The sequence below is a fragment of the Buchnera aphidicola (Pemphigus populi) genome (genome assembly GCF_964058935.1).
Taxonomy (GTDB): Bacteria; Pseudomonadota; Gammaproteobacteria; order Enterobacterales; family Enterobacteriaceae; genus Buchnera_C; species Buchnera_C aphidicola_D.
Genome location: NZ_OZ060372.1, coordinates 115,344 through 173,014, shown reverse-complemented (window position 1 = coordinate 173,014; position 57,671 = coordinate 115,344). Strand labels below are relative to the sequence as shown.

General features: G+C 25.1%; 43 protein-coding genes, 1 tRNA gene and 3 pseudogenes (2 of these 47 cut by a window edge). 15 read left to right on the top strand and 32 right to left on the bottom strand.

Features of this window, described 5'->3' with window-relative positions:
- The 8 genes from nuoI to ndhC all read right to left on the bottom strand — a co-directional run.
- Nucleotides 1-533: the 5' portion of an NADH-quinone oxidoreductase subunit NuoI gene (nuoI, locus tag AB4W65_RS00755; protein WP_367673720.1), read on the bottom strand. Its footprint begins 10 nt before the window's first position; 533 of the gene's 543 nt are visible here — the first part of the coding sequence; its start codon is at nucleotides 531-533; its stop codon lies off the left edge, out of view.
- A 25-nt stretch (nucleotides 534-558) separates the two neighbouring features.
- Nucleotides 559-1,524, bottom strand: coding sequence for an NADH-quinone oxidoreductase subunit NuoH (gene nuoH, locus AB4W65_RS00750; RefSeq protein ID WP_367673813.1), 966 nt, complete (start codon nucleotides 1,522-1,524; stop codon nucleotides 559-561).
- Nucleotides 1,525-1,526: 2 nt separating this feature from the next.
- Nucleotides 1,527-4,253 carry an NADH-quinone oxidoreductase subunit NuoG gene (nuoG, locus tag AB4W65_RS00745; RefSeq protein WP_367673719.1) on the bottom strand — a complete coding sequence of 909 codons (2,727 nt, stop codon included), beginning with the start codon at nucleotides 4,251-4,253 and terminating at the stop codon, nucleotides 1,527-1,529.
- 97 nt (nucleotides 4,254-4,350) lie between these two features.
- Nucleotides 4,351-5,643: an NADH-quinone oxidoreductase subunit NuoF gene (gene nuoF / locus AB4W65_RS00740; RefSeq protein ID WP_367673718.1), complete on the bottom strand. Its 1,293-nt coding sequence runs from the start codon at nucleotides 5,641-5,643 to the stop codon at nucleotides 4,351-4,353.
- Nucleotides 5,640-6,137: an NADH-quinone oxidoreductase subunit NuoE gene (nuoE, locus tag AB4W65_RS00735; protein ID WP_367673812.1), complete on the bottom strand. Its 498-nt coding sequence runs from the start codon at nucleotides 6,135-6,137 to the stop codon at nucleotides 5,640-5,642. Before nuoE ends, nuoF begins: the two co-directional genes overlap by 4 nt.
- A gap of 15 nt (nucleotides 6,138-6,152) precedes the next feature.
- Nucleotides 6,153-7,937 (bottom strand): NADH-quinone oxidoreductase subunit C/D, encoded by a 1,785-nt coding sequence (nuoC, locus tag AB4W65_RS00730; RefSeq protein ID WP_367673717.1) that lies wholly within the window; start codon nucleotides 7,935-7,937, stop codon nucleotides 6,153-6,155.
- Between the two features lie 153 nt (nucleotides 7,938-8,090).
- On the bottom strand, nucleotides 8,091-8,765 hold the full coding sequence (locus AB4W65_RS00725) for an NADH-quinone oxidoreductase subunit B family protein (protein WP_367673716.1): 675 nt from the start codon (nucleotides 8,763-8,765) through the stop codon (nucleotides 8,091-8,093).
- A gap of 36 nt (nucleotides 8,766-8,801) precedes the next feature.
- Nucleotides 8,802-9,203, bottom strand: coding sequence for an NADH-quinone oxidoreductase subunit A (ndhC, locus tag AB4W65_RS00720; protein WP_367673715.1), 402 nt, complete (start codon nucleotides 9,201-9,203; stop codon nucleotides 8,802-8,804).
- A 491-nt stretch (nucleotides 9,204-9,694) separates the two neighbouring features.
- Between ndhC and dnaK the strand changes: the two genes are divergently transcribed.
- Both dnaK and dnaJ read left to right on the top strand, forming a co-directional pair.
- Nucleotides 9,695-11,611: a molecular chaperone DnaK gene (dnaK, locus tag AB4W65_RS00715; protein ID WP_367673714.1), complete on the top strand. Its 1,917-nt coding sequence runs from the start codon at nucleotides 9,695-9,697 to the stop codon at nucleotides 11,609-11,611.
- A gap of 105 nt (nucleotides 11,612-11,716) precedes the next feature.
- Entirely contained in the window at nucleotides 11,717-12,856 is a 1,140-nt protein-coding gene (gene dnaJ / locus AB4W65_RS00710) for a molecular chaperone DnaJ (protein ID WP_367673713.1), read from the top strand.
- An 89-nt stretch (nucleotides 12,857-12,945) separates the two neighbouring features.
- Here dnaJ and rpsT read toward each other — a convergent pair whose 3' ends face one another.
- A complete protein-coding gene (gene rpsT / locus AB4W65_RS00705) occupies nucleotides 12,946-13,209 on the bottom strand; it encodes a 30S ribosomal protein S20 (RefSeq protein WP_367673712.1) in 264 nt (87 codons plus the stop codon).
- Nucleotides 13,210-14,009: 800 nt separating this feature from the next.
- Here rpsT and ileS point away from each other — a divergent pair.
- The 6 genes from ileS to folA all read left to right on the top strand — a co-directional run bounded on the left by ileS (nucleotide 14,010) and on the right by folA (nucleotide 23,891).
- A complete protein-coding gene (ileS, locus tag AB4W65_RS00700; RefSeq protein WP_367673711.1) occupies nucleotides 14,010-16,832 on the top strand; it encodes an isoleucine--tRNA ligase in 2,823 nt (940 codons plus the stop codon).
- Nucleotides 16,819-17,307, top strand: a complete 489-nt coding sequence (gene lspA / locus AB4W65_RS00695) for a signal peptidase II (RefSeq protein WP_367673710.1) — start codon at nucleotides 16,819-16,821, stop codon at nucleotides 17,305-17,307. Before ileS ends, lspA begins: the two co-directional genes overlap by 14 nt.
- Nucleotides 17,308-18,173: 866 nt before the next feature.
- Complete coding sequence (gene dapB, locus AB4W65_RS00690) at nucleotides 18,174-18,986, top strand: 4-hydroxy-tetrahydrodipicolinate reductase (protein WP_367673709.1); 813 nt, start codon at nucleotides 18,174-18,176, stop codon at nucleotides 18,984-18,986.
- A 37-nt stretch (nucleotides 18,987-19,023) separates the two neighbouring features.
- Nucleotides 19,024-20,148, top strand: a complete 1,125-nt coding sequence (carA, locus tag AB4W65_RS00685; protein WP_367673708.1) for a glutamine-hydrolyzing carbamoyl-phosphate synthase small subunit — start codon at nucleotides 19,024-19,026, stop codon at nucleotides 20,146-20,148.
- Nucleotides 20,149-20,161: 13 nt separating this feature from the next.
- Entirely contained in the window at nucleotides 20,162-23,374 is a 3,213-nt protein-coding gene (carB, locus tag AB4W65_RS00680; protein WP_367673707.1) for a carbamoyl-phosphate synthase large subunit, read from the top strand.
- A 28-nt stretch (nucleotides 23,375-23,402) separates the two neighbouring features.
- A complete protein-coding gene (gene folA / locus AB4W65_RS00675) occupies nucleotides 23,403-23,891 on the top strand; it encodes a type 3 dihydrofolate reductase (RefSeq protein ID WP_367673706.1) in 489 nt (162 codons plus the stop codon).
- A 4-nt stretch (nucleotides 23,892-23,895) separates the two neighbouring features.
- Here the strand turns inward: folA and apaH are convergent, their stop codons facing one another.
- Nucleotides 23,896-24,714 carry a bis(5'-nucleosyl)-tetraphosphatase (symmetrical) ApaH gene (apaH, locus tag AB4W65_RS00670; protein ID WP_367673705.1) on the bottom strand — a complete coding sequence of 273 codons (819 nt, stop codon included), beginning with the start codon at nucleotides 24,712-24,714 and terminating at the stop codon, nucleotides 23,896-23,898.
- 67 nt (nucleotides 24,715-24,781) lie between these two features.
- Nucleotides 24,782-25,591: a 16S rRNA (adenine(1518)-N(6)/adenine(1519)-N(6))-dimethyltransferase RsmA gene (gene rsmA, locus AB4W65_RS00665; RefSeq protein ID WP_367673704.1), complete on the bottom strand. Its 810-nt coding sequence runs from the start codon at nucleotides 25,589-25,591 to the stop codon at nucleotides 24,782-24,784.
- 595 nt (nucleotides 25,592-26,186) lie between these two features.
- Here rsmA and AB4W65_RS00660 point away from each other — a divergent pair.
- Nucleotides 26,187-26,945: a DedA family protein gene (locus AB4W65_RS00660; RefSeq protein ID WP_367673703.1), complete on the top strand. Its 759-nt coding sequence runs from the start codon at nucleotides 26,187-26,189 to the stop codon at nucleotides 26,943-26,945.
- A gap of 188 nt (nucleotides 26,946-27,133) precedes the next feature.
- On the opposite strand, the gene rplY is transcribed toward AB4W65_RS00660, so the two are convergent.
- Together rplY and nfo are read right to left on the bottom strand one after the other, a co-directional pair.
- Complete coding sequence (gene rplY, locus AB4W65_RS00655) at nucleotides 27,134-27,418, bottom strand: 50S ribosomal protein L25 (RefSeq protein ID WP_367673702.1); 285 nt, start codon at nucleotides 27,416-27,418, stop codon at nucleotides 27,134-27,136.
- 191 nt (nucleotides 27,419-27,609) lie between these two features.
- Nucleotides 27,610-28,449 (bottom strand): deoxyribonuclease IV, encoded by an 840-nt coding sequence (gene nfo, locus AB4W65_RS00650; protein WP_367673701.1) that lies wholly within the window; start codon nucleotides 28,447-28,449, stop codon nucleotides 27,610-27,612.
- A gap of 367 nt (nucleotides 28,450-28,816) precedes the next feature.
- Here nfo and glyQ point away from each other — a divergent pair, with 367 nt between their 5' ends.
- Both glyQ and glyS read left to right on the top strand, forming a co-directional pair.
- On the top strand, nucleotides 28,817-29,707 hold the full coding sequence (glyQ, locus tag AB4W65_RS00645) for a glycine--tRNA ligase subunit alpha (RefSeq protein WP_367673700.1): 891 nt from the start codon (nucleotides 28,817-28,819) through the stop codon (nucleotides 29,705-29,707).
- 18 nt (nucleotides 29,708-29,725) lie between these two features.
- Nucleotides 29,726-31,801 (top strand): glycine--tRNA ligase subunit beta, encoded by a 2,076-nt coding sequence (glyS, locus tag AB4W65_RS00640; protein ID WP_367673699.1) that lies wholly within the window; start codon nucleotides 29,726-29,728, stop codon nucleotides 31,799-31,801.
- A 257-nt stretch (nucleotides 31,802-32,058) separates the two neighbouring features.
- Here glyS and tgt read toward each other — a convergent pair whose 3' ends face one another.
- The 10 genes from tgt to ydiK form a co-directional block, all read right to left on the bottom strand.
- The gene (tgt, locus tag AB4W65_RS00635; protein ID WP_367673698.1) at nucleotides 32,059-33,159 is read right to left on the bottom strand and encodes a tRNA guanosine(34) transglycosylase Tgt; all 1,101 of its coding nucleotides are present in this window, start codon (nucleotides 33,157-33,159) and stop codon (nucleotides 32,059-32,061) included.
- Between the two features lie 990 nt (nucleotides 33,160-34,149).
- On the bottom strand, nucleotides 34,150-34,458 hold the full coding sequence (locus AB4W65_RS00630) for an integration host factor subunit alpha (protein WP_367673697.1): 309 nt from the start codon (nucleotides 34,456-34,458) through the stop codon (nucleotides 34,150-34,152).
- Entirely contained in the window at nucleotides 34,445-36,853 is a 2,409-nt protein-coding gene (pheT, locus tag AB4W65_RS00625; RefSeq protein WP_367673696.1) for a phenylalanine--tRNA ligase subunit beta, read from the bottom strand. Before pheT ends, AB4W65_RS00630 begins: the two co-directional genes overlap by 14 nt.
- Before the next feature lie 19 nt (nucleotides 36,854-36,872).
- A complete protein-coding gene (pheS, locus tag AB4W65_RS00620) occupies nucleotides 36,873-37,835 on the bottom strand; it encodes a phenylalanine--tRNA ligase subunit alpha (RefSeq protein ID WP_367673811.1) in 963 nt (320 codons plus the stop codon).
- 198 nt (nucleotides 37,836-38,033) lie between these two features.
- Complete coding sequence (gene rplT, locus AB4W65_RS00615; protein WP_367673695.1) at nucleotides 38,034-38,387, bottom strand: 50S ribosomal protein L20; 354 nt, start codon at nucleotides 38,385-38,387, stop codon at nucleotides 38,034-38,036.
- A gap of 40 nt (nucleotides 38,388-38,427) precedes the next feature.
- Nucleotides 38,428-38,625 carry a 50S ribosomal protein L35 gene (gene rpmI, locus AB4W65_RS00610; RefSeq protein ID WP_367673810.1) on the bottom strand — a complete coding sequence of 66 codons (198 nt, stop codon included), beginning with the start codon at nucleotides 38,623-38,625 and terminating at the stop codon, nucleotides 38,428-38,430.
- 100 nt (nucleotides 38,626-38,725) lie between these two features.
- Nucleotides 38,726-39,265: a translation initiation factor IF-3 gene (gene infC / locus AB4W65_RS00605; protein ID WP_367673809.1), complete on the bottom strand. Its 540-nt coding sequence runs from the start codon at nucleotides 39,263-39,265 to the stop codon at nucleotides 38,726-38,728.
- Between the two features lie 3 nt (nucleotides 39,266-39,268).
- Complete coding sequence (thrS, locus tag AB4W65_RS00600) at nucleotides 39,269-41,050, bottom strand: threonine--tRNA ligase (protein ID WP_367673694.1); 1,782 nt, start codon at nucleotides 41,048-41,050, stop codon at nucleotides 39,269-39,271.
- A 430-nt stretch (nucleotides 41,051-41,480) separates the two neighbouring features.
- Nucleotides 41,481-42,527 carry a 3-deoxy-7-phosphoheptulonate synthase gene (locus AB4W65_RS00595; RefSeq protein WP_367673693.1) on the bottom strand — a complete coding sequence of 349 codons (1,047 nt, stop codon included), beginning with the start codon at nucleotides 42,525-42,527 and terminating at the stop codon, nucleotides 41,481-41,483.
- 554 nt (nucleotides 42,528-43,081) lie between these two features.
- Nucleotides 43,082-44,182, bottom strand: a complete 1,101-nt coding sequence (gene ydiK / locus AB4W65_RS00590) for an AI-2E family transporter YdiK (protein ID WP_367673692.1) — start codon at nucleotides 44,180-44,182, stop codon at nucleotides 43,082-43,084.
- Between the two features lie 550 nt (nucleotides 44,183-44,732).
- Between ydiK and AB4W65_RS00585 the strand changes: the two genes are divergently transcribed.
- Complete coding sequence (locus AB4W65_RS00585) at nucleotides 44,733-45,098, top strand: iron-sulfur cluster assembly accessory protein (protein WP_367673691.1); 366 nt, start codon at nucleotides 44,733-44,735, stop codon at nucleotides 45,096-45,098.
- Nucleotides 45,099-45,194: 96 nt separating this feature from the next.
- Here the strand turns inward: AB4W65_RS00585 and tyrS are convergent, their stop codons facing one another.
- From tyrS to AB4W65_RS00555, 6 genes and pseudogenes are all read right to left on the bottom strand, one after another.
- Entirely contained in the window at nucleotides 45,195-46,466 is a 1,272-nt protein-coding gene (gene tyrS / locus AB4W65_RS00580; protein ID WP_367673690.1) for a tyrosine--tRNA ligase, read from the bottom strand.
- 231 nt (nucleotides 46,467-46,697) lie between these two features.
- Nucleotides 46,698-48,902 carry a primosomal protein N' gene (gene priA, locus AB4W65_RS00575; protein WP_367673689.1) on the bottom strand — a complete coding sequence of 735 codons (2,205 nt, stop codon included), beginning with the start codon at nucleotides 48,900-48,902 and terminating at the stop codon, nucleotides 46,698-46,700.
- A gap of 126 nt (nucleotides 48,903-49,028) precedes the next feature.
- A pseudogene (gene nth / locus AB4W65_RS00570) lies at nucleotides 49,029-49,660 on the bottom strand (endonuclease III).
- A gap of 176 nt (nucleotides 49,661-49,836) precedes the next feature.
- A pseudogene (locus AB4W65_RS00565) lies at nucleotides 49,837-50,286 on the bottom strand (Rnf-Nqr domain containing protein); the annotation flags it as partial.
- A 1,325-nt stretch (nucleotides 50,287-51,611) separates the two neighbouring features.
- The gene (locus AB4W65_RS00560) at nucleotides 51,612-51,725 is read right to left on the bottom strand and encodes an RnfABCDGE type electron transport complex subunit D (protein ID WP_367673688.1); all 114 of its coding nucleotides are present in this window, start codon (nucleotides 51,723-51,725) and stop codon (nucleotides 51,612-51,614) included.
- Nucleotides 51,726-52,946: 1,221 nt separating this feature from the next.
- A complete protein-coding gene (locus AB4W65_RS00555) occupies nucleotides 52,947-53,060 on the bottom strand; it encodes a hypothetical protein (protein ID WP_367673808.1) in 114 nt (37 codons plus the stop codon).
- A gap of 1,010 nt (nucleotides 53,061-54,070) precedes the next feature.
- Here AB4W65_RS00555 and AB4W65_RS00550 point away from each other — a divergent pair.
- On the top strand, nucleotides 54,071-54,283 hold the full coding sequence (locus tag AB4W65_RS00550) for a hypothetical protein (protein WP_367673687.1): 213 nt from the start codon (nucleotides 54,071-54,073) through the stop codon (nucleotides 54,281-54,283).
- On the opposite strand, the pseudogene AB4W65_RS00545 reads toward AB4W65_RS00550, so the two are convergent.
- The 3 genes and pseudogenes from AB4W65_RS00545 to AB4W65_RS00535 form a co-directional block, all read right to left on the bottom strand.
- Nucleotides 54,251-54,625: pseudogene (locus tag AB4W65_RS00545) on the bottom strand (Rnf-Nqr domain containing protein). The gene AB4W65_RS00550 and the pseudogene AB4W65_RS00545 sit on opposite strands and share 33 nt — an antisense overlap.
- A gap of 281 nt (nucleotides 54,626-54,906) precedes the next feature.
- The gene (ydgT, locus tag AB4W65_RS00540; RefSeq protein WP_265197114.1) at nucleotides 54,907-55,122 is read right to left on the bottom strand and encodes a transcription modulator YdgT; all 216 of its coding nucleotides are present in this window, start codon (nucleotides 55,120-55,122) and stop codon (nucleotides 54,907-54,909) included.
- Between the two features lie 416 nt (nucleotides 55,123-55,538).
- Nucleotides 55,539-56,144 carry a riboflavin synthase subunit alpha gene (locus AB4W65_RS00535; RefSeq protein ID WP_367673686.1) on the bottom strand — a complete coding sequence of 202 codons (606 nt, stop codon included), beginning with the start codon at nucleotides 56,142-56,144 and terminating at the stop codon, nucleotides 55,539-55,541.
- Between the two features lie 713 nt (nucleotides 56,145-56,857).
- On the opposite strand from AB4W65_RS00535, the gene AB4W65_RS00530 reads away from it, so the two are divergent.
- Together AB4W65_RS00530 and tilS are read left to right on the top strand one after the other, a co-directional pair.
- Nucleotides 56,858-56,934 (top strand) — tRNA-Val (locus AB4W65_RS00530).
- Nucleotides 56,935-56,988: 54 nt separating this feature from the next.
- Nucleotides 56,989-57,671, top strand: partial view of a tRNA lysidine(34) synthetase TilS gene (tilS, locus tag AB4W65_RS00525; RefSeq protein WP_367673685.1) — the 5' portion only. Its footprint extends 37 nt past the window's final position; only the first 683 of its 720 coding nucleotides appear in the window; it begins with the start codon at nucleotides 56,989-56,991; its stop codon lies beyond the right edge, outside the window.

The window sequence follows — 57,671 nt, the reverse complement described above, 5'->3', positions numbered from 1 at the left end:
AATGTTTTTACATCAATAGGTTGATCTTCACATCTTAAATCACCAGGTCTTTTTTGATCAACAGATACACCAGTAAATTCATAAAAATCATAATCAGGATACTTTCCTGGACCAGAAATTAACAAATCTTCTTTTTCATATACTAAATCTTGTCGTTTAAATTCCCCAAGCTCAAAATCGGAACTCAACTGAATAGCTGCAGTAGGACAAGCTTCTTCGCATAATCCACAAAAAATACATCTAGAAAAATTAATACGAAAAAATTTTGGATACCAACGCTTACTATTCATGCTAGCTTTTTTTAAAGAAATACATCCGACAGGGCAAACAACAGAACATAAATTACAAGCTACACAACGTTCTTCTCCATCTATATTTCGAGTTAAAATAATTCTTCCCCTATATCTAGGAGAAAGTTGTAGTGTATTTTCAGGATACATTATTGTTTCTTTTTTATAAAAAATTCGTATACCTATCATCCAAATACTTCGAATTTGGCTAATAAAACCTAAAAAAATATCTTTTAAAGTCATAAAATTAATAAAACATCCTTAAAAATTAATATAATAGCAAAATAAAAGCAGTGATCAGTAAATTTATTAAAGTTATCGGTAAACAAAATTTCCATCCAAAAAACATAACTTTGTCATATCGAGGTCTGGGTAATGCTGCTCTAATCAACACAAACATAAAAATAAATAAAATAGTTTTAATGAAAAACCAAATATAAGGAGGTAACCAAGGTCCATACCATCCACCAAAAAAAATTGTAGTCATTAAACTAGATATAATAATTATAGATATATATTCACCAATAAAAAATAAACCAAATTTCATGCCAGAATATTCAATATGATAACCATCTGCTAATTCCTGTTCTGATTCTGGTTGATCAAAAGGATGTCTATGACACACTGCTAATCCTGATATAAAAAAAGTTAAAAATCCAAAAAATTGTGGAATAATATTCCATAAATGAGACTGACTATGTACAATATCTATTAAATTAAAAGAACCAGCTTTAGCAACCACACCCATTAAAGATAAACCTAAAAAAACCTCATAACTTAATGTTTGGGCAACTGCTCTTACTGCACCTAATAAAGCATATTTATTATTACTAGACCAACCCGCAAATAAGATTGCATATACCGATAAAGATGCCATCATTAAAAAAAACAAAATTCCAATGTCTAAATTAATAATGAATAAATCAGAAGTAATTGGAATTATAGTCATAACCAATAATAAAGATATAAAAGATATAACCGGTGCCAAAATAAAAATAAAACGATCACTAAAAGATGGAATCCAATCCTCTTTAAAAATCATTTTAATCATATCTGCAAATAACTGTAAGGAACCATTATACCCCACTCGATTAGGACCGTGTCTATTTTGGAATAACGCCAACCATTTTCTTTCAATAAAACTTAAATAAGCACCAAAAAATACCAATAAAAATAAAATAAAAAAAGATTGTAAAACAGATGAAAAAATATCCATATCAGGAATAAAAGAAATACTCATTTACATATCTCCCGTATTTTTTTTATTTTTTTTCCAGAAAGAATAAATGGCATGCCCAATGTACCTAATGGTAAACCAATTTGACCAGATGATAATTTATTTGAAATACGTAGTTTTATATGAAAAATCTCTCCTAAACATAAAAATTCTATATATGAATCTGATTTAATAAAATTCATTTTTGCATCTAATGAACTTATAACTCCACATAAAATAGGTATTTTTTTCTTTATTACCGGTACATCGTGAGTAATTTCCTCCGTGCCAAATAAAAAATAATATGGAACAATACGATAATAATTTTCAAATTTCCGAACATCGGGGAAAAAATTAAAAAAATTAATCTTACCTTTATTGTTATTTTTAAATATACAAATACCAGAATCACCACATAATAAATTACTATTAATTTTTTTTTGAAATTTATTCCATGCTTGAGGAGAATTCCAACCAGGACTCCAGGCAAATGGAATATAAGAGGAAAACTTATAAGCTTGTTGACTTCCCTCCATTGAAAAAGAAAACATTGAATCAATATCTTGAGGTTGCTTTGGTTCATGAACACTGATATCGGATCTTAATGCAGTACGACCACTTGCCCGATGTGGCGAACGAGCTATTTTTTGACCAAAAATACGAAAATCAACATCTGGCAAAAATTTTTTTATATCTTTTAAATCAGAGATATCAGAAATAATATCGTTAATAATATCATCTATATTATTCCAAATAGTAGAATCCATCTTAATACCTGTAGATATAGCATATAACCATCTCCAACTGTCTAACTTCCCTATATTCTCATTATAAAATTTAGGATCATATACTTTAAAAAAACGTTGAACTCTACCTTCATAATTGATAATAGTACCCGAACTTTCAAAAAAATTTGCAGCAGAAAGCAATAATTTCCCATTACTAACTGTATTATTATATTTATAATCTATAATTATAATTTTATCGATAGAATTAAAAATTGAATCTACTTGCACTTGTAATAGTGATCTATATAAGTCATTTTCCATCACAATAATTGCATCATATTTTTTTTTATTAATTTGATTTAATGCTGTATTTAAATCAATACCCTTAATCAAACCAATTCCTATACTATTACTGCCAGAAGTAATTAAACTAAGACCTACATGTTGATTTATTTTTTTTAATGCTAAAGCAATATTAAAAGATGCTTGAATTAAACTTGTACTACGTGAATGCGAACCAGAAATAATTAAAGATTTCTTGCTGGATAATAATGCCTGAACAATTATCGATTTCTGATATAAAAATTTTTCGTTAAAATTAATTGGTATAGGACTATCCTTATTAATATCATAAGCTATTGCACAAGCCAGAGATACCTGATCATCTACTGATGCAGTATAACTCCATGTAGAAATATTATCTAACGCTGTTTCATCTATATTTGTAATAAATAAATCATATCTCATATTTTGAGATGCATTCAATAATCCTTGACTATGCCATTTTGGAATATTTTTTAATTTAGACATTTCAAATGATTTTGATTTTACAGCTTGTCTCACAGATAAGGCCATCCTGGGAGCAACTTGGGTCAAATCTTCTCCTAATATTAATATTACATCATAAGTTTCTATTTCACATAATGTTGGTGTATAAATTCCACCATTTTTTAATATATTAATAATTAATTCAATACAATCTTGTTCATCAGATAAAAATCCTGTAGAAAAATTTTCATCTCCTACTATTTTTTTTAATGCAAAGTTACTTTCTATGCTAGCTCTATTAGAACCAATACCTAATATTTTATTGGCATCTTTTAATAATTCAATTGCCTTTAAAATTGCTTGAGAATCATTTAGAACTGATACCTTATCGTGTAATCGGGAAAAAGATTCCACTGGACGATTAGGAAGATTAGAATAACCATAACCAAAACGGCCTAAATCACAAATTAAATAATGATTGATTTCACCGTGATATCGATTTTCAATCCTGCATATTTCACCATAACGTTCTCCAACACTGATATTACAACCTATACTACAATAATTACAAATACTTGGAGCATATTGCATATCCCATTTTCTATGATAATGTTCAGAATAAGTTTTATCTGTAAATACACCAGTAGGACATATCTCTACTAAATTACCAGAATGTTCATTCTCTAATATACCATCTTGTAACCTACCAAAATAAATATTATTATTTGCTCCATATACCCCCAAGTCTGTTCCATCCGCATAGTCTTTATAGTATCGAATACAACGATAACAACCTATACAACGATTCATTTCATGAGATATAAAAGGTCCTAAATATTGATTTTTATGTGTTCTTTTAGTAAAATTATAACGACGCAAACTATGACCAGTTATAACTGTCATATCTTGTAAATGGCAATTTCCCCCTTCTTCGCATACCGGACAATCATGAGGATGATTCGTCATCAATAATTCAATAATACTTTTACGAAAGGATACTGATTCAGCATCATTAATAGAAATAATTGTTCCATCTAATGCAGGGGTCATACAAGATATAATTATCTTACCTTCATCAGAATCTGATTTATCATACTTTTTTACTGCACATTGACGACATGCTCCCACACTACCTAAAATAGGGTGCCAACAAAAATAAGGAATATCAATCCCTGCTGACAAACATGCATGCAATAAATTATTGGATTCATCCACATTATATTGTTCACCATCAACATAAATTTTAGCCATTAAAAAATCCAATTAAAATTAAAGTTATGAAAAAATAAATTATAATTTATTTTATTAATACATCAAAAAACTACTGTATATACCTGTTATATATTGACTATTTTCTTTTTATTTTTTTGCTTAATCCGTTTTCAAAATCCGATCTAAAATACTTTATAGCACTCTGTAACGGAGAAACAGCTCCTGGAGCATGAGCACAAAATGTTTTTCCTGTCCCCAAATTGTTACATAATTCCTGTAATACCTCAATATCACCTAAAACACCTGTTCCTTGTTCTAGTGATCTTAATATTTTTACAATCCATGGTAAACCATCTCGGCATGGTGTACAAAATCCACATGATTCTCGTGAAAAAAACTTTTCTAAATTTAAAATTACTGATACCATATTTACAGTGCTGTCAATAGCCATTGCTAATCCCGTTCCCAAACGACTTCCTATATGATGCATACTAGAAAAATCCATTTTAGTATCTAAATGGATCTGAGTTAAAAAACTTGTACCCGCACCACCTGGCTGCCATGCCTTTAACTTTAAACCACTTTTCATTCCACCAGCATAATCAAAAAAAAGTTCTCGAGCAGTAATACCAAACGGCAGTTCCCATAAACCAGGGCGTTTTACCTTACCAGAAAATCCCATCAGTTTTGTACCAGTATCATTACTATCTGATATACTTTTATACCATTCTACTCCGTGCAAAATAATAGATGGAATATTAGATAACGTTTCTACATTGTTAATACAAGTTGGTTTTCCCCATAAACCCACTGTTGCTGGAAATGGTGGTTTAGCTCTTGGATTTGGCCTTTTACCTTCTAAAGAATTTATTAATGCCGTTTCTTCTCCACAGATATAACGACCTGCTCCGCTATGTATAATAATTTCTAAATCCATCCCACTTTTTAAAATATTTTTTCCTAAAAAACCTGCTCTATTAGCTTCATCTATAGCTTTATATAAAATATTTTCTGCTTGAATGTACTCTCCACGTAAAAAAATATAAGCACGTTTTACATGTAATGCATAGGCGCCAAGTAATATTCCTTCTATTAATTGATGAGGTATGTACGTCATTAAAAATTTATCTTTGTAAGTACCTGGTTCCATCTCATCAGCATTACATATTAAATAACGATCTTCAACACCTAGATTATCAGACATCAAACTCCATTTAACACCAGTTAAAAAACCCGCTCCTCCTCGTCCTTTCAATTCAGATTTTTTAACCAAATTTATAATGTCCTTTGGATTCAACTCATTGAGAGCTTTCTCTACAGATTTATATCCATTTTTATTACGATATTCCGCAAACCAAATAGTTTCTATTCTATTATTTAACCACCATGTTAAGGGATGAGTTTCAGCAGTACGTAGTATATTTTTCATATATAAGAATCTAATAAAGTTAAAATATTAGTACTTGTACAATCAAGATGTACATCTTCATTAATCATAATAACAGGACCTTTATCACAATCTCCTAAACAACAAGTTGGCAGCAAAGTAAACAGACCATCTTTAGTGGTTTCTCCCGGTTTAATTCCTAAATAATTTTCTAATGAATTTTTTATATTTTTATATCCATTAATAAAACAGACTACGCTGTCACAATATCGGATAATGTTACAACCAACTGGTTGACGAAATATCTGATTATAAAAGGTTGCCACTTCCTCAATATCTACAGCTGGAATACCTAATATTTTAGATATAGCTAAAATAGCTTCATCGGATACCCATCCTCTTTCTTTTTGAATAATTTTTAATGCCTCTATGGATACAGCACGAGAATATTCATAATTTTTTATTTTATTTTCTATTTCATTTTTTTCTAAATCAGTTAATTTAAATACGACATTAACTAAACGTGTTTTTATTATTTTATTTGACACAATTTAACGATCCACGTCTGACATGACAAAATCAATGCTTCCCAAGTAAACTATCAAATCTGATATTAAACTACCGCGAATCACTGATGGGATTTGTTGTAAGTGAGAGAAACTAGGTGTACGAATTCTTGTGCGATAACTCGTAGTACCACCGTCACTAATTAGATAGTAACTATTGATTCCTTTAGTAGCTTCTATCATTTGAAAACTTTCATTAGGCGGTATTACAGGCCCCCAGGACATTTGTAAAAAGTGAGTTATCATGGATTCAATATGGCGTAATACTCGCTCTTTAGGTGGAGGGGTAGTTAATGGATGATCAGATTTAAAAGGTCCAGAAGGCATGTTTTTCAAACATTGTTCTAAAATAGATAAACTTTGTTTAATTTCTTCTACTTTTAACATCACACGAGAATAACAATCACTTATTCCATCTCCAATAGGAACATAAAACTGAAAATTTTCATAACCCGAATAGGGTCTATTTTTTCTTATATCAAAATTTATACCAGTTGCTCTTAATCCAGCACCTGTAATACCCCAAGCTAAAGCTTCTTTTTTTCCATAAGCAGCAATTCCTTTAGATCTACTAATTAAAATTTTATTTTTTAATGCTGAGCATATATAAATATTAAGACGTTTTGGCATCCAATTTAAAAAATCTCTTAATAATTTGTCCCACCCTACAGGTAAATCACTTGCTACTCCACCAATTCTAAACCATGCAGGATGCATTCTTGCACCAGTGATAGACTCGATCAAATCATAAATCTTTTGACGATCAGTAAAAGCAAGAAAAACAGGAGTCATAGAACCAACATCCTGAATAAACGTAGAAATATATAATAAATGACTGTTAATACGAAATAATTCAGATAACATTACACGAATTACTTCCACTCTATTTGAAACTTTAATGCCCGCTAACTTTTCTACAGCTAAAACATATGGCATTTCATTAACACAACCACCAAGGTACTCAATACGATCTGTATATGGAATATAACTATGCCATGACTGACGCTCTGCTATTTTTTCTGCACCTCGATGGTGATAGCCTATATCTGGCATGCAATCTATAATTTCTTCACCATCTAATTGCAAAATAATTCTAAATGCACCATGAGCAGAGGGATGATTCGGACCTAAATTTAAAAACATATAATCAATATTCTTATCTTGTCCTTTCATTCCCCATTCTTCTGGATTAAAATTTAAATCCTCCATTGCTAAGTCTTCTTTTTGGCGTGTTAAAAAAAATGGATCAAATTCTGTCGCCCTTGCTGAATAATCTTTTCTTAATGGATAACCTTTCCAAGATCTAGGCATAATGATACGCGTTAAATTAGGATGATTCTTAAATATAATACCAAACATTTCCCATGTTTCTCTCTCGTACCAATTTGCGTTGAGAAATAAGGTAGTAATGGTTGATACATTTAAATCATGAATTAATAATGGAACTTTTAAAATAATATCATTATTCCTTTCTATAGAAATCAAATGGTAAAAAACTGAAAAGTCAGCATTAGGTAAATTTTTTTTATTTAACCGAAGACGTTCATCTACGCCATGTAAATCAAAAAGAAAATTATACGCTTTAGATACCTGTTGCAAAAATTTTACTATTTCTATTATTGAATTTCGATCAACCCATATAACAGGAAAATCTATTTTAGTAGCTTGAACCACAAAGGAATGTTCACCAAAATTATTTTTTAACTCTTGAATTATAGAATTATTAAAATAATTTTCAGTTTTACATTTTTTATATATAATTTCACTCATACTTGCTTCTATATAATGAATATATTACTTCACTATTCAATATTATCTTTCTTATTCAATGATATTTTGAAAAAATAAAGACTGTAATAATATATGAATATTGAGAGATTATTCGGATAAAAGATTGGTTGACAATCAACTTTACTATAAGAATTAATTTTTTTCAGACACAAAAATATTTTTTACAGAAATTCTTTTTTTTCTTTTCTTTTCTTTTTCTGATTTCATATTAGCTCGATATATACCTTGATCTCCTACGATCCATGATAATGGACGATATTCTTTACTTATTGATTCCTGTAATAACATTAATCCTTGTATGTATGCTTCAGGTCGAGGTGGACATCCGGGAATGTAAACATCTACAGGTAAAAACTTATCTACACCTTGCACAACAGAATAAACATCATACATACCCCCTGAATTAGCACAGGATCCCATAGAAATTACCCATTTAGGTTCTAACATTTGATCATATAATCTCTGAATAACTGGTGCCATTTTAATAAAAGGAGTTCCTGCAATGACCATAAAATCAGCTTGTCTTGGAGATGCTCTCAATACTTCAGAACCAAAACGAGCTACATCATGAACAGATGTAAAAGCACTTACCATTTCTACATAACAACAAGATAAACCAAAATTATAAGGCCATAATGAATTTTTTCTACCCCAATTAACTATATTATGTAGAACTTTATTTAAAGTTCCCATATATATATTCTTACTGATCTGTGCTTCAAAAGGATCAGATACTGTTTCTTGATCCTGTTCAGGATATTTTTTGTTTTTACGATTAGTGTTTATCCGAGTTAAAGTATAATCCATTTTAATCCTATATTTTAATTTTTATTTAGTTATTTATCATACATCATTTTCTGAATTATGATTCACAGACCAATGAAATAAATTTCCTTTTACTAAATAAAATAATCCTAGTAATAGAGAAAATATAAAAATCATAACTTCTAAAAATCCAATCCATCCTATTTTATATATGTTGATAGTCCAGACATATAAGTACAACGCTTCTACATCGAAAATAACAAAAAGCATTGCTATGAGATAAAATTTAACAGTAAAAGGAAGACGACAGTCTCCTAAAGAATTAATACCAGATTCAAAAGGAACATGCTTATTCCTAGAAAATGATTTACCTCCACATAACCAGCTTAAGGATAGCATAAAAAAACAAATACTAAATCCGCCGATAATAAAGGAATAAAAAGCCCAATATTGAGCAATAAAATTTGTATTTTCTAACATTATTTTATCTCAAAGAAAATTTTTAAAATTAAATAATTTTTAATTAAAATAAATTGTATGTAATACAATATACATCTATTACCTCTATGTTAATATAAAAATTATCAAAATATACATATGATACTAAATGAATTTAAATATTTATAGATTATTTGTAATAAATTTTAAAAAAGAGAATTATATATAATATATAATTAATTCTCTGAATTAAAGGTTAATAAAAATAAAATCGATCATAAATCTTATTACGTTATTCTCAATATTAAGATAATTTCCACATGTTTTTCGCATAAAATAGTATTATAAAAACATAATAGTAAGAATTATTTTTTTATAAAAACCTTGATGATAGAGAAAGTGACCCCCATACTAACTAATATTCACGAATATAATTTTAAATTATTAAAAACCTTTTTATCTGATATGAAGACACAATGGCTACTAAAAGTTGAATAACCTAATTTATCAAAATATTTAAGTAGGAGTTATTAATGGGTAAAATTATTGGTATTGATTTAGGTACAACTAATTCTTGTGTTGCTATCATGGATGGCAAAAAAGCAAGAGTTTTAGAAAATTCAGAAGGTGATCGTACCACTCCTTCAATTATAGCATATACGCAAGATGGAGAAATTTTAGTAGGAAAACCAGCTAAACGTCAGGCTATAACTAATCCAAAAAATACGTTATTTGCAATAAAACGTTTAATTGGTAGAAAATTTAAGGATGAAGAAGTACAGCGTGATATTAAAATTATGCCATACAAAATTGTTACATCAGAAAATGGCGACGCATGGCTAGATATAAAAAACAAAAAAATGGCACCACCTCAAATATCTGCAGAAGTATTAAAAAAAATGAAAAAAACTGCAGAAGATTATTTAGGAGAAAGTATTACAGAAGCTGTAATTACAGTACCTGCTTATTTTAATGATGCCCAAAGACAAGCAACAAAAGATGCTGGTAGAATTGCAGGTCTAGAAGTAAAAAGAATAATTAATGAACCTACAGCCGCTGCATTGGCTTATGGTTTAGATAAAAGTAAAGGAAATAGTACCATTGCCGTTTATGATTTAGGAGGAGGAACTTTTGACATTTCTATCATCGAAATAGATGAAGTGGAAAAAGAAAAAACATTTGAAGTCTTAGCTACTAACGGTGATACCCATCTTGGGGGAGAAGATTTTGATAGTCGATTAATCAATTATTTAGTGAGAGAATTTAAAAAAGAACAGACTATTGATCTTAGAAATGATCCTTTAGCTATGCAACGTTTAAAAGAAGCTGCAGAAAAAGCAAAAATAGAATTATCTTCAGCACAACAAACCGATGTAAATTTACCGTATATTACAGCAGATTCACTTGGACCAAAACATTTAAATATTAAAGTTACCCGTTCCAAACTAGAATCTTTGGTTGAAGATTTAGTTGCACGTTCTATTGAACCATTAAAAGTAGCACTAAAAGATGCTAAATTATCTGTATCAGATATCAATGATGTGATCTTAGTAGGTGGTCAAACCAGAATGCCTATGGTGCAAAATAAAGTTGCTAATTTTTTTGGTAAAGAGCCTAGAAAAGATGTTAATCCTGATGAAGCAGTAGCTGTTGGCGCAGCTGTACAAGGTGGTGTGCTATCTGGAAATGTAAAAGATGTATTATTATTAGATGTTACTCCATTATCCCTAGGTATCGAAACCATGGGTGGCGTAATGACTTCTCTAATTAGTAAAAATACAACAGTACCAACAAAACATAGCCAAGTATTTTCTACAGCAGAAGATAATCAATCTGCAGTTACTATTCATGTTCTACAAGGAGAAAGAAAAAGAGCAAAAGATAATAAATCATTGGGACAATTTAATTTAGATGGAATACAATCAGCCCCCAGGGGAATGCCTCAAATTGAGGTGACTTTTGATATAGATGCAGATGGAATTTTACATGTATCAGCTAAAGACAAACACACAGGAAAAGAACAAAAAATAGCTATTAAAGCTTCTTCTGGACTAAATGAAGCAGAAATAAAGAAAATGATTTCTGATGCAGAAGCAAACACAGAAACAGATCGAAAATTTGAAGAATTAATCCAAATAAGAAATCAAGGCGATCAAATCTCACATAGTGTAAAAAAACAACTATCGGAACACCAAGATAAACTTGATGAAACCAGTAAAACAGAAATTAAAAAATCATTAGACCAACTAAATCAAGCATTACAAAAAGAAGATAAATCAGATATAGAAAGTAAAATACAAAAGGTTTTAGAAATCTCTGCAAAATTTATGGAAAAACACCAACAAAAACCACAAACAAATCAACCTAATACTCATCATAATTCTTCAAATAAAAACACAGAAAATGTTGTAGATGCAGAATTTGAAGAAATAAAAGATCCTAAAAAATAGTGTCTTCTATTATTTAACCACAGAATATAAATTCAATCATAAACTAGCACGGGCATAGGAAAAACCTACGCCCGTGCATGTGTATTACAAGCAGGGAAATAAAGCATGGCAAAAAAAGATTACTATCAAGTTTTGGGAGTAAATAATTCATCTGAAGAACGCGATATCAAAAAAGCATACAAACGACTAGCAATGAAATATCATCCTGATCGAAACCAAGGAGATAAAAATGCTGAAAAAAAATTTAAAGAAATAAAAGAAGCATATGAAATACTAACTGATCCAAAAAAAAGAACTGCTTATGATCAATACGGACATTCTGCTTTTGAGCAAGGAAGTACTAATAGCTCTTTTAGTCATAGTTTTAGCACTACAGCAGATTTTGGAGATATTTTTGGTGATGTATTTGGCGATATCTTTGGTAATGGTAGACAACAAAGAGCGAGACAGGGATCAGATTTAAGATATAATATGGAATTAACGTTAGAAGAAGCAGTACGCGGAATCACTAAAGAAATTACAATTCCCAGTTTACAAAAATGTAAAATGTGTCATGGTAGCGGTTCTAAATCAGGCTCCTTATCACAAAATTGTCCTTCTTGTCGTGGTAAAGGACAAATACATATTAGAAAAGGATTTTTTACTGTTCAACAAAATTGTTCTACGTGCCAAGGTAGTGGTTCTGTTATAAAAAGCCCCTGTAATATATGTCGAGGTGCAGGTCGAATTGAAAAATCGAAGATATTATCAGTAAAAATCCCTTCAGGAATAGATACCAATGATCAAATTCGTTTAAACAATGAAGGTGAAGCTGGTGCTAATGGAGCAAAATCAGGAGATCTATATGTTCAAATTAAAGTAAAAAAACATCCTATTTTTGAAAGAGAAGAAAATAACTTATATTGTGAAGTTCCCATTAACTTTTCTATGGCAGCATTAGGTGGAGAAATTGAAGTTCCAACGTTAGATGGAAGAGTTAAACTAAAGATACCAACCGAAACACAATCAGGAAAATTATTTCGCATTCGAGGAAGAGGGGTCAAATCAGTCCGAAGTGGTACCCAAGGAGACTTGCTTTGTCGTGTTGTTGTAGAAACTCCTGTCAATTTAAATGAGAAACAAAGATATTTATTACATGAGTTAGGAGAAAGTTTTGGAGGTTTCAAAGGAGAACGTAATAGTCCTAAATCAAAAAGATTTTTTGATGGTGTAAAAAGATTTTTTGATGAATTAAGAGGATACTAAATACTTAAAAGTATTGCTTTCCATGTTTAAATGGAAGCAATACTGTGAAATACATTTCAAAATAAAACCCATAAAATTATTTTTTTAACTTAAATTAATTTATTAATTTTTAATGCTAAATTAGATTTATGTCTGGCTGCTTTATTTTTGTGGACTAAACCTTTAGTAGCATATCGATCTAAAATAGGTACAAGTCTAGAAAAAATACTTTTTGCTAATTCTGCATTATTTTCATAAATTGCTGTATATGCTTTTTTTATAAAATTTCGAATCATTGAGCGTCTACTAACATTATGTAAACGACTTTTAAAAGATTTTTTAGAATCTTTTTTAGCTGATTTGATATTAGCCAAGAATTTTCTCCTAAATATTTAAATGATGATTTATATGTTAAATGAAATTAAGTTCAATTATTTTTCAATAAAAAAAAATAAAAAAATAAAAAATAAAATCTTTACATATATGACTACTTTTTATATAAAATTTATAAAAATAAAACGTAAGTGTATTTTAAAATTAGCATCTCACAATAAAGTTATTGAATAAAAAAAGATTAAAAATTAATCTAATAATGATATTTTAACTGTTAGTAATGTTGATACTATAAGATTTTTCGTCAATAGTTCTCTTATTTTATTTATAAAAAAAATATATAATTTCACATTATTAATTCCGAAATTATTTAGTAATAAAATCAGTAGTACGGCTATAAATCATACTAAATTAAATCAAGATTTTTAATTTACTCAATCCATAATTAGCTCAGATGTTATTTTAATATTCCAGACATCATAATATATTCACTAAAAAAAGAAAATAATTAATTTCTTTCTATTACTAATAGAAACTTTATCAAATAAAGTAACACCTATAAAAAATATATATAATCAGAACATATACATTGTTAAAAAATTTTAGAATTATTAATATTAGTATTAAATTTATTTTTTTTAATCCCACTAATAACTTAAAATTCATTTATTCGATATAAAAATTAATTTATATAAAAGAAAATAGAAGTGATATCATATAAAAATTAATAATAAAAAATTATTTTTTTAAATAAGTATTAAAAATTTTTGTAAAAAGATTCCAATAACTCTTAATTACTATAATAAATAATTACAACTGATATTGATATATGAGAATGTATATGAAAAATTATAAATTTACCTTAAATTTACCAATAACAAAATTTTCTATGAAAGGAAATCTATCTCAAAAAGAACCAGAAATAATAAAAAAATGGAAAAATAATAATTTATATAAAATTATAAGAATTGCTAAAAAAGGGAAGAAGAAATTTTTATTGCATGATGGTCCACCGTATGCAAATGGCAATATTCATCTTGGACATGCTGTTAACAAAATTTTAAAAGATATCATTATAAAATCAAAAAATCTATCAGGATTTGATGCTCCTTACACACCAACATGGGATTGTCATGGACTACCCATCGAACATAAAGTTGAGAATATTATTGGAAAACCAGGTAAGGACGTATCTTTTAAAGAATTTAGATCCTATTGCAGGAAATATGCAGAAAAACAAGTAAAAAAACAAAAAAAAGACTTTATACGTTTAGGAATATTAGGAGATTGGGACAATTCTTACTTAACTATGGATTTTAAAAACGAAGCTAATGTTATTCTTTCGCTATCTAAAATTATCAAAAAAGGATACATATATAAAGATTTTCGTCCAGTACATTGGTGTCTTGATTGTTCTTCTTCTCTAGCTGAAGCAGAAGTAGAATATTATGAGAAAATATCAGATTCTATTATTTTTATGCTAAAAACAAAAAATATTGATTTTATTAAAGAAATATTTAATCTTACTAAGATTAAATTAAAACAATCTAATATACTAATTTGGACCACCACACCTTGGAGTCTTCCTGCTTGCCGTGCGATTACATTACATCCAAATTTTGAGTATCAACTAATAAAAATAGAAAATAACACTATTATTATAGCAAAACATTTAGTTGAAGCAACACTAAAAAAAATAGGGATCTTGAAGTGGAAAATTATTGGGACTACAATAGGAAAAAAATTAGAAAATTTAGAATTTTCTCATCCATTTTTAAATTTTAATATACCTATTATACTAGCTACACACGTGACAAAAGATATGGGAACAGGTGCTATACATACTGCTCCTGATTACGGTCAAGAAGATTACGAAGTTTCTAAAAAATACGGAATAAAATTAACTAATATTATTGATTCTAAAGGATACTTTAAAAGAGATATACATCCAGCATTAAATAATTTAAATATATTTGAATCTAATAATATAATTATAGATATTTTAGAAAAAAATAAAATATTATTACATAAGTCTAATATTACACATAGTTATCCATATTGTTGGCGCCATAAAACACCTATTATTTCTAAAGCCACTCCGCAATGGTTTCTTGATATAGATCACATGAATTTAAGGGAAAAAACTAAAAAAGAAGTACAATATATTAACTGGATACCCACTTGGGGAAAAGAAAGAATGGAATCAATGATATCTAATCGTCCCGACTGGTGTATATCCAGACAAAGAACATGGGGCATTCCTATTACACTTTTTGTACATAAAGAAACCCGATGTCTTCATCCAAAAACCATTTTTTTAATTGAAAAAATAGCACAAAGAGTATCACTGGAAGGTATTCAAATATGGTGGGACCTGGAACTAAAAGATTTAATAAAAACAAATGATGCAAATCAATATGAAAAAATACTTGATGTGCTCGATGTATGGTTTGAATCTGGATCTATTCAAATATCAAAAATATATCAAGATATTAATCTCATAAACGATCAAGCTAATTTATATTTGGAAGGTTCAGACCAATATCGCGGTTGGTTTATGTCTTCTCTAATTGTCTCTATGGCAATTTCAGAGCAAACCCCTTATCATGAAATTATTACCCATGGATTTACAGTAGATGAAAATAAAAGAAAAATGTCTAAATCTATAGGAAATACTATTAGTCCAATTAGTATTATTGAAAATTTAGGTGCAGATATTTTACGTTTATGGGTTGCTTCTACTGATTATTCTAAAGATATGTTTATCTCGTATGAGATATTAAAACAATCGTCTGATTACTATAGAAGAATTAGAAATACTATCAGATTTTTTCTTGCAAATTTAAATCAATTTGATCCAAAAAAAGACTCTATTAACTTTGAAAATATGATTTATTTGGATCGATGGGCTATCTCAAAAACGTTAGAAACTCAAAAAAAAATTAAATACTTATACGATAAGTATAAATTTCATGAAGTTATAAAACTCCTCATTCATTTCTGTTCTATAGAAATGAGCGCTTTCTATCTGGATATTATTAAAGATCGCTTATACACAACAAAATATAAAAGTTATCCTAGAAAAAGTTGCCAAACAGCAATGTATTTAATATTGCAAGCTTTAGTAAGATGGATTTCTCCTATCCTATCATTTACTGCTGATGAAATATGGACATATTTACCAGACCAATATAATAAATGCCTATTTGCCGAAGAATGGTTCATTGATTTATTTAGTTTAGAAGATAATCAATTATTAAATAATGAAGATTGGAATACATTAATAATAATTAGAAATGAAGTCAATCATGTATTAGAACAAGCAAGATTGAATAAAAAAATTGGTACTTCTTTAGAAGCATCAATAATACTATACGTAGATACCGATACGAAGAAAAAATTAAAATTACTTGGTACAGAACTAAAATTTTTTTTCATCACTTCTGATTGTCAGGTAAAAGATTATATATCGGCACCATCTAGTGCTATAAAAAGTAAAATTATTAAAAATATTAAAATTGATTGTAATAAACATAAAGGGAAAAAATGCCTACGTTGCTGGCATTATGTCAATCATCTTGAATATAATCATTTATATTCCAATATATGTAGTAGATGTATTAAAAATACATCTAATTCTGGTGAAAAACGTGAATTTATATAATAAAATAATTATTTTTTTAAAAAAAAATTATTATATTCTTTTATTTTTAATAATTTCAATCAGTGATTTTAGTAGCAAACAATTTATTATAAATAATTTTTCATTACATGAATTCAAAATTATATTACCTATATTTAATTTTTTTTATATTAATAATTATGGAAGTGTATTCGGTATATTTTCTGACAGAAAAACATGGCAATATTGGTTTTTAATTATTTCTAATGTAATAATGATTACAGTGATTTTTAATATAATATATTCTTCTATAAGATATTATAAAAATAATTATTTATCTTATATTTTTATTATTAGTGGAGCAATAAGTAATTTATTAGATCGCATTACTCATGGTTTTATAGTAGATTTTATTGATTTACATATTTTTAATTGGCATTTTGCTACCTGCAATATTGCAGATATTAGTATTTTTATTGGAAGTGTATTATTAATTAAATGTAATTATTTTAAATAATTTTTATAAAAAATTAATCAATACAAATTATATATAAATATTTACTAAATAGTTATTTTTAAAAAACCAAAAAACAGTAAATAATATTATCACTAATCTATTAAAAATGTTGGGCATATTGGTTGATGTCAAATATAAAATAATACATAATCAATACGTCATTAATCATTTACGTTAGTAAAAACAATTTTATTACAAAAACTTTCTAGCATATCTACTGATCTTTTTCATATTTTATTTTCATAAAATATGAAAAAATGATTAAAAAAGTATTAAAAGACGTTTAACTATATTTAATAAAATCCGTTAATCAGTCAAATGATATATTTAAAAATTTAATAAATCATTAAAGAATCAATCTTATTTAATGAGATAAAAACTATCAAAGTAAAAATAATATCAGAAAAGATAAAAATTTAGGACATCATGCGTATATTAAAGATAAAAAACAATACAAAATAATCTTTAATAATAAAAAATTTTTTATGGTAAAAAAATATCTTGGTGCATCATACAACAACCACACCTAAATTTTATTAAAAAAATTATAAACATTATCAATGTAAAAAAATAATATTAAATTAAATAAAAATAAAAAAATTAAATCAAAGTATGATAAAAATTTTTACAATTTGGTAATAGAACTCAATAAACTCATAAGTACAATAATAATTTAGTATCAAAAAATTAAAAAGAGAAAAGTAATTAACAAAAATATAAATTTTCAATTGATCATATTATAAAAAAGTTAATAGTGTATATATTTATCATATTAATAACGATGCATCACATTTTTATATATAATATTGCATTGAATATAATTATTAAATTTTCATTATTTATACAATACCAAAAGGGAATCAAAAATGAAAAATAAACTAATAAGATTAGGTATTTCTGGTGCTTTAGGAAGAATGGGAAAAACGTTAATAAAAGAAATCATTAAAAAAAAAACAATTGTTTTAAACTCTGTCTTAGTAAATAAGGAAAATACATACATTCAAGATGATATAGGAGAAATATTAAATATCGGTAAAATAGGTTTAAATACTAGTCATTATTTAGAAAAAGAAATTAATAATTTTGATGTTCTTATCGATTTTAGTACTCCTGAAAATACCATAAAAAACTTAGGTATATGCGAAAAATATAAAAAAAATATGGTTATCGGAACTACTGGATTTTCTAAAATAGAACAGAACAAAATTCAATCTGTTAGTAAAAATATCGGTATTGTATTAAGTTCAAATTTTAGTATAGGAATTAATATTATTTTAAAAATGTTAGAAATAACAGTACAAGCTATAAATCATGATACCGATATTGAAATTATCGAATCACATCATAAAAATAAAATAGATGCCCCCTCAGGAACTGCTTTAACCATAGGAGAAACAATAGCAAAAAAAATGAAATGGAATCTAGACCGCTATTCTTTATATAGAAAAAAAGGATTAATTGGTTCTCGAGAAAAACAAAAAATTGGATTTTCTATGATTAGAGCAGGTGATATTGTTGGAGAACATACTATTATATTTGCTAATATAGGAGAACGTCTAGAAATTAGCCATAAAGCAAGCAGCAGAATTCCTTTTGCACAGGGAGCTATTCAAGCAGCTACGTGGCTATATACAAAAAAAATAGGATTTTTTACCATGCAAGATGTACTAAATGTTTAATTCATCTTCAACTTAAAATATAAAAAAGGAGAATAATTTGCATAAATCGGCAACATTAATTTTACAAGATGGAACAATTTTTTATGGTCAATCAATAGGTATATCAGGTTTCACTATTGGTGAAATTGTATTTAATACATCTATGACTGGTTATCAAGAAATCCTAACAGATCCTTCTTATTCACATCAAATAATTACCTTTACACATCCTCATATTGGTAATGTTGGTACTAACATCGTTGATGTGGAATCTAATAAAATTCATATAAGAGGATTGATCATTAAAGACATTTCTTTAATATCTAGTAATTATCGATCTTCATGTAATCTCCAAAATTATCTTAAAAAAAATAAAGTTATTTCTATTGCTAATATTGATACAAGAAAATTAACACGAATATTACGTCAAAATGGCTCTCAACATGGATGTATTTTTACTGAAGACACAATTGATCTCTCTACAGCTATTGAAAAAAATAAAAAATTTTTAAGTCTTGAAGGAATGGATTTAGCTAAAAAAGTATCTACTAATTTTACTTATAAATGGAATCATGATAAATCTATCAAACAAGAAAAAAAATTTTGTCATGTTATAGTGTATGATTATGGTGTAAAAAAAAATATATTATCTATATTATCAAGTAAAGGATGTAAATTAACCATTGTTCCAGCACAAACTCCTGCAGAAGAGGTGCTAAAACTATCTCCCGATGGTATTTTTTTATCAAATGGACCAGGAGATCCTAGAGCATGTATTTATGCCATTACTGCAATAAAAATATTTTTAAAAAAAAATATACCTATTTTTGGAATTTGTTTAGGATATCAATTATTAGCATTAGCTAATGGTGCTAAAATTATAAAAATGAAATTTGGGCATCATGGTTCTAATCATCCAGTAAAAGATATTTTAAAAAATAAGGTAATGATTACTACTCAAAATCATAATTTTACTGTCGATCCTGATAATATACCAAGAAATATAGAAATTACACATAAATCTCTTTTTGACAATTCACTACAAGGGATTCATCTAAAAGATAAAGCAGCATTTGGATTTCAAGGACACCCAGAGGCCAGTCCTGGTCCTCAGGACGCCATGCCTTTATTTAATCATTTCATGATGTTAATAAAAAATAATATGAATAATATTAATATTTAGGAAAATAATTACAATGCCAAAACAAAAAGATATAAAATCTATCTTAATTTTAGGAGCTGGACCAATTGTAATTGGACAAGCATGCGAATTTGATTATTCAGGTGTACAAGCTTGTAAAGCACTTAAAGAAGAAGGATTAAGAATCATTTTAGTTAATTCTAACCCAGCTACAATTATGACTGATCCAGATATGGCTGATGCCACGTACATTGAACCGATTAACTGGAAAATCGTTGAAAAAATTATAAAAAGAGAAAAACCAGATGCATTATTACCTACTATGGGTGGACAAACTGCTTTAAATTGCACCTTGGAATTAGAAGAAAAAGGAATTTTATCAAAATTTAACGTTAAAATTATAGGAGCAACTATTAATGCAATTAAGAAAGCAGAAAATCGTTCGTTATTTGAAAAATCAATAAAAAAACTTAATTTAGAAACTCCTAAATCAGGGATAGCACATAATACGGAAGAAGCTATCAATATTTCTAAAAAAATAGGATTTCCATGTATTATTCGTCCTTCTTTTACAATGGGCGGTAGTGGCGGAGGTATTGCATATAACCATGAGGAATTTAAAGAAATATGTGAAACAGGTTTTAAATTGTCACCTATTCAAGAACTTTTGATTGATGAATCCCTTATCGGATGGAAGGAATATGAAATGGAAGTTATCAGAGATAAAAATAATAATTGTATTATAGTTTGTTCAATTGAAAATTTCGATCCAATGGGTATACATACTGGAGATTCTATTACTGTTGCTCCAGCACAAACACTAACGGATAAAGAATATCAAATCATGAGAAATGCATCTATAGATATTTTACGAGAAATTGGTGTAGAAACAGGAGGATCTAACGTTCAATTTGCTATTCATCCTAAAAATGGAAAAATGGTTGTTATTGAAATGAATCCAAGAGTATCGAGATCATCAGCATTAGCTTCTAAAGCAACTGGATTTCCAATAGCTAAAATTGCTGCTAAGTTATCAATTGGATATACTCTTGATGAGTTAAAAAACGATATTACAGGAATGAATATAACCGCTTCATTTGAACCAGCTATAGATTATATAGTAACTAAAATTCCTCGATTTAATTTTGAAAAATTTTCAGGATGCAATGATAGACTGACAACTCAAATGAAATCTGTTGGTGAAGTAATGGCAATTGGTCGTACTTTTCAAGAATCGATACAAAAAGCTATTAGAGGATTAGAAATCGGATATCATGGATTGGAATCTAAATTCAACAAAAAAAATAAACTATCATCCTCTAAAATTAAATATGAACTAAAAGAAGCAGGTTCCGAACGTATCTGGTATATTGCTGATGCTTTTAGAATGGGTATGTCTATAGAATATGTATATAATTTAACATCAATTGATAAATGGTTTCTAATACAAATTCAAGAACTGGTATATTTAGAAAAAAAAATAGAAAAAAAAGGCATAAAAGGATTAAATTATTTTTTTCTTAAATTATTAAAACAAAAAGGATTTTCTGACGCACGTATAGCAAATTTGCTTAAAATATATGAAAAAGAGATAAGACAAATTCGTTACCAACTAAATCTACATCCAGTATATAAACGAATAGATTCTTGTGCTGCTGAATTTTCCACCGAAACTGCATACTTATATTCTACCTGGGAAGAAGAATGTGAATCTAATCCAAATAAAAAAAATAAAAAAGTAATAATTCTAGGTGGTGGCCCTAATCGAATAGGCCAAGGTATTGAGTTTGATTATTGTTGCGTACACGCTGCATTAGCTTTACGAGAAGATGGTTTTGAAACAATTATGATCAATTGTAATCCAGAAACAGTATCTACTGACTTCGATGTTTCTGATCGTTTATATTTTGAACCTCTAACTCTTGAAAATATCTTAGAAATAGTAAAAATAGAAAAACCTTATGGTGTAATTATACAGTTTGGAGGCCAAACACCATTAAAACTAGCTAATTCATTTTTAGAAGAAGGAGTTCCAATTATCGGCACCACTCCAGATTCTATTGATCAAGCAGAAGATCGAAACCGTTTTCAAAAAATTGTATCAATGTTAAACTTAAAACAACCATTAAATACAATAGTTACCACTTTAAAAGAAGCAAAAAGAAAATCTAAAGAAATCGGATTTCCCATTATGGTTAGACCATCTTATGTTTTAGGTGGAAGAGAAATGGAAATTTTTTATAATATTGAAAATCTTGAGAAATATTTTAATAATAAATTAAAAAATAATACTAAAATGTTTCTTGATCATTATTTAGAAAATGCCATAGAAATAGATGTCGATGCTATTTGTGATGGGAAAAATGTATTAATAGGTGGTATTATGGAACATATAGAACAAGCAGGAGTACATTCAGGAGACTCAGCTTGCTCTTTACCTACTTATACATTAGATATGAAAATACAAGATTCTATTAGAAAACAAGTAAAAAAGCTCGCTATTGCATTATCAGTAAAAGGTTTAATGAACGTACAATTTGCTGTTAAAAATAAAGAAATATATATTATAGAAGTGAATCCAAGAGCATCTAGAAGTGTTCCATTTGTATCCAAAGCAATAGGAATATCATTAGCAAAAATTGCCGCACGAGTTATGTGTGGAAAAACCTTAATGGAACAAGGATATATAAAAGAAATTATTCCTGATCATTATTCTGTAAAAGAAGTGGTGCTACCATTTAATAAATTTCCAGGAGTTAGTCCAATACTTGGTCCAGAAATGAGATCTACAGGAGAGGTGATGGGGATAGGTAAAAATTTTTCAGAAGCATTTTCTAAAGCCATGCTAGGAGCTCACATTGATATGAAAAAATTAGGAAGAGTTCTAATTTCCGTCAAAACTAAAGATCAAAAAAACGTTATAAACTTAGCAATAAAACTAAAAAAAATAGGTTTTAAATTAGACACTACCTTAAAAACAAATATAGCTTTAAGAAAAGCTGGTATTTATTCTAGATTAGTTAACAAAATACACGAAGGTCGTCCAGATATACGAGATCGATTAAAAAATAGAGAATACGTTTACATAGTTAATACAACTGAATCTTATCAATCTATTAATCAAAACGAATTAATTTGCCAAAGTGCTCTACAATATAAAGTCCACTATGATACTACGTTAAATGGAGCTTTCGCTACTGTGATGGCAATATCTAAAAATCCTATAAAGGATATATTATCCTTACAAGAAATCCATAAAAAAATATAATTTTTTTATTATATAATAGATAAATATTATGATTAGTATAATTGCTGCTATATCTAACAACCAAGTTATTGGTAATATGAATAAACTACCATGGAACGTTCCTAAAGACCTTGCATGGTTTAAAAAACATACGCTATATAAAAGTGTTATCATGGGACGAGTAACATGGGAATCAATCGGAAAAATATTACCTATGAGAGAGAATATTGTAGTAAGTAAAAAAAAAATTAAAAAAGATGGAGTAATCTCGGCTAATTCTATTGATCAAGCTATAAAATTAGCGCAATATAAAAAAGAAATCATGATCATTGGAGGAGGTAGTATTTATGCACAAATATTATATAAAATCGATAAATTATATTTAACTCATATTAATATTCATGTTACGGGAGATACTTATTTTCCAAATTATAAAAAAATAAAATGGAATACTGTATTAAATGAATATCATTATGCTGATAAAATTACTAATTGTGATTATCAATTCCAAATATTAAAAAGAAAAAATAAAAAATAATATATTACTTATTTACTAAGCAATCTTGAGAAAAATAAATTTTATCTTCTAAATATATCATACTTAATTTTTTTCCCCAACAACATCCTGTATCTAATGCATAAATATTATATGGCAAATTATCATCTAATAGAGATGACCAGTGTCCAAAAAAAATAGTATATTTTTTATGTATATTGTTACCAACAGAAAACCAAGGTTGTAGTGGCAACGTAAACTTTGACGGAGATTCTTTGCAAACCATATTTAAATCACCATTTGGATATAAATAACGCATACGCGTAAACACATTAACAATAAAACGTAAACGATTAAATCCTGTAAGATTCGTAGTACAATTATTTAAATTATTTTCATACAATAAATGTAAAAAAATCAGATAGTCTTCACTGGACAATATTGATTCTATTTCTCTAGCACACCTTATTAAGGTGTCTAAATTCCATTTAGGATAAATTCCAGCATGAGACATAATAATTTTTTTTTCTTCATCTATCTGCAACAAAGGTTGCTTACGCAACCAAGACATCAATACTTTAACATCTTTATATTTTAAAACATCAGTAACAAAATCTTCTTTTTTATTATTATTAATCCCATAATATACCGATAATAAATATAAATCATGATTACCTAGTACTATTTTAACTCTGTCTCCGAGAGAATATAAAAAACACAATACATCTAATGAGTTAGCACCTCGACATACCAAATCACCTGTACACCAAAGTGTATCCTTGTCTACATTAAATGATACTTGACGTAATAATAACTTTAATTGATTAAAACAACCGTGTATATCACCTACAAGATATGTACTCATTTAAAAATCCAAAATTATTTTTTTATTGTTTTTAATATCATTTAAATTAAATTTAATTTAAATGATATTACTTCATTATTAAATAGTAAGCTAACTTTAAATACTGTGATACCGTTACATTTTCTGCTCTTAACGTAGGATTAACTCCTAATTTTATTAATGTTTCAACATTAAAAAATTTAGATAAACTATGACGTAATATTTTTCTTCTTTGCCCAAATGCTTCATTTGTTATTTTTTCTAAAACCTTAATATCATTAATGAATACAGGAAATGTTACATGAGGAATTAATCTAACAAAAACTGAATCTATCTTTGGAGTAGGTAAAAAAGAATTTGGAAATACAGTTAATAATGGTATTACATCACAATAATACTGAGTTATTACACTTAAACGACCATAACATTTATTTCCAGGCGAAGCGGATAAACGATAGGCCACTTCTTTTTGAAACATAAAATGCATATCTTCAATAATACTACAAGATTTAAAAAGATATAAAATTAATTGAATAGAAATATTATATGGTAAATTACCAAAAATACGTATATTTTTATTTTTTTTATTGAAAATATCTAAAAAATTAAAATTAATAGCATTACTTGCAAATATTTTTAATTTCTTTGCAAATGAAGTTTCTAACAAATAGTTAACTAAATCAGTATCCAGTTCAATTACATATAATTCTTCTAAGAATTCACACATTGGTTGTGTTAATGCAGCTAAACCTGGTCCTATTTCTACAATATTATCTTGCAATTTCGGGTTAATATGCTTAACTATTTGATTAATAATATCTTTTTCTATAAGAAAATGTTGACCTAATTTTTTATTAGGTCTATGACTTCTAAAATACTTCATTCTATTTATTAACATAATAACTATAATTATATTTATAATAAATACACTAAATGTATGTTTTTGAAAAATAAATTTATTTCTTAATTTATAAAAATATTATCACAATGATTAATACCGTATTTATTACTATTAAGTAATATGATTACATATTTTAGTGTTTTTATTTTTATATATTCATATTCGATATTCAGTATTTATTTTATATAATTATTCTAATCTGTCCAACTTTATATTTGATAAATATATTATTAAAAATTTTTTTAAAAAATTAATATTAATTAATATAATTATACTTTATATCATATATTGGTAAAAATATTTATTTTATAAATCATATACATAGAATATTAATTCTATCAAGAATAATTATAGATAATATATACAATATATATTATCATTTATTTATTTTCATATAATAATTACTTCTGTTATTCTTAAATAAAAGTTACAGTTCGGAGATATTTTATTGAATATTGCTTATAATAAATTCCGACGTAATTCATTTATTAATTTATATTCAGTACACCATATTTATTTAAAAAATAAAGATATTTATTCGTATAAAAATAAATTTAAAATAATTAATACTAATTTATAAGAAATAAAACCCATGGAATCTTGGTTAACATATATCATTACAAAATCTCTTTCTTATTTATATATTATAGTATTTGTTGTATCTTTTTTAGAATCTTTAACACTTATAGGATTATTTCTACCAGGTATCGTATTAATGGCTGGTTTAGGAACATTAATTGGACATGGATCCTTAAACTTCTATTCATCTTGGATAGCTGGTATCATAGGCTGTTCACTTGGAGACTGGACTTCTTATTATATTGGCTGGCGTTTCAAAAATTGGTTGCACAATTTATCTCTATTAAAAAAACATCAATTCATCTTAAAAAAAATTAAGAATACTTTATATAAACATAATATCATTACTATATTAATAGGACGATTTATTGGTCCAACAAGACCTTTAGTACCGATGGTTTGTGGAATGTTAAAATTACCATTAAAAAAGTTTATTATACCAAGTATAATTGGATGTTTACTATGGCCTCCTATATATTTTTTACCCGGTGTTCTGGCTGGAATAGTAATAAATACTCCTTTTGATCAAATAAATAATAATTTTAAATGGTGTATCTTAGCTATTTTATCTTTAATTTGGTTTACATTATGGATATCATGGAGATGGTGGAAGTTTAAAAAATATGGTTATATAATATTTTCATTATCTGAAAAAAAAATGAAATATTTAACTATGATTAGCACATTAATAAGCATTATTAGTATAATATCTATACAATTTCATCCTGAAATGAAAGTTTTTCAAAAAACTTTAGGAATAATATTTTTATAAACATAAAAAATAAATTAATTTTATATTGTATATAAAATAGTAATATTAATTTTATTAATAGTAGTTTACTATAATTAAACATCGGCACAAAATAGTATTAATCTATTAAGATTAATACCTTATTATAGCATAATAATCAAAGACGCTACGTGCCGACGTATTAAAAACTATGCATTATATTCAAAATATTAAACATATAAAAAATCAATATGTAACAATTTAGGTTTAAACGAATGTCTTTGAATAGATTTAATTTTTACTAAATATTTTATACCCTCTAATACTAAATAACAATTTTTTTTGTAAAAATTATGTTTTAATTGCATATTAAACACACTATCATGATCTAATTCAATAGCAAGATTATGTTTTTTTTTCCCATAAAGAATAGCTGGTAATTTATGTTTTAAACGCAGACATCTACTAGCACTTTTCCCTTTTTTATTTCTTATTTTACCATCAATGATAAACATAATGAGTTCTCATAAAGTTAATATAAATATATAATATATTAATAATAAATAAAAATAAAATGTCATTATTGTGTATTTATAATATAATCTGATATTATATTACAATTGCAATGTACTTATATATTTAAATAAATATATTACTGATAAAAATAGATATAAATATAGTATTTTACTATTATTAACCAATAATATTACTGTTGGGATTTAAGCCAAGAAATTTCTTCTGACCAGATATTAGAGTTAATTGTTTCTAAAATAATAGGAATATTGTCAAAACGATGATCTTTCATCATCCAAGCGAAGGCCTCATAACCAATTTCCCCTTGTCCTAAACTATGATGGCGATCAATATGACTATTTAAACAATTTTTAGAATCGTTAATATGAATTCCTCTTAAATAATTTAAACCTACTATTTTATCAAAATTTTTAAAAGTGCTATCATATGTATTTTTTGTACGTAAATCATAACCAGCAGAAAATAGATGACAAGTATCCAAACATACTCCAATTCTAGTTTTATCTTCAATATCATTAATAATAGCTGCCAAATGTTCAAAACAATAACCAATATTAGAGCCTTGACCTGCTGTATTTTCTATTACAAGAGTAACATCTTTAGTTTTATTTAAAGACCAATTAATAGAATCAGCTATTCTTTTTAAACAGGATTCTTCGGTAATTTTATATAAAAAACTACCTGGATGAAAATTAAATAATATCAAACCTAAATCATGACATCTAATAATTTCATCCAAAAATGCATATCTAGACTTCTTCAATAAATCATTATCAGGATGACCTAAATTAATTAAATAACTACCATGTGGTAAAATTTGATGTGCTTGATAATTAAATTTATTACATGCTTCTTTAAAATCAGAAATAACTTTTTTACTCAAAGGAATGGATTCCCATTTTCTTTGATTTTTAGTAAAAAATGAAAAAGCAGTCGCTCCTAGTTGATGCGCACGTAATACAGATATATCTAATCCACCTGCAATACTAACATGAGCGCCAATATATTTCATATATACCCAGTTCCTTGAATAAATATTTACATATTTAATTTTATACTGTAGTTAATAATCGTATTAATAATGCATATTATTAATATAATAATATTATTTTTTATTCTGTAAGAAAATAGTAAGATTATTATCTTTATATTTCCGAAACATAATAATTTTCATACTTCAATTAATTACATTAGTAAAAATATTTTCTATAGTAGAAAACTAATACTTGTATACAAGTAAAAACTATATTAATCATAAATTATTATGAATATTAAAATATTTTAAAACTTCATATTACTGATTAATTTATAATTATACAAATTTATTTCAACATATATACTAATTATAAGTAAAAATTTAAATTAAATATTGGAACCTCATGAATATTATTAATAATAAAACCTTTCATAATGTTATATGTATTTTACAAACATACTGGTTAAAACATGGTTGTACAATTATACAACCACTAGATATACCAGTTGGCGCAGGTACATTTCATAATAAAACTTTCTTTGGGAGTATCGGTATCGAACCTTTTAGCTTTGCATATGTACAACCTTCTAGAAGACCTACTGACGGACGTTATGGAGAAAATCCAAATCGTTTACAACACTATTATCAATTTCAAGTAGCTATTAAACCTGCTCCTCATAATATTCAAGAAATTTATCTAGATTCATTAAATGCATTACAAATAGATTTAAATATTCATGATATACGTTTTATTGAAGATAACTGGGAAAATCAGACATTAGGAGCATCAGGAATAGGTTGGGAAATCTGGTTAAATGGTATGGAAATTACACAATTTACTTACTTTCAAAAAGTAGGAGGGATTGAATGCAATCCCATTACCGTAGAAATCACTTATGGTCTTGAAAGAATTAATATGCATATTCAAAATAAAAATAACGTTTATGATATTTTATGGAATGATCAACCCAAATTAGTCACATATGGTGATATCTTTCTAAAAAACGAAAAAGAACAATCTTTATATAATTTTAAATATGCTACTCTTGATTTACTATATAAATTATTTAAACAGTACTCACAGGAATCCATAAGTTTACTAGAACAAACTCCTGTTCTTATATTTCCATGTTATGAAAATATATTACATGCCATACATATCTTTAATATACTTGATGCCAGAAAAGCATTATCAATAACAGAGCGTCAAAAATACATCTTATATATACGTAAAATTACTAATTCTATAGCACAAATATATTATGATTTTAAAAAAAATAAAAAATCTATTTAAATATTAGGGTATAATCACATGGAAAAAATATTATTGGTAGAAATAGGAACCGAAGAACTCCCAGCAAAAAAATTACGTAATCTTATCCTATCTTTTTCTAACAACATTATTCATGAATTAAATTCATACAATATTAAATATAAAAAAATAATCTCATATGCTACTCCAAGACGTCTAGCTGTAAAAATTAAAAATATCAATCCAACTTATACTAAAAAAGAAATTAAAAAAAAAGGACCATCTATCCTTCATGCGTTTGATCATCAAGGACATCCAACTGATATTGCTTTAAATTGGGCAAAATCTTGTGGAATTAATCTTAAACAAGCAAAAAGAATAAAAAAAAATAAAAGAGAATGGTTATGCTATACCTCTGACATAAAAGAAGAAAGTATTGATACCATTCTTCCAAAAATAATTACAGTATCAATAAAAAATATTAAAACTTATTCTTTCATGAAATGGACTAATGATAAATTTAAATTTTCTCGTCCTATAAGGAATATCAGTGTTTTATTAGAAGACAAAATAATTGATATGAAAATATTTGATATCCAATCAGATCGAATATTAAGAAATCATTTATCTATCAGAAATACTAAAATAATTATTAACCACGCTAATCAATATCCAAATATTTTGTTTAAAAAAGCAAAAATTATTGCTCATTTTAGCAGTAGAAAAGAAGAAATAAAAAAATATGCTGATCTAGAAGCTAAAAAAATTAATGGAATACTAAAATATTCTGATTCTTTATTAGAAGAAATTACTGCTTTGGTTGAATCACCAGTGGCCTTAATTGGAAAATTTGACGAAAAATTTCTTATACTTCCTCATGAAATACTCATACATATCATGACCTATAATCAAAAATATTTTCCTGTATACAATACAAATAAAAAACTAATGCCATATTTTGTTTTTATAACTAATATTCAATCCTATTATCCACAATGTATCATTTCTGGTAATGAAAATGTAATACATGCTCGATTCAAAGATGCTGAATTTTTTTTTAGAAACGATATACAAAAAAAACTAGAAGATTATTTACCTACTTTAAAAAATATATCATTTCAAAAAAAATTAGGCTCATTATATGATAAAACTAGTCGAATTATATCATTGATTACATGGATAGCACCACTTATCTATGCCAATGTACCCAATGCAATACGAGCTGCTACATTATCTAAATGTGATTTAACCACTAATATGGTTTTTGAATTCCCAGAAATTCAGGGTATCATAGGTATGTACTATGCAATAAATAGCAAAGAAAATAAAGAAATAGCAATAGCAATAAAAGAACATTACCAACCCAGATTTTCTGGAGACAAACTACCATCAAATTTAATTTCTTGTGCTTTAGCTATTGCAGATAAAATTGATACGTTATCAGGTATATTTAGTATCGGAGAATATCCTAAAGGAGATAAAGATCCATATGCTTTAAAACGCGCTGCCGTAGGAATTATACGTATTATTATTTCAAAAAAAATATTAATTGATTTAAAAAAATTATTAAATAAATCTATAAATTTATATGAAACAATTACTGATAAAAAAATAATTATAAAATACTTAACAAAGTTCATATTAGAAAGATGTTATTCTTTTTATCATCGTCAAGGATATTCTATTGATATTATCAGATCAGTTTTATCATGTAATTTCACTCAACTAGTAGATATAGACGAACGTATCAAAGCAATTGCATATTTTCAAAAATTAAAAAATTATAAATCTCTAATATTGGTCAATAAAAGAATCTGTAAATTTTTAGAAAAAAATAACAAAAAAACCAATGAACATATCGATGTCACTTTAATAAAAGATCCGTCAGAAATGATACTTAATAAAAAAATTAAAAATTTAAATATTATTTTGCCCCATTTATTTTTTAAAAGAAAATATAAAGAAGCATTATTTCATATTGTTACAATAACTGATTCTATAGAACTGTTTTTCAACTCAGTCGTTATCAACCATATAGATCCAGATATAAGAACTAATAGATTAACTATCTTATATAAAATAAATAAAATATTTTTAAATATTACCAATTTTTCTTATTTAACAATAATTGATTAATTATTAATACAATCTTTAATAAAAATTTTACTAATAAAAATATAAAATCATATACTATTAATAGTAGTAAATAGTATATGATACTATTGTACACCAGAATCTATTCATATTAGATGATATATAAATAAATAAAAATTTTTTTTAATCAATATTAAATTGATAAGAACTACTTTAATAATATTTACTAATTTAAATATTGATGTAAAATCAAAAAATAATTTATATTTTATTTAAATAAAAAATATTATTCATATTTTTTATTTAACGCGGTTAAAAAAATCTTCTGTAAATTTATTAAATTTATTTTTCTTAATAGCAATACGTATATCATTCATAAGATTTTGATAATAATGTAAATTATGAATTGTATTTAAACGTGCTCCCAATATTTCATTGCAACGATCTAAATGATGTAAGTAAGCACGACTATAATATTGACACGTATAACAAGTACATGTTTTATCTAATACCGATAAATCATTTTTATATTTTCTATTTCGAATTCTTATAATTCCATCACTAACAAATAGGTAACCATTTCTTGCATTACGAGTAGGTAAAACACAGTCAAACATGTCTATTCCTCTGCGAACAGCTTCAATTAAATCATTAGGTTTACCAACACCCATTAAATATCTTGGTTTATTCATTGGAAGTTGATTACAGATATGCTCTAATAAAGGATACATATTTTCTTTAGGTTCACCAACCGCAAAACCTCCTAAGGCATAACCATCAAAATTTATTTTAAGTAATTCTTTAATAGAATAATCTCTTAATTCTTGAAATACAGATCCTTGAATTATCCCAAATAGTAAATTTTTATTTTTTTTTAAATCAAAATATTTGCGACATTGTACTGCCCATCTTAATGATGTTTCCATAGCATTTTTTGCTTTTTCCAAACTAACGGGATAGGATGTACATTCGTCTAAACACATGACTATATCAGAACCAAGATCATATTGTACATTCATTGATATTTCTGGAGTGAGAAAAACATTCCTACCATCAATAGGATGACGGAAAAGGATACCATCCTTTTCTATTTTTCTCATACTAGAAAGACTAAATACTTGAAAACCCCCGGAATCTGTTAAAATAGGCCCCTTCCATTGCATAAAATTATGTAAACTTCCATGCAATTTTATAATTTTTTCACCTGGTCTTAATGATAAATGAAAAGCATTTCCTAATATAATTTTTGTACCTGTAGATTCTAATTCTTTAACAGTTATACCTTTAACTGAACCATAAGTTCCAACCGGCATAAATACCGGCGTTTCTATTATACCCCTATTAGATATTAATAAACCAACTCTAGCTTGATTATCTTGTTTTAAAAGAAAGAAATTCATTTTTTTCCTAAAAATATTTAATAAAAATTAAACAAAATAACGTTTTGTGATAAAAACAAAATTTATTATCATAATCGTAAAAAAATAATTGTTACATATAACAATTATTTAATCATAGAAATTATCATTTTTAAGATTTTTTAAAATATATATTATAAATTTACTAAAAATATTTATCTATTTAATAAAATTATCATATATATGATATTTGTATTTATAAAAATAAAAACTGGTGATTTTAAAATATTAAAAATATATCCAAGACAAATAAAAAATAAAATATATCATAGAATGTTTATATAAAAATATTAAGAATGTGGTGCATAAATTCTGACTAGTATTTTATATTCTCCTTCTATTATATAAATAATCTTATAGATCAATATTTTTATACATTAATATAATAAAATTAATAACTTTAAAATAAAAAAATATAAAATATATATAAAAAATTGAAATAAAAATTTATTAATTTAATTTTAAATATTGTTTAATACTGTAAAAAATAAAAAAACTAATTCAGCTATATATCCTTACTCTTTAATACATATTAATAAATATAAACCATCATAACCAAAATCTATTTTTTAATTAAAAAATAGATATAATAATGTTTTTTATTAAAAGTACATCAACTCAACATTATTTATAAAATTATTTTGTGAAGAATTTTATGGAATGATATTTTTATACTTTTAAAAAATATGATATTTATCAATAAATTTTAATAAATAAATTTTATTAAAAATATATACATTACTTAATATGTATTAACTAATACTCTATTTTAGAATTTTTTTATAATAGTAATTATTTTTAATATTTTTTAATAAAAATATATTTTACAATGTGAGAAAGAAAAACACATTACTTTAAATATAACCATTTAAAATAATGTATTTTTATTAAAAAATCATTAATTTATACGTTATTAATATTTAATATGCTAATTAAAAATTTAACATCAAAAAATTAAACATGGCAAACAGTTTATCTAAAACGATTTTTTTTAACTAATAATGTTCCAATCCTATTTCTTAATTGTTTTCCAGGTTTGAATGTTACAACACGTCTAGATGTAATAACGATACTTTCTCCTGTCTTAGGATTTCTACCTGGACGTTCTTTTTTAAATCTTAAATTAAAATTACCAAATCCTGACAACTTAACTTTTTCACCATCTTCTAAAGCATCCCCTACTTCCTTAAAAAAATATTTCACAATATTTTTAGCATCTTGTTTTTTTATCTTTAAGTAATCAAACAGATAATCTGATATTTTAGACTTAGTTAATACCATATGTTAAATCCCTCATTACAATTTTAAATATTTTTTTTAATTTAGATATGCAACGACTAATAATTAAATCAATATCATAATCTTCTAATGTTTTTAAAACATCTTCAAAAATAAAACGTATTCCTAAACTTTTTTTTCCTATTCCTATATTATTACCATAATATACATCAAATACATACACTTCTTTTATCCTATCTAAATCTGTATTTTTACATAAGTTGATAATATCACCTACAGGAATATCATCTGATACTATAATCGAAATATCTCGTTTACTTTTTGGAAAATATGATATATTTTTTATCTTTAAAAGTTTTTCATGCACAATATCATTCCATAAAATCTCAAAGAGAATAATTTCACTATTCAATTTCAATTTTTTTTCCACATTAGGATGTAATACACCCATATATCCGATTAATTTTTCAAAATAATAAATAGCAGCAGTTTTACCTGGATGTAAACAAGATAAATACCCTTTTTTAAAGTTTACATTTTTTAATGTACCATTAATTTCTAATATAGACTCTAAAATACCTTTTATATCGTAAAAATCAATTTTTTTATCTGTATGATCCCAAAATTTATTGCCATAAATATAACCTTGTGCTATACCAGCTAAATAAATATCTTGCTTCACGCCTATATCTTGGTTTTTATCTTCTGTAAAACATAATCCAGTTTCAAATAAACAAACATGTTCTGCTTGACGACATTGATTATAAGATAATGTTGCAAGTAATCCTGGCCACAAAGATATTCTCATGGACGACATATCCTGAGAAATTGGATTAGATAATAATAATTTTTTTTTATTAGGAAATAATAAATTTTGTATATCAGGATCCACAAAACTATACGTGATAATCTCGTAAAATCCTTTATCTATAAGAAGGTTTTTAACTCTTTTTAAAAAATTATCTGTACTACCATATATATTTACTTGCATATCACCATAATATGGCATAGTAGTAATTTTATCGTATCCATAAATACGAATGAGTTCTCCTATCACATCTTCTTCTATATTCACGTCAAAACGCCAAGAAGGTGGTTTAATTTCCCAATATTTAAAATTTTTCACTACTTGAAAACCAAGATTAGTTAATATATTTAATATTGTCTTATCCGGAATAAAAAAACCTAGTACTTGATTCACAGTATTCCGATATAATTTAATATTCTTAGTTTTAACAAAATTATTTTTATCTATTTTATAAATTAATGGACCAATACTACCTCCAATAATATCCGTAAGTAAATAAGAACAGTACTCTATAGCACATTCTTGGAGATCAGGATCAATACCATATTCATAACAATTAGTTATATAATTTTTTTCTCCATAATGGATATCTCTTTTATGTTTAGAAGAAACATTAAAAAAAACAGATCCAATAAACAAATTTTTAGTTTTTTTTGTTACTACAGCAACATCAGTATTAACATTACCACCTATTGATAAAATATTATCATTATCAGAAATTAAAAGTGTATTTTTACTAATATTAATAAAATTACCATTAACAACTGCAATCTCTTTATTTTCATTTGACATTCTTACAATAATATTACCTGAAATACAATCTGCATCAAAAACATGTAAAGGCAAACCGAGTTCTAAAGAAACATAATGAATTATATCTAAAATAACATTATTGGTATTTACATTAGATCGTCTAAGTTTTTCTTTCATTCTAATAGGAATTTTGACATCCTGAGCAATATTCTTAATTATTCTACAAAAATAACGAGGACAGATATCAGGTACTTTTAAAATAATTGGAAGTGTATCATTAATTACCGATTTCATACGATAACTAACAAGACTAGGTAGTTTCATGTTATTCTGAACCGCTAACTCTCGAGCTATTCCAATAATTCCAAGACAATCAAAACGATTTGGCGTAATAGCAATTTTAATAACATTATCATTTAATAAAAAATATTCTTTAATATCTGTACCAATAGGAACATTAGAAGGTAATATAATTATATTATCTTCATATTCAAACATACCTAATTCAAAAAATGAACATAATACGCCTTGCGATATTCTCCCTTCTATGTTTATTTCTTTAATAATAATGTTATTAAACACAATAGAACCAACAGGAGCTATAACTATTTTCATACCTCTATCGATATCAAATATGTTAGAAATAACATTGATCTTATTACTTATCCCAATTTCTACTGTGATGATATTCCATTCACTAGAATTGGGATGAATAATGCAAGAAATTACTTCACCTATTAGTATTCCTTTACATACATTGGAAATTTTTCTAATACTTTCTACTTCTAATCCAGATTTAGTCATTTGATCACAAAGTGCTCTACTATTTACTTCTGGATTAATCCATTCTCGTAACCATTTTTCACTAAATTCCATAAAAATTACCATTTTTATCTTATTTAAACTGTTTTAAAAACCTTAGGTCATTTTCAAAAAAATAACGTAGATCGGAAATCTGATAATATAACATCGCCATTCTTTCAACTCCTAAACCAAAAGCACAACCTTTATATTTCCTATGATTAATATCAACATTATTTAACACATTAGGATGCACCATTCCACATCCTAATACCTCTATCCATTCTCTATTATTTCCCATAATATCAATTTCTGCGGACGGAGTTGTAAATGGAAAATAGGATACTCTAAATCTTATTTTTACATCTTTTCCAAAAAACACATATAAAAATTTTTGTATTATCCATTTTAAATTAGAAAAATTAATTTTTTTATCAATAATTAAGCCTTCAATTTGATGAAACATTGGAGTATGAGTGGCGTCATAATCATTCCGATATACCTTACCAGGTACAATAATTTTAATAGGAGGTTTTTCTTTTTCCATAATACGAATTTGCATACTTGATGTCTGAGTCCTCAGTAACCTATTAATATCAAACCAAAAAGTATCTTTATTCGATCTAGAAGGATGATTTTTAGGAATATTCAATGCACTAAAATTATGATATTCATCTTCTATTTCAGGACCTGTAACTGATTTAAATCCTAAATGTAAAAAAAAATATTCTATATTATTAATTATAGTTGTTATTGGATGCAGCGTACCATTTTCAATACGACGACCAGATAATGAAGTATCAATGTTTTCCTTTCTTATTTTTTTTTCATTCAACAAAAATTCTAATTTTTTTTTACGTTCTAAAATTTTAGATTGCATCTCTAATTTTAACTGATTTAAAATGGCACTATATTTTATTTTTTCTTTTAAAAATAGTTTCCTTAAGTTAAAAAATTGATTAGATAGGTAACTATTCTTACCTAAATATTTTACTTTTAATTTTTCTAGTTCTTTTATATTTTTAGTTTTTTTTAAATCAATATTAATTAAATTCATTAATTCCTGAGGATCTAAAATCATTATTCTAAACTCTTTTTTTAATTAATTGATACATTCACATATCAATTATATTCTATACCTATCAAAATATAGTGAAACACTATAAATAAGTAAAAAAATTTAATAATATAACAAAATATTCAGATACATTATGAGGGGAGATTGGTTACTCCCTCCTATTTTTTAACAAACTTACTATAATGCAAATTTTGCTTTTTCAATTAATACACTAAACGCATTAGAATCAAAAATTGCAATTTCTGAAAGAATTTTACGATCTATATTTATATCAGATTTTTTTAAACCATACATAAATTTACTATAAGATATTGCATTTTGTCGAACTGCCGCATTAATACGAGAAATCCATAATCTACGGAATAAACGTTTACGCTGACGACGATCACGATAAGAATATTGAGCAGCTTTAATTACAGCTTGATTAGCCACTCGATAAACCCGAGAGCGCGCTCCATAATATCCTTTTGCTTGTTTTAAAATTTTTTTATGACGAGCTCGAGCTACAACACCACGTTTTATACGAGCCACTTGATCTCCTTTTAAATATTCTAATTAAAAAACAAAAAAATTATGAATATGGCAATAAAAAAATTACCTTACTTGCATCTCCTTTTGAAATTATTTTTTTAGAACGTAAATGACGTTTTCTATTGGTTGTTTTTTTAGTTAACAGATGACGCAAATTAGACTGTTTGTGCTTAAACATACCTGATGCAGTTTTTTTAAATCTTTTTGCTGCACTACGTAAGGTTTTTATTTTAGGCATAATAGTATATTCCATGCTAATATTAATAAAAATACTAATATTCATATATCACTTAAAAATATTTTATTTATCACTTAATAGTGATCAATCAATCATACAGTTATTTCTTTTTTGGAGCTAATATCATTATCATTTGACGTCCTTCTACTCTATTAGGAAAAAATTCCACAATAGCTATTTGATTTAAATCATTTTTTACTCGATTTAACATGTCCATACCAATTTGTTGATGTGCCATTTCACGACCACGAAAACGTAATGTAATTTTAACTTTATCTCCTTCTTCTAAAAAACGAATTAAATTTTTTAATTTAACTTGATAATCTCCTTTATCTGTTCCTGGTCTAAATTTTATCTCCTTAACTTGTATTATTTTTTGTTTCTTTTTTTGTTCTTTATAAGATTTACTTTTTTCATACAAATATTTTCCGTAATTCATAATACGACAAACTGGTGGTTCTGCATTTGGACTAATTTCTACTAAATCAAATCCTTCTTCTGCAGCTTTTTTTAATGCTTCTTGCAAATTAACGATACCAATTTGTTCACCATCAAACCCTGAAAGTCGAACTTCTTTAGCTCGAATTTCATTATTAATACGATTAGGACGTATTAATTGTATTTTTTTTCCGACTTTAATACTTTATTCCTCCAGTAAATTAATACTACGATCAACAATATCTTTCTTAAGTTTTTTAATCAAATTATTGAATTTTACATTATTAATTTTTTTACTTGATCTAGTTCTAATACTTACTGTATTATCTTTTTCTTCTTGATCCCCACATATGAATATATAAGGTATTCTATTTAATAAATGTTCTCGAATTTTAAAATTAATTCTATCGTTTCTAAAATCTGATATAACTCTAATTCCTTCATCAGATAATTGTTTAATTAATCGATTAACATAATTGATATGATTATCATTAATCCCTATTACTACCACTTGTATAGGAGATAACCAAAATGGGAAAAATCCTTTATACTCTTCCACTAAAATACCAATAAAACGTTCTATTGAACCCAATATTGCTCTATGAATCATTACTGGAACCTGATGTTCATTATTTTTATTAATATAGAAAGCATCTAAACTAGTTGGTAAATAAAAATCTAGTTGAATAGTTCCACATTGCCAAATTCTTCCTAAAGAATCATGTAAAGAAAATTCAATTTTAGGCCCGTAAAAAGCACCTTCTCCTACTTGATAATCAAATATCAAATTATTTTCTTTCAAAACTGCAACTAAATTTTGTTCTGCGAAATCCCATATTTTGTCATCACCAATACGTTTTTCAGGTCGTGTAGACAATTTTACTGATATTTTTTTAAAACAAAATAAATTATATAAATCATATATCATTTTAATGCAATCATTGATCTCTTTTTTTATTTGATCATTTGTACAAAATATATGTGCATCATCTTGAGTAAAACCCCTAATTCTCATTAAACCATGTAAAGAACCAGATGGTTCATTTCGATGACAACTACCAAACTCTGCAATTCTAATAGGTAAATCACGATAAGATCTTAACTTTTGATTAAATATTTGAACATGTCCAGGACAATTCATTGGTTTAATGCAGTAATGTCTATTTTCTGATGATGTAGTAAATATAGATTCTTGGTAATTTTTTAAATGACCACTTTTTTCCCATATTAATCTATCCATCATAAAAGGAGTTTTTACTTCTTGATAATGATATTTTTTTAAGTTTATTCTAACAAAATTTTCTAATTCTCGAAAAATTATCCAACCATTATGATGCCAAAAAACCATACCGGGGGCTTCATCTTGCATGTGATATAAATCTAATTTTTTTGCTATAATTCTATGATCTCTTTCTTTTGCTTCTTCTATACTTATTATATATTTTTTTAATTGACTTTTATTAGACCATGCGGTACCACAAATTCTTTGTAGCATTTTATTTTTTCTATTTCCTTTCCAATAAGCTCCAGAAATAGTCTGTAATTTAAAAATACGACAAAAATTTATATTAGATACTTGCTGAATATCACTACAAATATCAACATAATCTTCATAATAAAGAATTTCAACCATTGATTTATTTTTATATATATTGTCTAATATATAAACTTTATACGTTTCCCTGCGAGACAAAAATAAATTACGAGCATATTTCCACGTAACTATTTTCTTCATAAAGTTAAAATTATTTTTAATCAAAAAAAACATATTTTTTTCTAATACAGAGATATCATTCTCTGTTAATTTAGACTCTATGTCTACGTCACAATAAAATCCATTTTTAGTAATTGTACTATCAGCAATTTTAGATATTGGATAAATTTTTTTTACAGAATAAGCTAACAATTGCGAACAGGAATAACGAATTGCTTCTAAATAAAATTTTTCTTTATTATTAATAGTCACCTCAGCATTACATTTTATCACAGTATCTACACCAACTAACTAACCATTAACATAAGCTTCTATCAAAAATTTTATTGAATATACTTAAATTTATTTTTAAAATATCTATTACTAAACAGTAATCATATATCCATCTACTTATATCTAAAAAATGATGAAAAAATAAAATAGTAATTATCCAATATTAAAATCTATAATATATATTATAAATATTTTGGATCAAAAAATATTTTAAAATAAAACAATAAATAAGTATTCAATAGCATATATCTACAATTTTAAAAAAAATATTTAGACCTTATATGAGTAAAAAATAATAGTATTTAATATTTTTTATAGTATCAAAAAATAATTAATTTTCATATTGTATATTAAATATAGTAAAAATTACTAAAATATTTACATAAAATAGGGGTATCAGTATAAGATTAACTGATACCCCTATTTATAATTAAAAACGACTATCAATAGATTTTGCTAATCGATCAATCAAACATACACTATCATCCCAACCTAAACACGGATCTGTAATTGATTTACCATAAATCAAAAATTCATTATCAATTATTGCTTGAGCACCTTCTTCTAAAAAACTTTCAATCATAACACCTACAATAGCTGTAGAACCGTTGTAAATTTGTTTAGCTATAGATTCACCAACATCACGTTGACGACGATGTTGTTTTAAACAATTTCCATGACTAAAATCAACCATTAAATATTCTGAAAGACCGAAATCATGTAAATGTTTTACAGCCAAAGCAATATCTTCAACATGATAATTTGGAGATATTCCACCACGCATAATAATATGACAAAATGGATTACCACTTGTATGATTAATGGTCATCTGTCCATGTTTATCAGGTGCTAAAAATAAATGTTTTACTCTAGCCGCTCTAATAGCATCGATGGCAATACGAATATTACCGTCAGTACCATTTTTAAAACCAACAGGACATGATAAAGCAGAAGCCATTTCACGATGAATTTGACTTTCTGTTGTTCTTGCACCTATAGCTCCCCAACTAATAAGATCTGCTATAAATTGCCCAATTACTATATCTAAAAACTCTGTGGCAGCAGGCATACCTAATCTATTAATATCTAATAATAATTTTCTAGCAATGGATAATCCATGATTCACCCGAAAACTACTATTCAGATCAGGATCTGAAATTAATCCTTTCCATCCAACAACAGTTCTTGGTTTTTCGAAATACGTCCTCATTATAATTTCAAGACGAGAATGATACTTTTTTCTTAATACATTAAGTCTCGATGCATATTCAACTGCCGCTTCAGGATCATGTACTGAACAAGGTCCTATAATAACTAATAGACGTTTATCCTGTCCTGTTATTATTCTAGCAACATTATTCCTTGTCGTAATAACATTATCCATAATCTCTGGAGTAATAGCATAACGCTTAGCTAATTCAGATGGTGTTACCAATGGATCGATTCGTATTGTCCGTAATTCGTCTGTTTTTTTCATTTTTTTCTCTATAATTAGTCTATATTCTAGAAATAACAACAAGATATGATTAGAATCATAATCAAACTAATTAGATAGTTGCAATTTAATTTTAAATTTAAAAATATTTTTTAAGAAATGATTATAGGTATAAAAAATACCATGTAAATATTAATGATATTACATATACCAAACAAAAATTAATATTTATTAAAAATATTTAAAAATTTTTTAAAATATTTTATGTAATCAATACTATTCACTAATAAAATATTTATTAACAATAATAAAAAATAATTGAATATATAAATATTCAATTATATATACTAATCATTCTATTATTTTTAGATTAATCCATGAACAATCTGCTCGTAATAAAAATTAATTATAATAAAATTTTTATAAAAATAATTAATAATTATATTTTGTGATTAATAAAACCTAATTATATATTTTACTTAAAAAAAATAATCTACTCATAAACTTATATTTAATTTCTTTAAAATAAATTAGAATATTTATTCTAATTATTTTTTTAAAAGTTTTTATAAATATCAAACACAGTAAATATTATTTTACTTATTTTTTGATATATTTTTAATTGGTATAGTGGAAAATGAATCAGGAGAAGGAATTTCATTCATCCAAGATGAAAGCAAACGATATGAAATTACTAAGACCACTGGTCCAATAAATAAACCGATCATACCAAATGCAAGAAGTCCACCAATTACTCCGGATAAAATTAATAATATAGGTAAATCAGCACCTATTCGTATTAATACTGGCCGTAAAATATGATCTAAAATACACAAAATACCACTCCAAACTAATAATACAGTTCCACTGGTTGCATTACCGTGCCAGTAAAGCCAAACAATAGCAGGGATTAAAACTGGTAAGGGACCCAATTGGATTAAACAAAATAAAATAATTAAAATCATTAGTAAAGAAGCATAAGGTATTCCTAAGGTTACTAACCCTATACCACCTAATATTCCTTGTACCAAAGCAGTTACAACCACTCCTAATGCAACCGCTCGAATAGCTTGTCCTGCAAGTAAAACTACTGCATCGCCTGGTTTAGCGGCTAATCTAAATGCAAAATGACGAATAATATTTCCAACTTGTTCTCCATTCCAATATAATATAGAACTAAAAATTAACATAAAAATTAAATCAACAACAAAACGACCAAAATTACCTACTTGTATAATAAAAAATTCAGTAGTAATACCCATATAAGGTTGAATTTGAGTGATTAAAGATACTCCTCCCTCATTTAGTAATTTATGATAACTGATAAATAATTTTATCCCAATAATAGGTATATCTTGTAGCCAATTTAAATTAGGAAATTGTAACTTTCCTGAAGTTAACCAATTCATTAAAGGTACACTATTTTCAATTAAACTGTTTACTAAAAAAACAACAGGAATAATAAAAATAAGCAATAAAAAAATAGTCATTATAATAACAGCAAAATAACGTTTCCCTCCAAATAAAAATTGCAGTTTTAACATAAATGGCCAAGTAGCAATTACTATCATACTCGCCCAAGAAAATCCTAAAAAAAATGGACGAATAATCCAAAAACTAGTTAATGTCAGAATAATAAAAAAAAATAATGAAAATATAGCTTGTGGCAAATCTATACTATTCTTGTAATTATACATACGCAATTACACCTCAATAGTTCTTGGATTATTTAACTTGAAAAAATAATACCTCTTACCAATGGAGACAATACATATAACGTATAAATAAAATTATATTATTATGTATTTATAAAAGAGAAAAATTATAGAAGAAAAAATATCGAGTTTTTATATTATATTTTTTATAAAAAAATTTTATATAAAAATTGAAATTAAACTATTACTTTTAAAATGTTTCATTTTAGAATATTTACTCTAATAAAAAATAATTAATTACATCATACTTAATGGGACTTACAATTTTAATAATCATAAAAAATTTTAAAAATATGTATAATAATAACTATATTACTAAAAATTTTATTCATTAATAACAAAAAATATTTAATATTATACCAATATTTATTGGCACATGGTGTAAAAGCTTTAAAAAACAAATATTGTGAAATCACTTTATTAACATAAAAATTTTTATATAAAAATATACATATCACCGGTATATATTATATAATATAAAAGTTCATTTATCTAAAAGAAATAATTTAAAAAATTAGGAAAATTTATACATATGACAAATATCACCAATAAAATTAATAGTCAAACATTATTTCAAGGAATTCACTTAACAAAAAATGCATTAATGCAGATATCTTATTTAATTGGTAAAAATCCAAAAAATAAAGGAATTAGAATTAAAATAAAAAAATCAGGATGTGCCGGATTTCGCATTGTGATGGAATTAGCTCAAGAAAAGCAAAAAGAAGAAATTGAATTCTTGAAGAATGGTGCCACATTGTTTATATCAAAAAAAATATTAACTATATTAGAAGGTATGGAAATTGACTTTGTGACAAAAGGTTTAAATCAAATATTTCAATTTAAAAATTATAATACAAAAAATTACTGTGGTTGTGGAGAAAGTTTCGAATTATAAGAAATAAAATTTTTTTAATTTTTATTTAAAATAAATATCTGTATCATTATTTTTTATATTTTCCTCCACAAAAGATCTTATATATAAAAATTATTTTTACCAACATAATAAACAGTGATGTTTTTTTCCACGACGTAATAAAGTAAATTTTCCAAATATTTTATCAGAATCTCTAAAATGATATTTACTATCTCTTTTTAAACAATTATTAATGTATATCGCACCATCAGTAATCATTTTTCTTGCTTGACCACGAGAAGGTGCTAAAACAGCATAAACTAGAGCCTGCTGTAAATCTTCATTACCCAATAATTTAATAAAAGGTATTCCATCTTGTTTCAATTGTTGGAAATCAGAAATCATCAACTCATTTACAGATTTGGAAAATAAAAAAGACGAAATTCTTTTGGCAGCAAACATGCCTGTTTTTCCATGCACTAAACTAGTAATACTTTCTGCTAAAACAGTTCTAGGTAAATAAAAATCATTATTGTCAATGTTTTTTGTTTTTATATTTTTAATTTCATTAAGACTTAAAAAAGTAAACATTTTCAAAAAATTAAAAATTTCTGAATCTGATCGATTAATCCAAAATTGATAAAATTTATAAGGACTAGTTTTTTTAGGATCCAACCACAAAGTTCCTGTTTCTGTTTTACCAAATTTAATACCATTTTCTTGCACTAATAAAGGTAAAGTTAATCCAAATACTGTTTTATTGAATAATCGACGAGTTAAAAAAATACCAGAGGTAATATTTCCCCATTGATCTGAACCTCCAATTTGCAAAGTTACTGAATATTTTTTATATAACATTGAAAAATCATACGCTTGAAGTAAACTATAAGAAAATTCAGTAAAAGATATTCCTTGATTGCCAGAAAGAATCCTTCTTTTTACAGATTCTCTGTTAATCATTTGATTAACAGAAAAATGTTTACCTACATTTCGTAAAAAAGTTAATACATTAATATTGCCAAACCAATCTTGGTTATTAACAATTTTAGCACTATTTTTTCCACAATGAAAATCAAGAAAATTTGCAATCTGTTTGGTAATATTTTTTCTCCATAAAATAATAGATTCTATATTATTTAATTTTCTTTCTACATTTTTAAAACTAGGATCCCCAATTAAACTAGTGGCTTCACCCAATAAAACAATTGGTTTATTACCTAACATTTGAGATCTTTTTAAACATAACAAAGGTAAAATATGACCTACATGCAAACTATCGGCAGTGATATCAAAACCACAATAAAGAGCAATAGAATTAGATAACATACTCTGCAACAATCCCTGTTCATCTGTACATTGTGCTATACATCCTCTCTCTTTTAATTCATTAATTAATATATTATGTAACATATATCCTCATATAAATATGAAAAACCTGCATATAAATAATTTTTATTATATTTTTAACAGTTTATGATTATTCAACTTTTATTTAAAATTTTAAATATAATTAATATTTTTTAAATAAACCCTTCATGCTCTATTCTCTAAAATAGAGAATGAGAATTGTAATTCTATTGATATAAATATTTCAGAATATAAAGATTTTTCATATCATATATAAAATATTTTTAATATTTCTTAAATATCAATCGGATCTATATCCAATATCCATTTTATTGTTCGAGCAACCGGAATAGTACTAATAAGGTTAATACTATGTTTTAATATATTATGCAATAATCGACGAGAAGAATGCTGCAGCAATAATTTATATACACAGTTTTTTTTATTTATTGATCGACTTAATTCAGGAAAAGGGCCCATCATCCAAATATTGCTATTTTTTTCTTTTTCTCTATTTTTTATGATTTTCTGAAAAATTAAAAAAAAATTTTCTACTTTATAATATTTTTTACTATAAGCATAAATAACAGCATGATAAGTAAATGGCGGCAATTGTAAAACTTTTCTTTTTCTCAATAAATTAATAGATAACTTATGATAACCTTCTTGTATTAATTGATTTAAATTAATATCATTAGGGTATGATGTTTGTATTAACATTTCAAAATTTTTAGAATTGTTATTTAATAAATTAATGGAATAAGTATAAAATTGGGCAAATCTTTCTATAGAACGAAATGTCATAGATGTAAAATAAGAATCTATTAACACCATTCCTACTAAAGTAGCATTAAATAAATGAGCACTAAAAATATCCTGTTCTCTTACTAATATAATCAATGCCTGATTTAAGATACTTTGTAAAAAATTTTTATTAATAATATTTTTAAAATTTTTACTATTATAATTAATACATAATATAGGTGTACCAGAAAAAATTTTTTTAATAGAAATTCTCATGTATTCCATATTAAAACAACGTGCAACTATCTCTGCTGACCCACAATCGAAACAAAATAAAGGAACAGAAAATCTAATGAAACAAAATCTACAATACAATTCCTGATAATGTTCATTAAAATAATAATATTCATTGCATAGATCACATTTAGCCGTCCAATGACAGTTTTTACAAGATAGTATAAAAAAGATATAATTATTGTTATTTACAATAAGTACTACAGTATTTTTTTTATATATATGTTGGTTAATTCTATTAATCAAAGTAACAGATAATCCACTTTTTAATCTTTCACCTTTAATATTAATGATCTGCTGTATTATTTTCTTTTTATTTAATATAGATCTATGTAAATTAACATATTGATATTTTTTATTAATAACGTTTTTTAACGTTTCTAAAGTAGGTGATACTGATTCTATCACTATAGGAATTTTTTCTTGATAAGCTCTCACAACTCCTATATCCCTAGCATTATACAACCATCCCTTCTTATTCTTATAAGTAATACTATGTTCTTCATCTATAATAATAATACCTAATTTATCTATAGGAATAAAAATAGCTTGTTTGGTACCTATAATCACTGCTGTTTTATTATTTTTTGCACGAAACCATATGGAAAACTTTTGATAATTAGTTGTGCTGGAATAAAATCCATCAACTGGCACATTAAAATAAGTCTGAAATAAAGAAACAATATGATCAACCATATTATCATTAGAAACTAAAATGAGTATTTGTAATCCCTTTTTAAGTAATTCTAATACTAGACTAAAATATATCTGTCTTTTTACTTTATACTGCATACCTATTAACAACCAAGATTTAAAATAATTTTCTCTATTTAAAATTTTTTCAATAGTAAATAATTCTTTTTTATTTAATTGTAAATCAAAATTTTTTATTAAAATATTATTCGTATTATTATAAATATTCTGAGAAAAAACATATGCGCTACACAAGTTTTTATCTTTTAATTTTTTCAACACATAATGAGACAAGTTATATTTTTTAAATTCATTTTTTAAAATTGATCTATGACGTAATACTGATAAAGCATGATATTGTCTTGGTGTTTTCTTTAAGATATTGATATCTATATCTTTTCCTTTTTTTGTTATCATCCATTTATATAATGTTATCGATTCAACTACTTTACCTTTTTTAACAAAAATAGGTAAAACATGATATAATATATATCCCATTGAACAATGATGATAAATAGAAGACCATTCTAATGTTTTCCATAAACTATTAGTAAAAATTGAATCTGCATCAATAATAGAACAAATAGATTTTAATTTTAAATGCACCGTACAAGTATGATAATAAAAAGATATAATCATACCTATTATCTTTCTGGTTCCAAAAGGTACTGACACCCGACTACCAATAATAGGAGTTATTTCTTTAGGACAAGTATATTCAAAAATTTTTTTAATCGGTAAAAAAATTGCAACTTGTATAATAAACACAATATTACCCATATAAAATATGTATACTTTATGTAAAACTACTTTTAATTAAAATTAAAAATTTTTAAAAATAAATAATTATAATATTATTATCTTTATGAAATTAATAAAGAATATAAGTAATAATTATTTTATTTTATTTTCAAATTCACATTTATCTTTAACAAAACATATTTTACATTTTGGTTGAATGGCAGTACATATATAACGACCATGATGAACAAACCAATTGTGAAAATACAATATAAAATAAATTGGTACATGCATTAATAATTCTTTTTCTAATTCTTTAACTGTTTTTCCTGTTACAAAATTCATTCTATTAACTACTCTGAAAACATGAGTATCCACAGCAATGGTACTCCAATTGAAAATTAAATTTAATATTACATTTGCAGTTTTTCTTCCAACTCCTGGCAATTTTTCTAAACTTATACGATTATTAGGTACTATACCATCATATTTACATAATAAAATCTGACAAGTATCGATAATATTATTTGCTTTTTTATTGTATAGTCCTATTGTTTTTATATAAGATTTTAAATTATCTATACCAAGATATAGTATCTTTTGAGGTGTATTAGCCACAATATATAATTTTTTAGTTACTTTGTTAATACTAATATCTCTAGATTGTGCAGATAAGATAACTGATATTAAACATTCAAATGAAGAAGAAAATACTAATTCTGTACGAAAAATATTTTTTTTTTACTAAACATTTGCATGATATCATAACGTTTTTTTTTATTCAAAACAGTATCCTCTACCTCATTTTTTTACAAAAATTTTTATAAATACAATTACTTTTATCATCAAAAAAATATTTACATGCTGAAAGTAATGATAAAATTATCAAACCTACTGATGGTAATAAACTTAATAACATGATATAAATTTTTATTTATCACATAAATACAAAAAAATTAGATCAATGACTAAATAATCTTTCAATACCACTAACCCACATTGCTATATCTAATATTTCTCTCACAAATCCAAGAATAAAAATTACAATACAAGAACCCATTCCGATATAAACAACATCTAATAATGAAAATAAAAGTGACTGTTTTGTAGCCATAGCATTAACCCGTCCTAATACAATACAGTTAGTAACTATTAAAGAGATAAATATACCTAAAAAATTATATAAATTAAATAAATAAGCATATATTAATATTTCCATACAACTTACTACAACTGAGATAATCATCATATAAACAAGTATACGTATATCTTTACGAATATATTTTCTAAAAAATGAAATAGTAGTATTGGTACAAATAATAACTAAAGTAGTAGACAAGCCTACACTTAATCCATTAATTTCTGTAGTAATGATTACTAAAACAAAACATAGTCTTAAAAATTGTACTAAAGTAGAATTTTTTTATACTCTACCCATTAAAAATATTTATTTAATTTCATTTTTCCCCACAGATATTACATTGTAATATCTTAGATGATATTTGAATTATTGAAAAAACCACTTTTTTAATAATTTTTACCACGGAGCTCAAGAAGTGATTATTGCTCCTGTAAACTGATTAATTTCACCATCATACTTCTTTAATTCAAAATAGGTATCCATTCAACTAAAGATATATCTTCCTGAAGATATGTGATCCAATCTAAAACGTCTACACTAATTTTATCCCTCATTTCTAATATTTCATAATTTTCTATTACAAGTACTCCAAGTATATTTCCATATATATCAACGCCTAATAAAAATTTAATAAAACCAGAATAACCTTCTCTAGTTTTAACTTCAATAGCTATTGCTGTTATTTTATTATATTTTTAGCAATCCAAAATCTATGATTTAATGTATCTTCCAAGACCTTATTTTTTATTAAAAAATACTCTTTTAAAATATTTTTATTATACAAATATAAAGGCAATACATATTGCTAAAAAACTTTTCTCTTTTTTTATATTTGTCTTTGTATCTTTTTTGTTAATTCATGAAGATAGAAGTTAAACCTGATGTTAAAAAGGAAAAAACCAAATACCAATGCTCTTTTGAAAAAACTAAAAAACATCATCATTCCTTGTTATATCTATATACCCTAAGTTTAATATCATAATCTATTAATGGCACCAATAAATTGGATAATAATATTGAAAAAGGAATTGCATCAAAATATCCTCCAAAACTTTAAATTAACCCAACTAAAAATCCTATTAAAATAGCAAAAATATAAAACAACCGATTTTAGTAGTAAGAATAGTAATAGGATCAGTAATAACAAAAAATGCACCTAACATGGTAGTTCTAGAAAACAAATTTGTTAATTAGTAAAGCCAACCATTATCTGTTATAAAAGCAATATAATTCACATAAAAAATTAACATTAATAAAAAATAAAATGAAATTCTCAAATGAATAACATTCATCCATAATAAAAAATACCTCCCAAGGGGGTATCCTGTATTTATCTATTTCTAAATAAAATTATCTTAACAGAATCATTTTGTGCAATAAATACATATTTATTTTTTCTATCCTGTATTGGTTTATATTTTTAAATAAAACATCTGTTTTAAATTTATCTAACGGAGTAGATCAAATTTCGTTATTTTTTTCAAATTTTAACTCTTAAAAAATATTATCATTATTTTCTATAACAAAAATAATACTCATAATTTTTGTAAAATTAAGAGGATTTTAAAATATATTACACGATGCTATAAACTTAGTCATAACAATAGAAGATAATATTCATAAAATACATCACCAACCATATCGGGATTAAACAAATTCTGACCTAACCCCCCATACAATTGTTTAGCTATTAATATAGAAAAACACACCAATTATATTTAACAAAAATAGTAAAAAAAGAAAAGAGCTGACTGCAAGTAAAATTGCCGTTACTACAACTGAATAATTTTTGATAATATGTTGTATGATCTTATTTCTAATAATTAGAATTATTAATTCTGATAATACAACTATCATCATTGGAATTAATATTTGTAATAATATTCCATATTCAAAATAATAAAATTGGATAATGATACCTGAAAAACATACTCTGATTACTAATAAAATTATTTATTTAGTATCACGTTTATAATATACATCTGGAAAATTTATTCCAGAATAATATTCTTGTTTAATACTAACATTTTTAAGAAAATAGTATGATACTTTTAATCAACGTATTAATTAAAAATCTATTTTTAAAAACATTCTTTTTATTTCTAATTTTATCGATAACATCTTGAATATTTTTTCGCTGTTTAACCTTAATTGTTAATGCTAAAATCTCAATGTACAATCTCTAGATTTAATTTTATTAGATCTTATCTTATTGAGTATCCTTTTCTCTTTTTTATACTACTTAAGTAGTGGAATATTACTGGAACATACTTTTTCACAAATCCCATATTCAATACAATCTTTAATTGTATACTATTTTTTATCGTGATTTAAAACCTTAGAATACCAATAAAGTTATTGAGATAATAATTTCATAGAACATGCATCAGAACAATTTTTAAAACGAATACAGGATTTTTCTGGACATTTATTTAATTTTATTCTCAGAAAGAATAAAAATATAATTTGTATTTTTTGATATCGGAGTATTTAAATCAGACGTGATAAAACCCATCAATGGTCTACCCATGATTTCTTTTTTATTTTTAAAATTATGACAGTGAGTATACAATAACAAATCATTAATAGATACACCAAATCTTACTCACATACTACCATAATTTTTAAGAGTACCTATAGTTAATAGTAACTTACATATTGAATGTCAGCTTCCCCTTCTATAATAGCTCTTTTTATAACATATACAGTTACAACATTATACATAATTATTTCTATATCAGTTGCATGTAAGTTATGAAGAACTTCTTTACCTATTAATCATTTAATGAACTGTTTACTACTACCCGAAAGATATTTTTTAAGAATACGTAACTATATACTAGGATAATTACATAATTCACTTTTTATCTCAGTAAAAATAGAATTTTTATCTTCTTCAATTGAAAATTGATATATTTCATTCTTAATAACTATTTTAGAATTTCACAACCTTTTAAAATTTCGGATACATAATGTTTTGTTAACCATCTGTCTACTGTAATATAAGGTTCACTTTCGATAGCATTAATTGTTAAAGTCTCTATACTTCTTTTGTTAAGTGATAAATTTAATTTTCAGCGGTAAAAATGTGCACCACCTAAACCAACTACTCTATTTTTATAAATTAATTTAATAATACTTTCACGATATATGGTTTTCCAATTATATCTTATAAATGAATTTTTACTGATATCTTTACCATCTGCTATAAGATAAATTTCTATTTTTTATTAATATAAAATTAAGTCATATATATATCTTTTAATATTAAATATTTTTCCTGAAGTAGGAGTACATATAGGAACTACATTTCTCTATCCAAAAACCAATATTTAACCTTTAAAAAATTTGATCTCCTATTTGTACTCTTAATTGAATCATCTCAAAAGTATCAATATCCAGGTAAACAAGAAATTTATCTCCTAATAATATGATTTTCTCTGGTAATTTTTTTATATTTTTTTATAAACAAAAACTTTCTTCCACCATAAAAATGGTGTTTTTTATTACAAATAAAATAGAAATATTTTCACTAATCTGCATCCATAACAAAAAAATTTTAGAACTTTTTTTATTTATAAAAATTTTTCTTACTTTTATAAGAAATACTTTTAGTATAAATACAATCAAGAGGACAAACTGGTATACATAAATTACATCTATAAAATAATTAATTAATACTGTATGCATGAAGTTAAGAGAACCTACAATCGAATCCATAGGACAAATTTCTCAATATTTAGCACCACCATACAATTGTGTTCATCAATAGAATCCACCGTAGAAACTCTATTTATTGGTAAAATATTTATATTATATTAAACTATATCAATATTTAATAAATCTTGTAATTTTACCAACACATCTTTCCACCAGAAAGATACTTATTTATTTTTTCTTTTTTGTTAACAATAGCTTTTCATAACACAAAACAACCTGGATATACGCATTAACCACATTGACTCTATGATAATATTTCTTCTATATTATCTATAATAGAAAAATATTTTATTTATACTGATGAAAAATATAATGCAAACCTAAACCTAATATTATGCTAAAAAAAACTAAAAATAAAAATAGTAGTAATAGTGTAAATTATAAAAATTTTATTAAATCGTTAAATCCCATAAATGAAATTAACATTAATCTAGATTTTACTAATTCAATAGGAGATTCTTTAAAGGGAACGGGAATATCAGCTGAAAAAATACGTTCTCATATACTTAGCAAGTTATACTATAACCAAAGAACAACCAATAAATAAACTAAATCCATATATAACCGAAAAAATGAAACTATGGTTTAATTTTAAATTCAATAATGAAATCTCTAATACAATACACTTAGTAGTAATTAAAAGTAACAATACACCTAATGATTTATATAAATAAAAACTATTTCTTTTGATAATAATTTCTATAAATTAGACACTAACCGAAATAATCAACATATACATCATAATACGAAGATATAATAAGTTAAATGGTAATAAAATATAATAGTTTGCCAACCGAGATAAAATAATAGATATAGCAATTACAAAAGTAGTAGATAAACTAATTCCTATAGCTACTTCAATTTTTTTGATGCTCCAACAAAAGGACAAATACCTAAAAATTGTACTAATAATAAAATTATTACCAATATATTGCCAATAAATAAAAAAGATAGTCGATTATATTCAACTCAAAAAATAAGTATAAATTTTAATAATTAATTTTTTTAATTTTTATAAAAAATAAAAAAATTAATTCCATGTTTTCTGCCCATAGATCCTTCTTATATTAATAATTAATATATAGACTATATGTCTATAAAACATTTATGTTAAATAAAAAATTTATTATATGTTTTAATAAAGTTTGATGTATATGTAAATATTATTTTTTATAATACATAATGCCATATAAATTTAGGAACACATCCTAAATCGAATAATTGACCACCAGAAGCCAATTCAGCTCTACGATGATCTGCTGCTCTATACATATTAATTAATTCATGATCATTTAATAAAGAATAATTAAGATGATCAAATAATTTTTCAAGACTCTTTAAAGAGTTTACTCGACGAAATTTTAACAAATAATCTTGTGTTGTCATAATCATTATAATAATTAGAAGATAAAAAATGTATATTAAAATATAATATTAAATATATACATTACATTCATTAATGTATTTAATTAAAGTAATAAATCAATATTTTAAAAATATATACTAAATATACTAATATATTTTGTTAATAAAATTTAGTAAAATAAATTATAAATAATTTATTTTAAAAAAATATCTTATAATACTTAAGTATCATTAATAATCTAGTTGTTCTGACTTTCAGTCATAATATTTAATCCTATATATTAAACTTTATATAACAATTAAATTTTATACATATATTATGAAATCATTGAAACATTTTAATATTTAAAACTAAAAATAAAATTTATTATAATATAATATTAAAAAATTCCTATTAAAATAGTATACTTATTATGTTATAATTTTTTTATAAAAATCTATCTTAGTAATATTTTTTCTGCATTATCTATTAATAATTTTGTATAGTAATCTACTTCTATATTAACAACATCACCGATTTTTTTATTTCCTAATGTTGTTAACAATACTGTTTCTGGGATTAAATATACACAAAATGTATTATTTACCACTTTTCCTACAGTTAAACTAACTCCATCAATAGCAATAAATCCTTTATATAAAATATACTTCATGATAGATATTTTTTTTATAAACAACCATATTTCTCTATTTTTTTTAGAAATATATATATTTTCTATAATTGCTGTAGCAATGATATGCCCAGATATTATATGTCCACCTATTTCATCTCCAAATTTTGCAGATCTTTCAATATTAATCTGATTACCTACTAACAATAAACCCAAGTTAGTACAATCTAAAGTTGCTTGAACTATATCAAAAAAAATAATATTATTCTTAATATATTTTACTGTTAAACAACAACCATTATTTGCTACCGAAGCTCCTATTTTTAGTTTATGTAATAAAAAAATAGGAAATTTAATACCATATGTTAAAAAATTACTACTTTCTTCTATACTACAAACTGTTGCACAACTATTAACAATACCGGTAAACATAATATCAATCCTAATTTTTAATATAATCAGTAAACTAATTTTTATGTTAAAATTAAATTTATGAAAATAAAAAGTAAGAATATTATTAATATTTATAAAAAATATTTTTAAATAAAAATTATTTATTAAAAAAATTATATTTATAAATCTTTAAAATAAATATTTATCACTAATAAACAACACAAAACATATCATATCTTTATTCTAATCATATGTAATATTATTACTTATAACAAAACATCATTCCATGAATATCACTTTGTAGTATACTATAAATACTTCTTTTCCATCATAATTATAAGATATATTTTATTACATATTTAATATCTCAATTCTTTAATATATTAATAACAATAAAATATATAAAACTAAATAAATTTATATTTATATAGTATAAAAATATTGAAATACTGTTTTATTAACTTAATTTTCAAAAATAAAAAATTAAATCAATATTTTTATTTTTTAATCAAATTTATCAATAATTAATATTACTTCATAAATTTACAAAATATTTATATTTATGTTATAATGTATTGATATATATAAATTAATAATAAATTATTTTTATGATTAATAGTAAAAATATAAAAATTTTTACTATTAATATAATTATATTAAATTAAGTAAAATACTTTATATATATTATAACAGAATTCTAATTTCAAAATAATTAATTTATTAAAAATAAAATTATATATAATCTTTTATATACGTCCGTAGCTCAGCTGGTTAGAGTATCACCATGACAAGGTGAAGGTCGGTGGTTCAAATCCACTCGGACGTACCATTATTTTAAAAAATAAAAGTTACATAAAATAAAAAATTATAGGTAATAAAAATTATGATAGAAGAATTAAAAAAAATATTAAATGAAAAAAAACATTTTTTATTAGGTTACAGTGGTGGATTGGATTCTACTGTACTTTTACATTTATTATTAAAATTAAAAAAAAAAATAAATATTTATTTTCGTGTTATACATATTAATCATCAATTAAATATAGATGCTAACTCTTGGAGCCAACACTGTAAAAAAGAATGTCAAAAATATAATATCCCTATTATTATTAAAAAAGTGTTTATTGATGTAAAAAAAAATAATATTGAAGCAGAATCTCGATTTATTAGATATCAAACAATATACAAATATTTACAACCAAAAGAAATAATACTTACTGCACATAATTTAAATGATCAATGTGAAACTTTTTTATTGGCTTTAAAAAGAGGAAGTGGACCAAAAGGGTTATCTAGCATGGCGATTCATAAAAAAAATGCTAATATTATACATATTAGACCCTTGTTAAATATAGACAGGACTACAATTGAAAAATGGGCCAAAAAAAATAAACTAAAATGGATAGAAGATAATAGTAACTCAGACACTTATTACGATCGTAATTTTTTAAGAAAAAAAATTATACCTATATTACAAGAAAGATGGCCATTCTTTATAGAAAATTGTGTACGTAGTGCAAAAATTTGTAGTGAACAAGAAACAGCACTTAATTATTTTTCAAAATC

Excerpts from the sequence above, each read along its gene's own strand:
- rsmA (WP_367673704.1), bottom strand. The coding sequence starts at position 25,591 with ATGTTAATAAATAGAATGAAGTATTTTAGAAGTCATAGACCTAATAAA.
- apaH (WP_367673705.1), bottom strand. The coding sequence starts at position 24,714 with ATGAGTACATATCTTGTAGGTGATATACACGGTTGTTTTAATCAATTA.
- dnaK (WP_367673714.1), top strand. The coding sequence starts at position 9,695 with ATGGGTAAAATTATTGGTATTGATTTAGGTACAACTAATTCTTGTGTT.
- AB4W65_RS00595 (WP_367673693.1), bottom strand. The coding sequence starts at position 42,527 with ATGAAAAAAACAGACGAATTACGGACAATACGAATCGATCCATTGGTA.
- AB4W65_RS00630 (WP_367673697.1), bottom strand. The coding sequence starts at position 34,458 with ATGGTATTAACTAAGTCTAAAATATCAGATTATCTGTTTGATTACTTA.
- AB4W65_RS00535 (WP_367673686.1), bottom strand. The coding sequence starts at position 56,144 with ATGTTTACCGGTATTGTTAATAGTTGTGCAACAGTTTGTAGTATAGAA.
- AB4W65_RS00585 (WP_367673691.1), top strand. The coding sequence starts at position 44,733 with ATGACAAATATCACCAATAAAATTAATAGTCAAACATTATTTCAAGGA.
- tgt (WP_367673698.1), bottom strand. The coding sequence starts at position 33,159 with ATGAATTTCTTTCTTTTAAAACAAGATAATCAAGCTAGAGTTGGTTTA.
- AB4W65_RS00660 (WP_367673703.1), top strand. The coding sequence starts at position 26,187 with ATGGAATCTTGGTTAACATATATCATTACAAAATCTCTTTCTTATTTA.
- folA (WP_367673706.1), top strand. The coding sequence starts at position 23,403 with ATGATTAGTATAATTGCTGCTATATCTAACAACCAAGTTATTGGTAAT.
- tyrS (WP_367673690.1), bottom strand. The coding sequence starts at position 46,466 with ATGTTACATAATATATTAATTAATGAATTAAAAGAGAGAGGATGTATA.
- glyS (WP_367673699.1), top strand. The coding sequence starts at position 29,726 with ATGGAAAAAATATTATTGGTAGAAATAGGAACCGAAGAACTCCCAGCA.
- carB (WP_367673707.1), top strand. The coding sequence starts at position 20,162 with ATGCCAAAACAAAAAGATATAAAATCTATCTTAATTTTAGGAGCTGGA.
- ndhC (WP_367673715.1), bottom strand. The coding sequence starts at position 9,203 with ATGTTAGAAAATACAAATTTTATTGCTCAATATTGGGCTTTTTATTCC.
- pheT (WP_367673696.1), bottom strand. The coding sequence starts at position 36,853 with ATGGAATTTAGTGAAAAATGGTTACGAGAATGGATTAATCCAGAAGTA.
- nfo (WP_367673701.1), bottom strand. The coding sequence starts at position 28,449 with ATGAAATATATTGGCGCTCATGTTAGTATTGCAGGTGGATTAGATATA.
- ydiK (WP_367673692.1), bottom strand. The coding sequence starts at position 44,182 with ATGTATAATTACAAGAATAGTATAGATTTGCCACAAGCTATATTTTCA.
- pheS (WP_367673811.1), bottom strand. The coding sequence starts at position 37,835 with ATGAATTTAATTAATATTGATTTAAAAAAAACTAAAAATATAAAAGAA.
- AB4W65_RS00725 (WP_367673716.1), bottom strand. The coding sequence starts at position 8,765 with ATGGATTATACTTTAACTCGGATAAACACTAATCGTAAAAACAAAAAA.
- rplY (WP_367673702.1), bottom strand. The coding sequence starts at position 27,418 with ATGTTTATCATTGATGGTAAAATAAGAAATAAAAAAGGGAAAAGTGCT.
- glyQ (WP_367673700.1), top strand. The coding sequence starts at position 28,817 with ATGAATATTATTAATAATAAAACCTTTCATAATGTTATATGTATTTTA.
- dnaJ (WP_367673713.1), top strand. The coding sequence starts at position 11,717 with ATGGCAAAAAAAGATTACTATCAAGTTTTGGGAGTAAATAATTCATCT.
- nuoC (WP_367673717.1), bottom strand. The coding sequence starts at position 7,937 with ATGAGTGAAATTATATATAAAAAATGTAAAACTGAAAATTATTTTAAT.
- nuoF (WP_367673718.1), bottom strand. The coding sequence starts at position 5,643 with ATGAAAAATATACTACGTACTGCTGAAACTCATCCCTTAACATGGTGG.
- ydgT (WP_265197114.1), bottom strand. The coding sequence starts at position 55,122 with ATGACAACACAAGATTATTTGTTAAAATTTCGTCGAGTAAACTCTTTA.
- rpmI (WP_367673810.1), bottom strand. The coding sequence starts at position 38,625 with ATGCCTAAAATAAAAACCTTACGTAGTGCAGCAAAAAGATTTAAAAAA.
- nuoG (WP_367673719.1), bottom strand. The coding sequence starts at position 4,253 with ATGGCTAAAATTTATGTTGATGGTGAACAATATAATGTGGATGAATCC.
- dapB (WP_367673709.1), top strand. The coding sequence starts at position 18,174 with ATGAAAAATAAACTAATAAGATTAGGTATTTCTGGTGCTTTAGGAAGA.
- AB4W65_RS00550 (WP_367673687.1), top strand. The coding sequence starts at position 54,071 with ATGCTAAAAAAAACTAAAAATAAAAATAGTAGTAATAGTGTAAATTAT.
- ileS (WP_367673711.1), top strand. The coding sequence starts at position 14,010 with ATGAAAAATTATAAATTTACCTTAAATTTACCAATAACAAAATTTTCT.